General features: G+C 63.3%; 55 protein-coding genes. 32 read left to right on the forward strand and 23 right to left on the reverse strand.

The genetic code is table 11. The features are described from left to right. Positions 1–203 precede the first annotated feature (203 nt). Entirely contained in the window at positions 204–1,121 is a 918-nt protein-coding gene (locus tag NKH57_RS03345) for an AraC family transcriptional regulator (protein ID WP_352601670.1), read from the reverse strand. Between the two features lie 256 nt (positions 1,122–1,377). Between NKH57_RS03345 and NKH57_RS03350 the strand changes: the two genes are divergently transcribed. The 8 genes from NKH57_RS03350 (at position 1,378) to NKH57_RS03385 (ending at position 10,418) form a co-directional block, all read left to right on the forward strand. Continuing rightward, a complete protein-coding gene (locus tag NKH57_RS03350; protein ID WP_352941708.1) occupies positions 1,378–2,781 on the forward strand; it encodes an MATE family efflux transporter in 1,404 nt (467 codons plus the stop codon). Between the two features lie 383 nt (positions 2,782–3,164). Continuing rightward, on the forward strand, positions 3,165–4,337 hold the full coding sequence (gene dgoD / locus NKH57_RS03355; RefSeq protein WP_352941710.1) for a galactonate dehydratase: 1,173 nt from the start codon (positions 3,165–3,167) through the stop codon (positions 4,335–4,337). Positions 4,338–4,342: 5 nt separating this feature from the next. Further along, on the forward strand, positions 4,343–5,119 hold the full coding sequence (locus NKH57_RS03360; protein ID WP_023760273.1) for an SDR family oxidoreductase: 777 nt from the start codon (positions 4,343–4,345) through the stop codon (positions 5,117–5,119). Positions 5,120–5,144: 25 nt separating this feature from the next. Then, entirely contained in the window at positions 5,145–6,128 is a 984-nt protein-coding gene (locus NKH57_RS03365) for a substrate-binding domain-containing protein (protein ID WP_352941713.1), read from the forward strand. 71 nt (positions 6,129–6,199) lie between these two features. Beyond that, entirely contained in the window at positions 6,200–7,723 is a 1,524-nt protein-coding gene (locus NKH57_RS03370) for a sugar ABC transporter ATP-binding protein (protein WP_352941716.1), read from the forward strand. Then, entirely contained in the window at positions 7,720–8,721 is a 1,002-nt protein-coding gene (locus NKH57_RS03375) for an ABC transporter permease (protein WP_352941718.1), read from the forward strand. Before NKH57_RS03370 ends, NKH57_RS03375 begins: the two co-directional genes overlap by 4 nt. A gap of 2 nt (positions 8,722–8,723) precedes the next feature. After that, entirely contained in the window at positions 8,724–9,524 is an 801-nt protein-coding gene (locus NKH57_RS03380; RefSeq protein ID WP_352941721.1) for a FadR/GntR family transcriptional regulator, read from the forward strand. Continuing rightward, positions 9,525–10,418 (forward strand): aldose 1-epimerase, encoded by an 894-nt coding sequence (locus NKH57_RS03385; RefSeq protein ID WP_352728359.1) that lies wholly within the window; start codon positions 9,525–9,527, stop codon positions 10,416–10,418. A 206-nt stretch (positions 10,419–10,624) separates the two neighbouring features. Here the strand turns inward: NKH57_RS03385 and NKH57_RS03390 are convergent, their stop codons facing one another. From NKH57_RS03390 to speB, 5 genes are all read right to left on the reverse strand, one after another. Then, the gene (locus NKH57_RS03390) at positions 10,625–11,059 is read right to left on the reverse strand and encodes an FKBP-type peptidyl-prolyl cis-trans isomerase (RefSeq protein ID WP_352601684.1); all 435 of its coding nucleotides are present in this window, start codon (positions 11,057–11,059) and stop codon (positions 10,625–10,627) included. A 281-nt stretch (positions 11,060–11,340) separates the two neighbouring features. Next, positions 11,341–11,988, reverse strand: coding sequence for an amino acid ABC transporter permease (locus tag NKH57_RS03395; RefSeq protein ID WP_352941724.1), 648 nt, complete (start codon positions 11,986–11,988; stop codon positions 11,341–11,343). Next, on the reverse strand, positions 11,988–12,641 hold the full coding sequence (locus NKH57_RS03400) for an amino acid ABC transporter permease (protein ID WP_352941726.1): 654 nt from the start codon (positions 12,639–12,641) through the stop codon (positions 11,988–11,990). Before NKH57_RS03400 ends, NKH57_RS03395 begins: the two co-directional genes overlap by 1 nt. A 6-nt stretch (positions 12,642–12,647) precedes the next feature. Further along, complete coding sequence (locus NKH57_RS03405; RefSeq protein ID WP_352941728.1) at positions 12,648–13,454, reverse strand: transporter substrate-binding domain-containing protein; 807 nt, start codon at positions 13,452–13,454, stop codon at positions 12,648–12,650. 79 nt (positions 13,455–13,533) lie between these two features. Beyond that, positions 13,534–14,595, reverse strand: a complete 1,062-nt coding sequence (gene speB / locus NKH57_RS03410) for an agmatinase (protein ID WP_352941731.1) — start codon at positions 14,593–14,595, stop codon at positions 13,534–13,536. 268 nt (positions 14,596–14,863) lie between these two features. Between speB and gcvA the strand changes: the two genes are divergently transcribed. The 8 genes from gcvA (at position 14,864) to NKH57_RS03450 (ending at position 23,898) form a co-directional block, all read left to right on the forward strand. Beyond that, positions 14,864–15,838, forward strand: a complete 975-nt coding sequence (gene gcvA, locus NKH57_RS03415; protein WP_352601694.1) for a transcriptional regulator GcvA — start codon at positions 14,864–14,866, stop codon at positions 15,836–15,838. A 151-nt stretch (positions 15,839–15,989) separates the two neighbouring features. After that, complete coding sequence (gene pncB / locus NKH57_RS03420) at positions 15,990–17,294, forward strand: nicotinate phosphoribosyltransferase (protein ID WP_352941734.1); 1,305 nt, start codon at positions 15,990–15,992, stop codon at positions 17,292–17,294. Between the two features lie 197 nt (positions 17,295–17,491). Continuing rightward, the gene (locus NKH57_RS03425; RefSeq protein ID WP_352941737.1) at positions 17,492–18,940 is read left to right on the forward strand and encodes a hypothetical protein; all 1,449 of its coding nucleotides are present in this window, start codon (positions 17,492–17,494) and stop codon (positions 18,938–18,940) included. Positions 18,941–19,094: 154 nt separating this feature from the next. Next, positions 19,095–20,399, forward strand: a complete 1,305-nt coding sequence (locus NKH57_RS03430; protein ID WP_352486685.1) for an ABC transporter substrate-binding protein — start codon at positions 19,095–19,097, stop codon at positions 20,397–20,399. A gap of 220 nt (positions 20,400–20,619) precedes the next feature. After that, a complete protein-coding gene (locus tag NKH57_RS03435) occupies positions 20,620–21,501 on the forward strand; it encodes a branched-chain amino acid ABC transporter permease (protein ID WP_352941740.1) in 882 nt (293 codons plus the stop codon). Beyond that, on the forward strand, positions 21,498–22,460 hold the full coding sequence (locus NKH57_RS03440) for a branched-chain amino acid ABC transporter permease (RefSeq protein ID WP_352941742.1): 963 nt from the start codon (positions 21,498–21,500) through the stop codon (positions 22,458–22,460). Before NKH57_RS03435 ends, NKH57_RS03440 begins: the two co-directional genes overlap by 4 nt. Further along, positions 22,457–23,182 (forward strand): ABC transporter ATP-binding protein, encoded by a 726-nt coding sequence (locus tag NKH57_RS03445; protein ID WP_352941744.1) that lies wholly within the window; start codon positions 22,457–22,459, stop codon positions 23,180–23,182. Before NKH57_RS03440 ends, NKH57_RS03445 begins: the two co-directional genes overlap by 4 nt. After that, a complete protein-coding gene (locus NKH57_RS03450; RefSeq protein WP_352941746.1) occupies positions 23,179–23,898 on the forward strand; it encodes an ABC transporter ATP-binding protein in 720 nt (239 codons plus the stop codon). The genes NKH57_RS03445 and NKH57_RS03450 overlap by 4 nt, the downstream gene beginning before the upstream one ends. Here the strand turns inward: NKH57_RS03450 and NKH57_RS03455 are convergent, their stop codons facing one another. After that, a complete protein-coding gene (locus tag NKH57_RS03455) occupies positions 23,899–25,266 on the reverse strand; it encodes a sodium:proton antiporter (RefSeq protein WP_352941749.1) in 1,368 nt (455 codons plus the stop codon). 251 nt (positions 25,267–25,517) lie between these two features. Beyond that, positions 25,518–26,132, reverse strand: coding sequence for a bifunctional nicotinamidase/pyrazinamidase (pncA, locus tag NKH57_RS03460; RefSeq protein ID WP_352658759.1), 615 nt, complete (start codon positions 26,130–26,132; stop codon positions 25,518–25,520). 260 nt (positions 26,133–26,392) lie between these two features. Here pncA and NKH57_RS03465 point away from each other — a divergent pair, with 260 nt between their 5' ends. The 6 genes from NKH57_RS03465 to NKH57_RS03490 are packed head-to-tail and all read left to right on the forward strand — an operon-like array spanning position 26,393 to position 33,520. After that, positions 26,393–27,253, forward strand: coding sequence for an FAD binding domain-containing protein (locus tag NKH57_RS03465; RefSeq protein ID WP_352941752.1), 861 nt, complete (start codon positions 26,393–26,395; stop codon positions 27,251–27,253). A 17-nt stretch (positions 27,254–27,270) separates the two neighbouring features. Beyond that, complete coding sequence (locus tag NKH57_RS03470) at positions 27,271–30,066, forward strand: molybdopterin-dependent oxidoreductase (protein WP_352942002.1); 2,796 nt, start codon at positions 27,271–27,273, stop codon at positions 30,064–30,066. After that, positions 30,063–31,604 (forward strand): 6-hydroxynicotinate reductase, encoded by a 1,542-nt coding sequence (locus NKH57_RS03475; protein WP_352941755.1) that lies wholly within the window; start codon positions 30,063–30,065, stop codon positions 31,602–31,604. The genes NKH57_RS03470 and NKH57_RS03475 overlap by 4 nt, the downstream gene beginning before the upstream one ends. Further along, positions 31,604–32,485, forward strand: coding sequence for a UPF0280 family protein (locus NKH57_RS03480; protein WP_352942005.1), 882 nt, complete (start codon positions 31,604–31,606; stop codon positions 32,483–32,485). The genes NKH57_RS03475 and NKH57_RS03480 overlap by 1 nt, the downstream gene beginning before the upstream one ends. Continuing rightward, entirely contained in the window at positions 32,478–33,062 is a 585-nt protein-coding gene (locus NKH57_RS03485; protein ID WP_091575692.1) for an amino acid synthesis family protein, read from the forward strand. Before NKH57_RS03480 ends, NKH57_RS03485 begins: the two co-directional genes overlap by 8 nt. Then, entirely contained in the window at positions 33,059–33,520 is a 462-nt protein-coding gene (locus NKH57_RS03490; protein ID WP_023761400.1) for a MarR family winged helix-turn-helix transcriptional regulator, read from the forward strand. The genes NKH57_RS03485 and NKH57_RS03490 overlap by 4 nt, the downstream gene beginning before the upstream one ends. Before the next feature lie 42 nt (positions 33,521–33,562). Here NKH57_RS03490 and NKH57_RS03495 read toward each other — a convergent pair whose 3' ends face one another. From NKH57_RS03495 to NKH57_RS03505, 3 genes are read right to left on the reverse strand one after another with little or no spacing between them, the layout of a single operon-like run. After that, entirely contained in the window at positions 33,563–34,531 is a 969-nt protein-coding gene (locus NKH57_RS03495; RefSeq protein ID WP_352941757.1) for a substrate-binding domain-containing protein, read from the reverse strand. Further along, entirely contained in the window at positions 34,528–35,844 is a 1,317-nt protein-coding gene (locus NKH57_RS03500) for an ABC transporter permease (RefSeq protein ID WP_352941759.1), read from the reverse strand. The genes NKH57_RS03495 and NKH57_RS03500 overlap by 4 nt, the downstream gene beginning before the upstream one ends. Continuing rightward, positions 35,841–37,424, reverse strand: coding sequence for a sugar ABC transporter ATP-binding protein (locus NKH57_RS03505; RefSeq protein WP_352941762.1), 1,584 nt, complete (start codon positions 37,422–37,424; stop codon positions 35,841–35,843). Before NKH57_RS03505 ends, NKH57_RS03500 begins: the two co-directional genes overlap by 4 nt. 220 nt (positions 37,425–37,644) lie before the next feature. Here NKH57_RS03505 and NKH57_RS03510 point away from each other — a divergent pair, with 220 nt between their 5' ends. Then, entirely contained in the window at positions 37,645–38,664 is a 1,020-nt protein-coding gene (locus NKH57_RS03510; RefSeq protein WP_352601727.1) for a LacI family DNA-binding transcriptional regulator, read from the forward strand. Positions 38,665–38,729: 65 nt separating this feature from the next. Here NKH57_RS03510 and NKH57_RS03515 read toward each other — a convergent pair whose 3' ends face one another. The 3 genes from NKH57_RS03515 to NKH57_RS03525 form a co-directional block, all read right to left on the reverse strand. Further along, positions 38,730–39,731: an LLM class flavin-dependent oxidoreductase gene (locus tag NKH57_RS03515; protein ID WP_352941764.1), complete on the reverse strand. Its 1,002-nt coding sequence runs from the start codon at positions 39,729–39,731 to the stop codon at positions 38,730–38,732. A gap of 67 nt (positions 39,732–39,798) precedes the next feature. Continuing rightward, positions 39,799–40,968: an AI-2E family transporter gene (locus NKH57_RS03520; RefSeq protein WP_023761394.1), complete on the reverse strand. Its 1,170-nt coding sequence runs from the start codon at positions 40,966–40,968 to the stop codon at positions 39,799–39,801. 253 nt (positions 40,969–41,221) lie between these two features. Next, positions 41,222–42,286 (reverse strand): LLM class flavin-dependent oxidoreductase, encoded by a 1,065-nt coding sequence (locus tag NKH57_RS03525; protein WP_352941766.1) that lies wholly within the window; start codon positions 42,284–42,286, stop codon positions 41,222–41,224. A gap of 313 nt (positions 42,287–42,599) precedes the next feature. On the opposite strand from NKH57_RS03525, the gene NKH57_RS03530 reads away from it, so the two are divergent. Continuing rightward, entirely contained in the window at positions 42,600–43,028 is a 429-nt protein-coding gene (locus tag NKH57_RS03530; RefSeq protein ID WP_023761392.1) for a DUF6481 family protein, read from the forward strand. Positions 43,029–43,109: 81 nt separating this feature from the next. On the opposite strand, the gene sugE is transcribed toward NKH57_RS03530, so the two are convergent. Continuing rightward, positions 43,110–43,424: a quaternary ammonium compound efflux SMR transporter SugE gene (gene sugE, locus NKH57_RS03535; RefSeq protein WP_352728321.1), complete on the reverse strand. Its 315-nt coding sequence runs from the start codon at positions 43,422–43,424 to the stop codon at positions 43,110–43,112. A gap of 211 nt (positions 43,425–43,635) precedes the next feature. Continuing rightward, positions 43,636–43,761: a hypothetical protein gene (locus tag NKH57_RS03540; protein ID WP_013528464.1), complete on the reverse strand. Its 126-nt coding sequence runs from the start codon at positions 43,759–43,761 to the stop codon at positions 43,636–43,638. A gap of 210 nt (positions 43,762–43,971) precedes the next feature. Here NKH57_RS03540 and NKH57_RS03545 point away from each other — a divergent pair, with 210 nt between their 5' ends. The 3 genes from NKH57_RS03545 to NKH57_RS03555 all read left to right on the forward strand — a co-directional run bounded on the left by NKH57_RS03545 (position 43,972) and on the right by NKH57_RS03555 (position 46,357). After that, positions 43,972–44,781 (forward strand): transglutaminase-like domain-containing protein, encoded by an 810-nt coding sequence (locus tag NKH57_RS03545; RefSeq protein WP_023761390.1) that lies wholly within the window; start codon positions 43,972–43,974, stop codon positions 44,779–44,781. A 143-nt stretch (positions 44,782–44,924) separates the two neighbouring features. Beyond that, positions 44,925–45,890 (forward strand): cation diffusion facilitator family transporter, encoded by a 966-nt coding sequence (locus tag NKH57_RS03550; protein WP_352486125.1) that lies wholly within the window; start codon positions 44,925–44,927, stop codon positions 45,888–45,890. Positions 45,891–45,952: 62 nt separating this feature from the next. Further along, positions 45,953–46,357: a GFA family protein gene (locus NKH57_RS03555; protein ID WP_023761389.1), complete on the forward strand. Its 405-nt coding sequence runs from the start codon at positions 45,953–45,955 to the stop codon at positions 46,355–46,357. 6 nt (positions 46,358–46,363) lie between these two features. Here NKH57_RS03555 and NKH57_RS03560 read toward each other — a convergent pair whose 3' ends face one another. Then, positions 46,364–47,635, reverse strand: a complete 1,272-nt coding sequence (locus NKH57_RS03560; RefSeq protein ID WP_023761388.1) for a DNA recombination protein RmuC — start codon at positions 47,633–47,635, stop codon at positions 46,364–46,366. Positions 47,636–47,738: 103 nt separating this feature from the next. Here NKH57_RS03560 and def point away from each other — a divergent pair, with 103 nt between their 5' ends. The 4 genes from def to truA all read left to right on the forward strand — a co-directional run bounded on the left by def (position 47,739) and on the right by truA (position 50,629). After that, entirely contained in the window at positions 47,739–48,269 is a 531-nt protein-coding gene (gene def, locus NKH57_RS03565; protein ID WP_023761387.1) for a peptide deformylase, read from the forward strand. Positions 48,270–48,274: 5 nt separating this feature from the next. Further along, positions 48,275–49,228, forward strand: a complete 954-nt coding sequence (fmt, locus tag NKH57_RS03570; protein WP_023761386.1) for a methionyl-tRNA formyltransferase — start codon at positions 48,275–48,277, stop codon at positions 49,226–49,228. Continuing rightward, positions 49,225–49,734 carry a GNAT family N-acetyltransferase gene (locus NKH57_RS03575; protein ID WP_023761385.1) on the forward strand — a complete coding sequence of 170 codons (510 nt, stop codon included), beginning with the start codon at positions 49,225–49,227 and terminating at the stop codon, positions 49,732–49,734. Before fmt ends, NKH57_RS03575 begins: the two co-directional genes overlap by 4 nt. A gap of 130 nt (positions 49,735–49,864) precedes the next feature. Continuing rightward, complete coding sequence (gene truA / locus NKH57_RS03580) at positions 49,865–50,629, forward strand: tRNA pseudouridine(38-40) synthase TruA (RefSeq protein ID WP_352941773.1); 765 nt, start codon at positions 49,865–49,867, stop codon at positions 50,627–50,629. A 56-nt stretch (positions 50,630–50,685) separates the two neighbouring features. Here the strand turns inward: truA and NKH57_RS03585 are convergent, their stop codons facing one another. Next, a complete protein-coding gene (locus NKH57_RS03585; protein WP_352486124.1) occupies positions 50,686–51,318 on the reverse strand; it encodes a transporter in 633 nt (210 codons plus the stop codon). A gap of 3 nt (positions 51,319–51,321) precedes the next feature. Beyond that, positions 51,322–52,515, reverse strand: a complete 1,194-nt coding sequence (gene dapE / locus NKH57_RS03590) for a succinyl-diaminopimelate desuccinylase (protein WP_023761383.1) — start codon at positions 52,513–52,515, stop codon at positions 51,322–51,324. A gap of 59 nt (positions 52,516–52,574) precedes the next feature. Here dapE and NKH57_RS03595 point away from each other — a divergent pair, with 59 nt between their 5' ends. Next, positions 52,575–53,663, forward strand: a complete 1,089-nt coding sequence (locus NKH57_RS03595) for a 2-dehydropantoate 2-reductase (protein WP_348626175.1) — start codon at positions 52,575–52,577, stop codon at positions 53,661–53,663. On the opposite strand, the gene NKH57_RS03600 is transcribed toward NKH57_RS03595, so the two are convergent. The 4 genes from NKH57_RS03600 to dapD all read right to left on the reverse strand — a co-directional run bounded on the left by NKH57_RS03600 (position 53,563) and on the right by dapD (position 56,012). Then, on the reverse strand, positions 53,563–54,339 hold the full coding sequence (locus NKH57_RS03600) for a hypothetical protein (protein ID WP_023761381.1): 777 nt from the start codon (positions 54,337–54,339) through the stop codon (positions 53,563–53,565). The genes NKH57_RS03595 and NKH57_RS03600 overlap by 101 nt on opposite strands. 13 nt (positions 54,340–54,352) lie before the next feature. Further along, entirely contained in the window at positions 54,353–54,730 is a 378-nt protein-coding gene (locus NKH57_RS03605) for a DUF805 domain-containing protein (RefSeq protein ID WP_352941777.1), read from the reverse strand. After that, a complete protein-coding gene (locus tag NKH57_RS03610; protein WP_023761379.1) occupies positions 54,723–55,085 on the reverse strand; it encodes a DUF805 domain-containing protein in 363 nt (120 codons plus the stop codon). The genes NKH57_RS03605 and NKH57_RS03610 overlap by 8 nt, the downstream gene beginning before the upstream one ends. A gap of 72 nt (positions 55,086–55,157) precedes the next feature. Next, positions 55,158–56,012 (reverse strand): 2,3,4,5-tetrahydropyridine-2,6-dicarboxylate N-succinyltransferase, encoded by an 855-nt coding sequence (gene dapD, locus NKH57_RS03615; protein WP_352941779.1) that lies wholly within the window; start codon positions 56,010–56,012, stop codon positions 55,158–55,160. Positions 56,013–56,236 lie beyond the last annotated feature (224 nt).

Here is a 56,236-nt window from a genome sequence, read left to right on the forward strand (position 1 = left end):
CTCCTTGCCCAGCATGAAGGTTGAATCAGATTTGCACGCCTAAGGGAATCCCACGCCGATTCAGCCTCAATTCATTCCGCTCTAGAAGCCTCGTTGCAGCAGACCTGTACTTTTATGCATTGTGCGGTGCAAAAACCGGCGCCGGGATACGACGCCTGTCACATGAGTATCGATTTGGTCTGAAACGGTATTTCAGGATGCGCTTATGCACGCATTGTCAGCCGCTGCCGTGACAGCCGGCGATAAGATGACGGCGTCATCTTGTGCTTGCGCATGAAGGCGCGGTTGAAGTTCGAGATGTTCATGTAGCCGACCTGAAAACAGATATCGGTGATCGCGATATCGGTGTCCGCCAAAAGCTTGCAAGCCTGCCAGAGCCTGAGCTTGGCTAGGTGGTCGCTGAAGCTGTTGCCGGTGTTCTTCTGGAAGAACCGCGAGAACGTGCTCTCCGTCATTCCGGCCAGTTCCGCCACCTCCGGCAGCTTCAGATCCTCGGCAAAATGCTGGAACAGATAGGTCAGCGTGCGCTGGATGATGTCGAGCGAGGCGGCATCGAGAACCGGCGAAAAATCAGGCGACGACAGCAATTCGTACTCGTCGGTGCGTGCGAGAAGGTCGACGAGATCCAGGAAAAGACAGAACCTGCTTAGCCCGCTAACCTCGCCCATCCGCTCCATGATGTCGGCACCATCCAGCGCGGTGCGGCCGTAAAAGACCATGCCGCGCAGCGACCGTTCGAGGAACGGTTCCAGTTCGCGCAATTCCGGCAACAGGCCTGCCGATCCGCGCAACCTCTGCGCATCGAACTGCAGGACGATGTCGCGGCCTTCGATCAGTTCTCCCGGTTGCACCGAGGTCACCCAGTCATGCGGCAGCCCGCCACCGACGATGGTCAGGTAGCCCGGCCCGAATTCGCCGATATGATCGCCGACCAGAACCACGCCGGAGGATTTTCGCAACAGGTGGATCTCGTATTCCGGATGGAAGTTCCAGACGTTGCGCTCCCAGGGATAGTCGTCGAGCCGCCACAGGAAGCTTTCGCTCGCCTCGGTGACGATGTGCTCGAAGGACGGTGCCGTCCGCGGGATCGAGACCGGGTTCTTCCTGCGCCTGAACTGCATCCTGCCTCCTCCGGAATCTGTCGCCCCTCCATGCAATCCGTAGCAGCCGATTGCCCACGTGTGAAATGCACCTCGGGGGCAACCAGTGGTGGTGCTGGTGTTCCGGCTGGCTCAATCTGTTCCCGCTCCTCCTCTCTTGCCTTCATGTCGCGTTTCGTCCAAAAGCTGGCGCAAACGCCGCGAAACCGAAGGTTTTGCCGTTTGAAATGCGGCTTCCGGCTCGTGCCGACGTGCCGCAACTGGAAAGAGCAGGACAATGTCTGCGATCGAAGCCGGCGCTCGCGCGCCGGAAAATCTTTGGCGCCAGGAAATCATGGCGACGCTTGCGCTCGCCTGGCCGATGGTGCTGACCAATCTCGGCCAGACCGCGATGACGGCCACCGACGTCATGATGATGGGCCGTCTGGGGCCGGATACTCTGGCCAGCGGCGCGCTTGGCGCCAACCTTTATTTCATGCCGCTGATCTTCGGGCTCGGCCTGATGCTGGCGACCTCGCCGATGATCGCGACCGAGCTCGGCCGCCGCAGCCATTCGGTGCGCGACCTGCGCCGCACCGTGCGCCAGGGCCTGTGGCTGGCGATCCTGATCTCGATCCCGATCTGGCTCGTGCTGTGGCACGGCGAGGCCATTCTGCTGGCCATGGGCCAGGATCCGGCGCTCGCCCATCAGGCCGGCATCTATCTGCGCTGGCTCGAATGGGCGGTGCTGCCCTTCTACGGCTATATCGTGCTGCGCTCGTTCATCTCGGCGCTGGAGCGGCCGGGCTGGGCGCTGGTCATCGTCTTCGTCGCCGTCGCCTGCAATGCCTTCTTCAATTGGCTGTTCATGTTCGGCAATCTTGGCATCCCTTCGATGGGCATCGCGGGCTCGGGCCTTGCCACCTCGCTGTCCAGCACGCTGATGTTCGTCGGCATGGCCGTCGTGGTGATGCTGGAGAAGAAGTTCCGGCGCTACCGTCTGTTCGGGCGCTTCTGGCGCGCCGACTGGCCGCGCTTCAGGGGCCTTCTGCGGCTCGGCCTGCCGATTGCGGGCCTCCTCGCCTTCGAGGTGACGATCTTCAACGCGGCGGCGCTGTTGATGGGCCTGATCGACGCGGATTCGCTCGCCGCGCACGCCATCGCCATCCAGATTGCCTCGATCAGCTTCATGGTGCCGCTCGGCCTCAACCAGGCGGTAACGGTGCGCGTCGGGCTTGCCCACGGCGCCGGCAATCCGGAAGGCGTTTCGCGCGCCGGCTGGACCGCCTTCGTCATCGGCGTCTCGTTCATGGCACTGATGGGGCTGGTGATGATCCTGTGGCCGCATCCGCTGATCAGCGCCTTCATCGACCTGAGCAATCCGGCCAATGCCAGGGTGATCGCGCTTGCCGTGTCGTTCCTCGCCTTCGCAGCACTGTTCCAGGTCTTCGATGGCGCGCAGGCGGTGGCCGCCGGCATGCTGCGCGGCCTGCACGACACCAAGGTGCCGATGATCTATGCCGCGATCGGATATTGGGGCGTCGGCCTGCCGCTCGGCGTGCTGCTCGCCTTCCATTTCGGCTTCCGTGGCGTCGGCATCTGGATCGGCCTGTCGTCGGGGCTGGCCGTGGTGGCGGCGCTGCTTCTGGCGCGCTGGCTGCGGCGGGATCGCCTGGCGCCGCCGCTGGTGTTCGGACACTGAGAGTAACCGGACGCCCGTTGCCAGATGGCCGATATGTCCCAACTTTGAGGCCCATCCAGCGGCGCCTTCAGAACTGACGCGAAACGTCGGCTAATCGCTGTGAGCCGGCGCTTAGCCGAGCCAATGAACGTGTCTCGGTACGGGCCGAGGGGCGGACTGGCGGCTTCGAGGCTCGCAAGGCCAGGAGCGAGCTTTCTGACGCCCTGCGTGCATCGACGTGAATTGCCGACGTTGAAGGGCTCAGCCCTGATGACGCTTTGCCTGCTGCCGGCACTGCCAGCAAGATACCACATGAACCCGGCCGTGCCGCACTTGACTTGCACATATTTCACCGTAATAAATCATACATAATGTCGTAAAAAAAGACGACACGGGGAGGACCAATGAAAATTACGGCCATCAAGGCGCTGGTCTGCAATGCGGAAATGCGCAACTGGGTTTTCGTTCGGGTCGAAACCGACGAGCCCGGTCTGTTTGGCTGGGGTGAGGCGACGCTGGAATGGAAGACGCGTGCCGTTGTCGGCGCGTTGCAGGATCTTGAGGCGCTGCTCATCGGGCAGGACCCGCGCAATGTCGAACAGTGCTACCAGATCCTGACGCGGCATGGCTTCTGGCGTCTCGGCGTCGAGGGAATGTCAGCCGTCAGCGGCATCGAGATCGCACTTTGGGATATCCTGGGCAAATCGCTGGGCGTCCCGGTCTGGCGGCTTCTCGGCGGCCAGGTTCGCAACTATCTGCGCACCTACACGCATCTCGGCCTGGGCGACATGAAGGCGGTCTATGAGAGCGGGTCGGCGGACATGATCGTCGAACGCGGACGCATCGTCACGCAGGCCGGCTATGACGCGGTCAAGGTCGTCTGCATTCCCTACACCCACTATGTCTCGCCGGCGAAGGCGGTGGACGCCGTCGCCAACATGATTGGCGCGCTGCGCGAAGCCGTCGGTCCCGATATCGACATCATGGTCGACTTTCACGGACGCCCGGCCTCCGTCAACGCGGCGATGGACTACCTCAAGGCGATCGAGCCGGCCCGCATCATGTTCGCCGAAGAACCGGTGCCACCTGAAGATGTGGCCGGCCTGGCGCATATCACCGCGCGATCGGCGGTACCGATCGCGTCCGGCGAACGGCTGATCGGGCGCCGCGAGTTCACCCACTCGATCGCGGCGCGCGCCTTCAACATTGCCCAGCCGGATATCTGCCACACCGGCGGCCTGCTCGAGACCAAGAAGATCGCGGCCCTGGCGGAAACGGCCGGCGTCGGCCTTGCGCCGCACAACCCGCTCGGCCCGATCGCCGGCGTTGCAGCACTTCACTTCGGCATATCGACGCCGAACGTCATCATCCAGGAGGAGATGTCCGGCGCGGTCGCCTGGTACGACGACGTCGTTTCCTGGCCGATCCAACGCAAACCAGGCCGCTGGGACGTGCCTGAACTGCCGGGACTAGGCGTCACCGTCAATGAGGATGTCATAGCGCGCCACCCCTTCAAGCAGGAAGTGTTGCATGCCCGCAACGCGATCATGCCCGACGGCACCGTGGTCGATTGGTGAGCGCCATGACAGGCAGGCTTCAGGGAAAGATCGCAATCGTCACCGGCGCCGGACAGGGCATTGGTGCCGCCACGGCCCGGGCCTTCGCCATGCAGGGGGCAAAGACCGTTATCGCCGAGCTGAATGCGGCAAGCGGCAAGGCAATCGCCGACGCATTGCGTGCCCAGGGTGCCGATGCGCTTTTCGTCGAAATCGACGTCACGGACCAATCGGCGGTAGCCGACATGGTAGCCCACACGATAGCGGCTTATGGCGGCATCGACGTTCTCGTCAACAATGCCGGCGCCAACGTCTTCCACGAACCCCTGCTGATGCCGGACGAGGAATGGGACCGTTGCCTGAAGCTCGACCTCCAGGCCGCATGGTTCTGCGCCAAGGCGGTTCTACCGACGATGTTGGCGAACGGTTCGGGATCGATCGTCAACATAGCCAGTTGCCACGCTTTCAAGATCATTCCTCACACTTTTCCCTATCCGGTTGCCAAGCATGCGCTTGTCGGCCTGACCCGCTCGCTCGCCATCGAATATGCGGCGCGCGGCATCCGCGTGAACGCGATCGCCCCCGGTTATATCGAGACGCCGATCGCGGAAGCCTACTGGAACACATTTCCAAACCCCGCCGAGGAGAAGCGGCGGGCCTATGACCTCCATCCGCCCAAGCGCATTGGCCGACCGGACGAGGTTGCAATGACGGCCGTTTTCCTCGCTTCCGACGAAGCGCCGTTCATCAATGCCGAAACGATCACCATCGATGGTGGCCGCTCGGTTCTCTACCACGACTGACAACCATCAAGCAGGGAGGATCCACATGAAATCGACGACCAAGACAGTGGCAGCACTGGCGATACTGGCTGGCGGATTGATGGCCGGCGCGGCAAGCGCCGACGACATCAAGATCGGCTACATCAACAAGATGGGTGACCATCCATGGTTCGTCGCCGAAGTCGGCGGCGCCAAGAAAGCGGCAGAGGCGGGCGGAGCCACCTTCGTATCGCAGGACGTCCAGTTCGACGCCAATTTGACGATCACCACTTTCGATACAATGGTCGGTGACGGCGTCAAGGGCATCGCCATCGTCGTTCCCGACAAGGCGCTGGGACCGGTCATCGCCGAGAAAGCCAAGGCAGCGAAAATTCCTTTGGTGGCGGTCGACGACGACATCTACTACCAGGACGGCTCCCAGGTCCCCTATGTCGGGATGAATGCGTACAATATCGGCGCGCGGGTGGGCGAAGAGCTGGCCAAGCTCTACAAGACCGGCGGCTGGGCCGGAAAAGAGGTGCGCATCGCCTCGATCGAGGACCGCAAGGCGGATACCTGCATGCAGCGCAACAAGGGCGCCGAAGAGGCGTTTCTGAAGGCGGTGCCCGACTTCAAGCCTGCCAACATCGTTCGCGTCCCCTACGACAACACGATGGTCAATGCCATCGACGTGATGACCACCACCTTGACCGCCAACCCCAGTGTCACCAACTGGATATTCTATTCCTGCAATGACGACGGCGTGCTGGGTGGGGCGCGTGCCCTGGAAAACGCCGGCTATACCCCGGACCAGGGCATGGGCATCGGCATTGACGGCAGTCGCGCCTGTGAGGCCTTCGGATCCGGAAAGCCTTCGGCATTCCGTGGTACGATGTGGCTGAACTCTGCAAACCACGGCGCCCTGGCGGTAAAGATCCTGTTGGCCTCGATCAAGGATGGAACGCAGCTGCCGGTTCAATCCTTCACCGACCCGGAATACATCACCGCCGACAATTTTGCCTCGAACTACAAGGCCAAGCTCTGCAAGTGAACCCGGCTACACGTCATGCGCCGCAAGGCGCATGACGCTGTTCGGTTGCATGTATTCCAAGGGAGTGAGCCTTGACCCAACCGGAATTCTTCTCGCTCGACAAGGTATCGAAGCGCTTTGGCGTCGTGCAGGCGCTCGACAGCGTCTCGATCGCATTCCGGTCGGGCGAGGTGCTCGCTTTGGTCGGCGAGAATGGCGCCGGCAAATCGACGATGATGCGTATCCTCGAAGGTGTGTTCGGCCCCGACGGCGGCACCGTGCGGCACGGTTCCACGCCGATTGTGTTCGGCGAGCCGCGCGACAGCCATCGGGCCGGAATTCGCGTCATCCATCAGGAGCCGGAGATCGTGCCGAACCTGACGGTTGCCGAAAACATCTTCGTCGGTGAATTGCCGCGACTGGCGGGCGTGCTGCTGAACTGGCGCAAGCTGGAGGAACAGACGGACCGGATGCTTGCGACCTTCGGCATGCAGCAGGACATGCGGCCGCGGCAACTGTGCAGCACACTCGGCCCGGCGCAACGCCAGATGATCGAGATCATGCGCGCCATCCGCGCCGGCGGCCGCCTGATCGCCTTTGACGAGCCGACCTCGTCGCTGACAGATGACGAGGCGCGCCGCCTGTTTTCAGTCATCCGCCGACTGCGCGAAGAGGGAACATCGATCGTCTACATCTCGCATCGGTTGAACGAGATCATCGACCTTGCCGACCGCATCGTCGTTTTGCGCGATGGTCGCCTGGTCGACGATTCGGCGGCGGCCGGTGCCAGCGAACAAACCATTGCCAAGCTCATGGTCGGCCGCGACATTGCCGACCTGTTCACGCGCGAGACATGGCGGTCGGGAGAACTGTTGCTGGACGTGGCGGGCCTGAGCACCGACCGCGTCAGCAATGTCAGCCTCAGGGTTCGCCGAGGCGAGGTGCTCGGCATCGCCGGCCTCATGGGTGCGGGCCGATCCGAACTGGCAAAGGCGATTGTCGGCTATGACCGCCGCCTCGCTGGAACCATAGTCATGAATGGCGTGTCGGTTCTCGCCAACAGTCCGCATGCGGCAATCGTCGCCGGCATTGGCTTTGCCCCGGAAGACCGCAAGCACGAGGCGCTGCTGCTCTTTAGAAGCATTCTCGACAACGCGGCACTTTGCGTGCCCGACAAGACGTCAAGCTTCGGCTTCTTCAATCGGCGCAAGGCGCTGGAGATTGTCTCGCCGCTGGCAGCCAAGATGTCGATCAAGGCTCCGAATCTCGACGAACAGGTTTCAAAACTGTCGGGCGGCAACCAGCAGAAAGTCGTTCTGGCGCGCTGGCTTGCCCGGCAGCCGATGCTGCTCATCCTGGACGAACCGACCCGCGGTATCGACATCGGCGCCAAGGCGGAAATCTATCGACTGATCGATGAACTCGCGGCAAGCGGGATCGGCATCATCCTGATCTCTTCGGAAATGCCGGAACTCATCGGCCTCGCCGACAGGGTTCTGGTCATGGCGGGAGGCCGCATCACCGCCGAATTGTCCCGGCCCGACATCGACGAGGCGACGATCCTCAAACACGCCATGCCGCAATCGGCACCAGCGCTCGGAGACCACATCCAATGAACAGCCTCGAGCTTCGCGCCTCGAAAGTGCAGACCGACGCCAGGGGGGCTTCCTCGCGCCTAGTGGAGCGCCTTGGCGTTCACAACATCAGCCTGCTGGTCGCGCTCGCCATTCTTGTCGTCATCTTCGGTTCGCTGCGCGCCGATGTGTTTTTCTCCAGCCGAAACCTGCTCAACATCGGTCTCGGCATCACCATCCTCGGCGTGCTGGCGATGAGCCAGACGGTTGTCATTGTCGCCGGCGGCCTCGATATCGCCGTCGGCGCCACTGTCGGCCTGACCACCGTATCGACTGCAATGGCCATCCAGGCGACCGGGTCGCCCTCGGCGGGCATCGTTGCCGGCCTGGTGCTTGGCGGTCTTGCCGGTCTCGTCAACGGCATCATCATCACCTACGGACGGGTCAATGCGGTCATTGCCACGCTCGGCACCATGGCTATTTTTCGGGGCATCGCCTTCATCATGTCCGATGGCCAGTCGATCGCCATCTTCAGTGACACGTTCCGGTTCATAGGCATCGGGCGGATCCTCGGCCTGCCGCTGCTGATCTGGATTCTTGTTCTGACCGCGATCGTGTTTCATCTCTTCCTGTCGCGCTCGATCGTCGGCCGCAACATCTATGCGCTCGGCGGCAATCCCGTTGTCGCCCGCTTCTCCGGCATCAACATCAACCGCTACCGCGTCGGCATCTACATCATGAGTGGCGTTGCCGCCGGTCTGGCCGGGATCCTGCTGGCCGCCCGCACCGGCTCGGGGCAGCCTGTGTCCGGATCGCAGGGCCTGGAACTCGAGGCCATTACAGCGGCGGTGCTGGGTGGCTGCGCCTTGCAGGGCGGCAAGGGAACGATTGTCGGCGCGTTGCTCGGCGTCGCCATCATTGGCGTGCTCAACAACGGAATGATACTGACGTCGGTACCAACCTTTTATCAATTGCTTGCAAAAGGCTCGCTGCTGATCCTTGCTGTGGTGATTGCCGAGTACCACTTGAACAGGACATGATGATGGACGCGGCGACCGCTTCGACTGGTCAAGGCAAGCAGGATCCGTCCGCCGGGGGTGGCGCCACGTCATCCCTCAAGGATCGTATCGCCCGCGATCTCGGACAGCGCATTCTCGCCGGCACCTATGCACAGCACGCGCTGCTGCCGACGGAAGCTGAACTGTGTGTCATCTACGGCGCCAGCCGCACAGCGCTTCGCGATGCGCTGCTGACGCTTTCGGCCAAGGGATTGATCGAGGCGCGCAAGCGGGCAGGCACCCGCGTGCGTGTGTCGAGCGAATGGAACAGGCTGGATGCGCAGGTTCTCGAATGGATGCGCGATATCGAGCCCGATCTCGATTTTGTTCGCGGCTTGATCGAGGCGCGGCTGGTCATCGAGCCAGCTGCCGCTCAGCTTGCGGCGAAGATGGCGACCTCGGGCGATCTCGCTGTGATCGAAGCCGCCTACGAGGCCATGCGGATAGCGCCGGAGGATGACCTCGCCGCCTGTCTCGACGCCGACGTCCGCTTTCATACCGCCATCCTGCGCGCCAGCCGCAACCCGGTTTTCGCCAATCTCGGCAACATGCTTGCCGCGGCCCTGAGCTTCTCCTTCCGATTGACCACATCGGCCACCGCCAACTACCAGCAGACACTGAGCGCGCATGGCGACGTGCTGGAAGCCATCCGCATGCGCAGGGTCGACGACGCGCATGATCAGATGAAAGCGCTGATCGGCATCGCGTCGAATGACCTTCTCGCTGTCGCCCGCAAGGGTCGCCATCAACAGCCGGCCGCCGCTGCCAAGGCCGATACCGTCTGAATGATCGAGACCATTGAAATTCGAAGCGGCGACCTGTCCGCCGAAATTGTTCCGTCGCTTGGGGCAGGTCTGGCGCGGTTCGACCATGGCCGCGTGCCGCTGTTCAGGCCATGGCCGGAGCACGGGAGTTCGAACCCCTTCGATCTCGCCTGCAATTTGCTCCTGCCCTGGTCAAATCGCATCTCGAGCGGCGGCTTCACCTTCGACGCCAAGTTCCACGAACTGCTTCCCAACCTTGCCGGCGAGCCGTTCCCCATTCACGGCAATGGATTTTCAAGCGCATGGGATGTCGACAGCCTGACGCCGGACCAAGCCAGGATGTCGCTGATCAGTGAGGGACCCGGCCCGTACCGGTACCGCGCGGAGGTGAGCTACGCGCTGACTGGCCAGACGCTCGAACTGCTGCTTCAAATCGTCAACCGCGCGACGGTCAGGCTTCCGTTCGGGCTTGGCATCCATCCATGGTTGCCCAGAACCTCACGGACAACGCTTCACGCCCCGGCGTCACAGGTCTGCCTCGAACGGCCCGACCATCTTCCCGACGGGTTCGTGGATGTCAAAACCCGTCCCGATTGGGATTTCGGCACGCCGACTGCCTTGCCGGTCGGATGGATAAACAATGCCTTCGCCGGCTGGGACGGCGTCGCTTCCATATGTTGGCCGGAGCAAAATTGCGGCCTCAGGATCGAAGCGTCGCCGCCTTTGAACTTCTACCAGGTCTATTCGCCATCGCAGGCGAGCGACTTCTTCTGTTTCGAGCCGATAAGTCATGTCGTCGATGCTCACAACCGCGGCTCGATCGACAAATGGAATGGATTGACGGTGCTTGGCCCTGGCGAGAGCCTGGTGGCAGGTTGCAGCTTCCGTGTCTCATCTTTGCCTATACCGAAGTAAAGGCAACAGCGGCCGCCCGGCTGGCCGTGGCGGCGCGCTGCTTCTGGCGCTGTTGCGGCGGGATCGCCTGGCGCCGCCGCTGGTGTTCGGACATTGATATGGGACGGCCGCCCGTTGCTCGGCGACCGTCATATTCTTCGCGCTGCGGGTTGAGTCGAACCGGTGACTCAAACTTTCAGCCATGATTCATCCCGTTGACGCCGAAACTACGCCGCCTGAACGATCTCGACCAGTTCAACATCGAACACCAGGTCCTTACCGGCCAACGGATGATTGCCGTCGAGCTTGACGCTGGAGTCGTCCGCGCCGACGACCGTTACAGGCATGGGGCGCCCGTCGCCGGTTCTAACCTGCAATCGAGTGCCGACATCGACGTTGATGTTGTCTGGCACCTTGGCGCGATCGATGGTCATGACCGCTTCAGGGCGGTGTGGCCCATAGCCGGCCTCGGCGGGAACTTTGACGGTGCTTTTCGCACCCACCTCCATGCCCTCGACCTGGGTTTCAAGGCCAGGGATCAGTTGCCCTTCACCCAGCGTGAATTGCAGCGGTTCGCTGCCGGAAGCATCGAATTGAGTGCCGTCGGCCAGACGTCCAGTATAGTTGATGCGCACGGTGTCGCCATTCTTGGCCTGTGTCATAGCAGTCATCCTTTCGGAAGTTTTTGATGGGGCCGGCCAGAGCTCACGGTCCCGTTCTCGATCATCCACGCACGAAGGTGCACGGTGCGAAGCTTTAAAACTAGGTACTCGGCTGCAGATGTAAAGCGCTAGAGCTGCCGACTGGCTTCCCCATGCGTCGCCTTCATTCGCGTGCTGCCTGTGCGATGATACTGCCGGCGATCTTCAGCGCCGGCCAAGCCAGCACCGCACTCAGTGTAGTCGCCGTCGATGCTCGTCAACATCAACGTGCATTTTCGGCCTCAATGCGCCATCGCTCGCTTTTCGAGCTTCCGCGCGTACTGCGTCAGCGGAAAGCACATGACGAAGAAGATCAGAGCCACCAGCCCGTAGACCTTGAAGGGTTCGAAGGTGGCGTTGTTGATGGCGTTGGAGGTGCGCACCAGTTCCTCGAAGCCGATGATCGAGGTCAGCGCCGTCGATTTGATGAGCTGCACCAGGAAACCAACGATGGGCGCGCGGGTGATCGAAAACGCCTGCGGCAGGATGATCAGCCTGAGCTCCTGCAGATAGTGCAGGCCGAGGCTGGCGCCGGCGTCCCATTGGCCTGGCGGCAGGGCGGCGACGCCGGAGCGCCAGATTTCGGCCAGATAGGCGCTGGCGAAGAAGGTGAGGCCGAGCACCGCCGCCGTCCATGGCTCGATGCGCAGGCCCAGCATCGGCAGACCGAAGAACATCAGGAACAGCTGCATCAAAAGCGGCGTCCCCTGGAACAGGGCGATGTAGCCGGAGGCGACGCGCCGGCTCCACTTATTCTTGGCGATCCTGAAGAACAACACGACTAGGCCGACGATGCCGCCGCCGATGAAGGCCGCCAGCGATAGCAGCACCGTCCAGCGGGCGGCGAGCAGCAGGTTGCGCACGATGTCCCTCACGGTGAATTCTAGCATCACACGCCACCCCCCCGCACGCGCCGGCGGCCGGTGACCAGCAGCCGGCGCAAGGCCATCGACATCAGGAGATAGACCATCGTCACGACCAAATAGGTCTCGAAGGAACGGAAGGTGCGCGCCTGCAGCATGTCGGCCTCGTAGGTCAGCTCACGCACCGCGATCTGCGACACCACGGCAGACTCCAGCATCATGATGACGATCTGGCTGGTCAGCGCCGGAAAGATCACCTTGAGCGCCTGCGGCAGCACGATCTTGACGAACACCTGGCGTGGTCTCAAGCCCAGCGAGAGCGCTGCTTCCGTCTGCCCGCCGGGCACGGCGTCAAGCCCGGCGCCGACGATCTCGATGGTGTAGGCCGCCATGTTGAGCGTCATCGCCATGATGGCGGCAAGCACCGGGTCGAGCCGGATGCCGAGGCTGGGCAAGCCGAAGAAGATGAAGAACAGCTGCACCAGGAACGGCGTGTTGCGGATGATCTCGACATACCAGGCGATGGCCCGCTTGAGCAGCACCGGGCCGTTGCGGCGCCCCGCGGCACCCAGGATGCTGAGGAACGTTCCCGCCAGCGTGGTCACGGCGATCAACAGGATCGTCGTGGCCGCGCCGCGCGCTATGTCGCCGACGGCACCTGGAAGCCAGGCAAAAGCCACGAAAACTCAATCCTTGAGATTGTCGGGATTGAGCGGCGTCTTCAGCCAGGCTTTCGAACTTTCGTCGAGCTTGCCGTCCGCCAGCATCTTGGCGACGGCGTCGTTGACCGCCTTTTTCAGGCTGTCCTCATTCTTGTTGAGACCGATATGGGAGGGCGAGGTCAGGAGCTGGAACTTCTGCTCGGGCTTCAGCGCGTCCTGCTTGGCCAGCACCTGCGCGCCGACATCGTTGCCGACGACCATCAATTGCGTCTGGCCCGAGATGAAGGCCTGGATCACCGAATTGTAGTTGTCGAAGCGCTTGATGTCGGCAGACGCCGGTGCCGCCTCGGTGAGCGAGGTGTCTTCCAGCGTGCCGCGGTTGACTGCGATCGACTTGTCGGCGAGGTCTTCCTTGCCCTTGACCGAAAGAGCCGCCGGTCCGATGACGGCGATGTAGTAGGGCGCGTAAGCGACAGCGAAGTCGATTACCTGCTCGCGCTCCTTCGAATAGCCGACGCTCATCAAGAGATCGACGCGGTGGTCGTTCAAGTATGGGATGCGGTTCTGGCCGGTGACGGAGACTGGGTTGAGCTTCACCTTGAGCGTGTCGGCAATGTATTGCGCGACATCCATGTCATAGCCCTTGAGGCTCATATCGGCGCTGGCCGAGGAGAAGGGCGGGAAATCGGCGAAAACGCCGACATTGATGGCGCCGGCCTTGGTGATATCTGCCAGCGCATCGGCGCTGGCGGCCTGCGTGGCGAATGAGAGACCAGCGGTGCTGAGCACGAGCATGGCGGCGATGGATGCAAATGTCTTTCGGATCGTCATTTTTATTCCCCTCTGGAAGCTTTGTTTGTTTGGGTCGGCCACCGGCTCCAGTACGGCGGCCGCCTTTGCTTTCTGAACGTCAGGTTCCCTTGCCGGTAACAGCCGGGCTGAACACCATCAGGCTCAGGATCTCGAACAGCACCTGTGCGCCGGCATGCGCCGTGTTGGTGGTGGCGTCGTATTGCGGCGCCACCTCGACGACATCGCCGCCGACGATGTTGAGGCCCTTGAGGCCGCGCAGCAATTCAAGCACTTCGCGCGTCGTCAGCCCGCCGACTTCCGGCGTGCCGGTGCCGGGCGCGAAGGCCGGATCGACGCTATCGATGTCGAAGGAAATGTAGGTCGGCCCGTCGCCGACGATCTTGCGCGCCTTCTCGATGATGGCGGGAATGCCGAGACCGGTCACCTCCTCGGCATGGACCACCGTCATGCCGGACTCATAGGTGAACTCCCACAGATATTCGGCCGAGCCGCGAATGCCGATCTGGATCGTGCGCGTCGGATCGAGCACGCCATCGAGCACGGCGTTGCGGAACGGCCCGCCATGGTGGAATTTGGTCATGTCGAACAGACCACTGGTGTCGCAATGGGCATCGATGTGGATCAGCCCGACCGGAGCCTTCTTGCCGACGGCCTTCAGGATCGGATGGCTGATCGAATGGTCGCCGCCCACAGACAATGGAATGACGCCGGCATCGACGATCTGGTTGGTGCGGTGCTCGATGTCTTCATGGCTGACCTCCAGCCGGTAGCGGCTGCGGAACGGCGTATCGCCGATATCGGCGACCCTGAGCTCATGCGTCGGCGCGCATTCCAGCACGTGATTGTAGGGACCGATGCGCTCGATGGCGCGCAGCGCCCTTGGCCCGAAGCGCGCGCCCGGCCGGTTGGTGACGCCGAGATCCATCGGCACGCCGATCATCGCCACCTGCAAATCGCCGAAATCCGGATTGTCGGCTGCTATTTCGCGGTAAGGTGCGGCGAGGAAGGTCGGGATGCCGGAATAGGGCGCCAGCCGCGTGCCGCTCTTGGAAAAGATCTTGTCGGCGACCTTGCGGAACTTCGGGTCGAACATTTCGCCGCCATGGCTTTCACCATACTTGCGACGCAACGCATCGAGCTTGCCGCGATCGTATCCCATATCCGCTCCTCCTGCCCGGGCTGATGCAGTGCGACCGTTGGCGATGCCTGGCGAGCCGACCGTCATCCGGGCGGGTCGCTGTCGCGCTGGCTGCCTGCAGATTTCACGTCTTGAAGCTGTTTCGGGCTCAAGTGTCTGGCAGCCCCATTGAAAAATCAAATGATAATGTTAGCGTGTTCTCTGTGAGAAAATCTCACAATGAACTCTAAGCACGATCACATCCGAAAACCGGCCTCCACTTTTCGGGATCGTGCTTCAATGGATGCTCATGGGCAATCGGCTGCCGCCTCTCAATCCGCTGCGTGCCTTCGAGGCAACGGCCCGCCATGGCTCGCTGACCAAGGCGGCGAGTGAACTGAATGTCACGCATGGCGCCATCAGCCACCAGATCAAGGCACTCGAGCAGTCGCTCGGCGTCAAGCTGTTCGAGCGGGTCGGTCAGCGGGTCAAGCTGACGCCGCATGGCGCCGAACTTTTGCCGGCGGTCTCGACGGCCTTCGACAGCATCGCGACCGCCACCCAGCGCATGACAAGGCCAGCGAGCAGCGGCACACTTTCGGTCTCCTGCGTGCCGGCGCTGTTGTTGTTGTGGATGACACCGCGGCTCGGCAGTTTCATGGCGCAATATCCCGACATAAGTCTGACGCTTATTCCCTCCAATGACCCCAGGGATTTGCGGGCGCCGAATATCGACGTCTGCGTGCATTATGGCGACGGCAGTTGGGCCGATTGCTGGATGCGCAAATGGTCGGGCCTCGAACTGTTTCCCGTGGTCAGCCCGACCTTGATCAACAACCGTCCGATCCGCAGCGTCAGGGATCTCGCCGACCATGTCTTCCTGCATGGCGACGATGGCCGCGAATGGCACACATGGCTGGCGGCCGCCGATGCGCTGGACCTGGAGCGAGGCCGCCGCCATCATCTTGGCGATGCACGCATGGCGACCGAGGCGGCGGTGCATGGCCATGGCGTGGCGCTGGGCGATTCCGTGACGGCGAGCGCGCTGCTGGCCAGGGGTATGCTGGTCGCGCCGTTCAGCCTGTCGGTGCCGGCGGTCGACGATTTCTATGTCGTCTGTCGCAACGAAATGAGGGCGACACCGATCGTGCAGGTGTTCATCGATTGGCTGTTTGCCGAGAAGGCCGGGGATGACGGCCGCGCCGACGCGCCGGTGGCCGGCCGCATCGTCAGCCGCCGCAAGCGTCCGGCGCTCAGGGTCATCGGTGCCAAAACCGGGACCTGACAGCGGCTTGCGGTGGCCATCAGTGGTCTTCCGCCTCCGCAGGTCTCTCTTTTTGTCGGGCCAGCCTGAAACCGGGCAGCGTTCTGGCGAATTCGATGCTATGAGGCCTGTCGCGGTTGTGGATTGCAGGCAGCAAAGGCGGTGTTGAAACATGGCTAAGACCGATATTGCGCGGCGGGTCTACAACCACACCTGGAAGCTCGATCCGATCGTGCGCAGCCTGCTCGACACGGATTTTTACAAGCTTTTGATGCTGCAGATGATCTGGGGCATGTACCCCGAGGTCGAGACCACCTTTTCGCTGATCAACCGCACCACTTCGGTTCGCCTCGCGGACGTGATCGATGAGGGCGAATTGCGCGAACAGCTCGATCATGCCCGCACCTTGCGCTTCTCCAAGAAGGAGATGATCTGGCTCGCCGGTAACAATTTCTACGGCCGCAAGCAGATCTTCGAGCCGGAGTTTCTCGCTTGGCTCGAAGGCTTCCGGCTGCCCGAATACGAGCTGTCGAGGCGGGACAGGCAATATGAACTGACCTTCAGCGGGCCGTGGATGTACACCACCCTGTGGGAGATCCCGGCGCTGGCGATCATCAATGAACTTCGATCTCGCGCCGCCATGCGCGCGTTCGGGCCATTCGCGCTCGATGTGCTCTATGCCCGCGCCAAGGCCAAGATGTGGGCCAAGACCGAACGGCTGAAAGCGCTGCCCGGGATTCGCATCTCAGACTTCGGCACGCGCCGGCGGCATTCCTTCCTGTGGCAGCGCTGGTGCGTCGAAGCGCTGAAGGAAGGTATCGGCGAGGCGTTCACCGGCACCTCCAACGTGCTTCTGGCGATGGACAACGACCTCGAAGCGCTCGGCACCAACGCGCATGAACTGCCGATGGTATTCGCGGCGCTGGCCAATTCCGAAAAAGAGCTGAAACAGTCGCCCTACAAGGTGCTGCAGGACTGGCAGCGCTACTATGGCGGCAATCTGCTGATCGTGCTGCCCGACGCCTTCGGCACCGCGTCGTTCCTGCGCGACGCACCGGACTGGGTGGCCGACTGGACCGGTTTCCGTCCCGACAGCGCCCCGCCTATCGAGGGCGGCGAGAAGATCCTGTCGTGGTGGCGCGACAAGGGCAAGGATCCCCGCCAGAAGCTGCTGATCTTCTCCGATGGGCTCGAGGTCGAGACAATCGAGGAGACCTACCGCCACTTCAAAGGCAAGGTGCGCATGTCCTTCGGCTGGGGCACCAATTTGACCAATGATTTCGAAGGCTGCGCGCCGACCGAAACCAACAGCCTCGACGCCATATCGCTGGTCTGCAAGGTCACCGAGGCCAATGGCAGGCCGGCGGTCAAGCTCTCCGACAATCCGGCCAAGGCGACCGGAGATGAGAAAGAGATCGAGCGGTATCTGCGGATTTTCGGGGAGAAGGACCGCGTGGAACAACTGGTCAAGGTGTGAGAAACCGCGAAGGATCTAGCATCGCCGGCAAAGATGAAATCTCGGATAGGTTGAGTTCCCGCCCACCCCCCTCTGTCCTGCCGGACATCTCCCCCGCAAGGGGGGAGATTGGCCGCTTCGACCAGTCCGCCTTTTTCTCCGATGCTGGAAATTGGCGAAAGGCTGGGCGACATCCGATCTCCCCCCTTGCGGGGGAGATGGCCGGCAGGCCAGAGGGGGGTGTGAAGGATCGCTGCGGCGAAGGTTGTCGCCTCTTAAAGACAAGCTTCATCTGCTTATCTGCATCTCTCCCCACCCCCGCCTTCGCGCACGCCTCCGACCGTGGCCATGTCCTGCTCCTGCCGACGGGCTACTACCTGGTCGGCGGCGCCCTCGCCGTTGCCGTCAGTTTCCTCGTGCTGGCGCTGCTGCCGGCGGATTGGCTCGATCGTTTCTGGCGCCGGCGCCTGCCGCTATTCACCTTCGGTGACAGCGTCCGCGCTGCCGTCAGCCTGATATCCTTTGCCGGCTTTGTACTCCTCATCGCCGCCGGCTTTTTCGGCAGCCGCGACCCGCTCTCCAACCCGTTGCCGCTGGTGATCTGGACATTGCTGTGGGCCGGCTTCGCGCTGTTGCAAGGCGTCTTCGGCGATCTCTGGTCATGGCTCAGCCCGTGGTACGGGCCATGGCGCCTCGTCTCGCGCCTGTTGGGCGGGGACGACGAGGGAAGGTGGCAATACCCTCGATGGCTTGGCTACTGGTCGGCAGTGATACTGTTCTTCGCCTTTGCCTGGTTCGAACTCATCGATCCGGCGCCTGACGATCCGGTGCGGCTGGCCTCAGCCGCGGGCCTTTACTGGCTGCTCACCTTCCTTGCGATGCTGGTATTCGGCTATCGTGCCTGGAGCCGCAGCGGCGAATTCCTGACGGTCTTCTTCTCGATGGTGGCGCGCTTCGCGATTGTAGAGCGCGATGAGAACGGCCGGCTTGGCCTGTGCTGGCCGGGCGCCAAATTGCTCGCCGCCGAGCCATTGCCGACGAGCGGCATCGCCTTCCTGCTGCTGGCCCTGTCGTCGGTATCGTTCGACGGCTTGTCGAAGACGTTCTTCTGGCTTGGCCTGTTCGGCATCAATCCGCTCGAATTTCCCGGCCGCACCGCGGTGATCGGCAGCGGCACGTTCGGGTTGGTGCTGACATTCGTGCTGCTGGCGGCGGTGTTCCTGCTTGCCGTCTGGCTCGGCCAGCGTCTCGCCGGCGGTGATCGCAGCCTCGGCGAGGCGGCTGGCCTGCTGGTCTGGTCGATCGTGCCGATTGCGCTCGCCTATCATGTCGCTCATTATCTGACCGCGCTGCTCGTCGACGGCCAATATGCGCTTGCGGCACTTTCCGACCCGTTCGCGCTGGGCTGGAACCTGTTCGGCACCGCCGACATGCAGATCGAGGCCGGCATCGTTGCCGGGGCGGACTCGGCGTGGTGGCTGTGGAATGTCCAGGCCGGCACCATCATATCAGGCCATGTGCTCGCCGTCCTGGTCGCCCACGGCTTCGCCTGGCGCCTGCACCCGCAGCCTTCCCGCGCCGCGCTCAGCCAGTTCCCGCTTACCTTGCTGATGATCGCCTACACCGTCTTCGGCCTCTGGTTGCTTGCCACGCCGACCGCCGGATGAGAAAACGGCGGCCTCGATATCGTCGGGGAAGCTCGCTTGCCACATCAAGGCTTTGGTGATTTAGTTTGTACACATGCAATTTTTCGCGTCCTCTGAGCGAGGATGCCGAAGCCGCCTTATCGTTGGTCAAAACTGAAAAACAGGGGAACGAAACATGGCTGACAAGAACGGATTTTTCGACCTCTCCAAGACTGCCCTCACCCGCCGTACGGCGCTGAAGGGTCTGGCTGCCACCGCCGGCCTGGTCACCGCCCCCGGCTTCGTACGCTATTCCCAGGCGCAGAGTTCGGCGCCGATCAAGATCGGCTTCCAGTCGCACCGCACCGGCATCGGCGCTGCCTATGGCCGCTGGTACGAGAAGACCACGGCTGCCGCGGTCAAGGCGATCAACGCTGCCGGCGGCATCAATGGCCGCCAGGTCGAGGTGATCATCGAGGATGACGGCACCGATCCCGGCCGTGGCGCCGAGGTGGTCGGCAAGTTCGCCACCCAGCACAAGACCGACATCGTCTTCGGCACGCTGTTCTCGCACGTCGTCATCGGTTCGGCGCCGGCTGCCGGCGAAGCCAAGATCCCCTATTTCGTCGTCAGCGAAGGCCACCATGTCGCCTCGACCAAGCTGAACCGGTATGTCTTCCAGCCCGGGATTACCGATGTGAAGAGCCAGATCCAGGCGATGGCGCCGTGGATCGCAGGCAATGTCGGCAAGAAGGTCACCATGATCTTCCCGGATTTCGCCTTCGGCTACGACCATCGCGACTACCTGCCGCCGGCGCTGAAGGCGCAAGGCGCCGACGTCATCGCCCAGATCGCCATCCCGCCGACGGAATCCTCCTTCACCAAGTACTTCCCGCAGATCCCGGCCGAGACCGAGGTGCTCTATCACGTCATGGTCGGCCCGGCGGTGCTTACCTTCGTCAAGGAACTCGGCGAGTTCTACGGCTCCAACCGGCCGCAGCTGTTCGGTTTCATCGATTCGCTCGAAGCCACCGACATCAATAGCCCCGGCCTCGAATTCCTCGACGGCAGCCATTTCTGGGAAGGCTCGCCGCGCTATGCGCAGCCAGACGATTCCGAGGCGCAAAAGGCCTACCGCGCGGCCGTCGGCATCGACGACAATGGTGCCGCCGTCGGCGACCCAAAGGACGTCTCGACCGCGGCCCATATGTTCGGCTGCTGGGAGACGCTCTACGTCGTCAAGAAAGCGATGGAAGACGCCGGCTACAAGGGACCGGAAGACCGCGCCAAGCTTGTCGAGGCGACCGAGGCGCTGACCGAATTCGCCGAAGGCCCCGAGCATCCGCAAGGGCCGAAAACCTTCAATGGCAAGATCCACCAGTGCTTTGGCATCCAGAACATCTCCAAGGTCGAGGGCGGCAAGCTGAAGGTCGTGCACAAGACCAAGATCGAGGACGGGCTTTACGAGGCCGAGGGGGATTACACGACGCAGGCGCTTTAGGCTTGGTCCTTTAAGCGCAGTGCCCTTCGGCGCACCCCCCTCTGCCCTGCCGGGCATCTCCCCCTCAAGGGGGGAGATCGGCTGTTCTTGCGAAGGCGGCCATTTATCACCATCGGCTATTGGCGAAGGCAGCGGGGACAGCCAATCTCCCCCCTTGAGGGGGAGATGCCCGGCAGGGCAGAGGGGGGTGCGCCTCGCGCCTGCCTTGGGCGTATAGCCGATGCACTTCGGTCCGCACCTCCTCCTCGCCGCCCTCGAAGGCCTCGTCACCTCCGCGGTGCTGGCACTGACGGCGCTTGGGCTGTCGCTGGTGTTCGGCGTCATGCGGGTGGTCAATGTCGCGCATGGCGAGTTCTTCATGCTCGGCGCCGTGCTTGCATGGGCGATCACCACGGCGATCGGAGGGCATCCGGCGATCGGCTTCCTGGCGGCGCTGGTGATTGCGCCATTGATCGTCGGCGCCACTGCGCTGATCGCCGAACGGCTGGTGCTACGCCGGCTCAACTACAATCCGGAAGCCACCATCGTTGCCACCATCGGCATGCTCTACATCATCCAGCAGTTGGCGCTGACCTTCTACGGTCCGGAGGCGCGGCCGGTAGAGCCGCCGTTCAGCTACCGCATCCTTTTGCCATGGTTCGGCTATTCCGGCTACAAGCTGTCCATTATCGCCGCTTCCGCGCTACTTCTGGTCGCGACATGGCTGGTGCTGACGCGGACCAAGATCGGCCTCATCATGCGCGCCACGCAGTATGACAGCGAGACGGCGCAGGCCTTCGGCATTCCCGTCGGTCGCGTCTATGGCGGCGTCTTCGCGCTCGGCGCCATGCTGGCGGCCGTTGCCGCGGTGCTGATCGTGCCGATCAGCCAGGCGCATTATCTGATGGGACAGGACCCGCTGCTGCTGTCCTTCATCGTCGTCATCATCGGTGGCCTCGGCTCGCTGCGCGGAACCGTCGTCGCCGCCGTGCTGATCGGCCTGTCCGACGGCATCATCTCGATGTTCTTCTCGCCGACGCTGGCCAAGATCATCGCCACGCTGCTGGTGGCCATGGTGCTGGTGTTCCGCCCGCAAGGCCTGTTCGGGACGGCGTCGCGATGAGCGAAGCTTCGCCGGCAAAAGCCTATGCCCTGCATCTCGGCGTCATCGCCCTGCTCTTCGTGCTGAGCTTCCTGCTGCCGGACTATTATCACGGCCTGCTCGCTCGCATCATGGTGCTGGCGGTCTTTGCCATGGGCTACAACATGCTGTTCGGCTATGTCGGCCTGCTCAGCCTCGGCCACGCCATGTTCTTTGCCGCCGGGCTCTATGGCGCCGGCCTTGCCGTCATCCAACTCGGCTGGAGCGTGCCATTGGCCTTCCTTGGCGGGATTGCCTGCGGGGCAGTGCTGGCGCTGACGATCGGCCTGCTGGCGCTGCGCACCACGGGTGTCGCCTTTATGATCGTCACCATGATGTTCGCCCAGGTCTTCTACCTCCTCATTCTCTACTTCGCGACATGGACCGGTGGCGACCAGGGCATGGTCGTACCCCAACCGGCACGGGTGCTTGCTTTCGGCTCGAGGTCGCTCGATATCACCAATCCGACCGTGCGCTATATGACGGCGCTGGCGCTGTTCTCGCTCGTGCTGCTTGTCACATTGGCGATCGTCCGCTCCCGATATGGCCGCGTGCTGGTGGCCATCCGCGAGAACGAGGAGCGGACGAAGATGCTGGGCTACGACACGTTTTCCAACAAGCTCGCCGCCGTCGTCATCTCCGGCACTATCTGCGCTGCTTCAGGCGCCGCCTATGCGCTGCTGTTCGGCTATGTCGGATCGAGCTTCGCTTCGGTGCAGTATTCGATCCTGCCGCTGCTGTGGGTGCTGCTCGGGGGTGCGGCCACGACACTCGGGCCGCTGATCGGCACTCTGTTCATGTATTATGTCATCGACATCACCAGCGGCTACACCTCGGCCTATCTGCTGATCGTCGGCATCGCGCTGATCCTTTTGGTGCTGTTTTTCCCCAAGGGCATTCTGGGCAGCATCCGGCAGCGCTGGCTTGGGTGGCTGCCATGATGCCGCTTCTGACCACCAAGGGCCTGTCGCGAAACTTCGGCGGCCTGCGCGCCGTCGACGGCGTCGATTTCGAGCTGATGCCGGGCGAAATCCGCGCCGTCATCGGCCCGAACGGGGCGGGGAAGACCACTTTCGTCAGCCTGGTCAGCGGCCGCATCCAGCCATCTTCCGGCATGATAATCTTCGACGGTGCCGACATCACCAGCCAGCCGGCCTATATCAGGGTTCGCCAGGGCATCGCCTACACGTTCCAGATCACCAGCGTCTTTGCCAATCTTTCCGCCTACGACAATGTCGCGCTGCCGGTGCAGCGCACGCTGAGCGATGACCGCTCGAAGGGTGCGGTGCGGGCAGGCGTCATGGCGGCGCTCGAACGCACGGGGCTGGCCGGCCGTGCCCACATGCCGGCCGGGCAGTTGTCCTACGGCCACCAGCGCCTGCTGGAAGTGGCGATGGGCCTGGCGCTGAAGCCGCGCCTGCTGATCCTCGACGAACCGACGCAAGGCCTTGCCGACAGTGAGATCGACAATTTCATTGAGCTGGTGCGCGAGATCGCCAAAGACGCCACCGTGCTTCTGATCGAGCACAACATGCCTGTCGTCATGCAACTGGCCGACCGCATCACCGTCTTCAACGCCGGCAGGATTCTCGCCGAAGGCACGCCGGAAGCGATCCGCGAGAATGCGGCGGTGCAGGAAGCCTATCTGGGGACCGCCCCATGACGGAGACGAAGTCCGAAGCATTGGCAATCGCGGGGCTCGACTGCTTCTATGGCGAGGTCCAGGTGCTCTATGGCCTAGACCTGGTGCTGAACAAGGGCGAGGTGCTGTGCCTGTTCGGCCGCAACGGCGCCGGCAAGACGACGACGCTCAAGGCCATTATGGGGCTGGTCCCGCCAAGCGCCGGCTCGATCAGGCTCGATGGCAACGAATTGACAGGACTGCCGACGCACGAGGTGCCCAAAGCCGGGGTCGCCTATGTGCCGCAGGGAAGGCGGCTGTTCGCCGAGATGACGGTAGCCGAAAACCTCGAGATCGGTCTGATGGCGCGCGGGAAGGGCAAGGCCGTGCGGGAAAACGTCCTCGACCTTTTTCCATTGCTGCGCCAGAGGCTGCGGCAGCGCTCCGGTACGCTGTCCGGTGGCGAACAGCAGATGCTGGCGATGGCGCGCGCGCTCTGCCTCGAACCGCAGGTGCTGCTGCTCGACGAGCCGACCGAAGGGCTGATGCCGTCGATGATCGCCAAGATCCGCGAGACGGTGTCGCAACTGCGCGAGATGGGCGTCTCGACCGTTCTGGTCGAACAGCGTGTCGATGCGGTGCTTTCGGTCGCCGACCGTGTTGCCTTCATCGAAAACGGCCGCAATCGCGAGACGGTCGATGTCGAGGATCTGCGCGCCGACCCGTCGGCGGTGCGCCGCTATGTCGGGGTCGGTTGATCAGCCGAAAAACAGAAAACCGGCGATCAGGAATATCGGGATCAGTACCAGGCTGGACCATGCCATATAGCCGAAAAAGCCCGGCATCTTCACGCCTCGATGTCGGGCTATGGCGTAGACCATGAAGTTCGGCGCATTGCCGATATAGGTGTTGGCGCCCATGAACACCGCGCCGGCCGAGATCGCCGCCAGAGTCGAGGCGAATTCCGTCATCAGGTGCCGTGCGTCGCCGCCGGCAAGCTCGAAGAACACCAGATAGGTCGGCGCATTGTCGAGGAAGGACGACAGCGCGCCGGTCAGCCAGAAATAGGCGAGGTCGTCGGGCGTGCCCGAGGGCGAAGTGACGAGGGCGACCAGGGGCGCCAGCGCGCCGTCATGTCCGGCTCTCAAGATGGCGACGACCGGCACGATGCAAATGAAGATGCCGGCAAACAGCTTTGCGACCTCCGCGATCGGCCCCCAATTGAAGCCGTTCGCCTCGCGGTGGCTCTTGCGCGAGACGGCGAGCGAAAGGAAGGAGAGCGCCAGGATGATGGCGTCGCGCACTAGGTTCTGCAGCTCAAGACTCACCCCGAGGATGGAAAAGCTCACGCCCGGCTTCCAGGCTGCCGACAGCAGGATGGCACCGATCACGCCGGCCAGCAGTGGAAGATTGGCCAGGCCGCGCAGGCGCACCTCCGTATCCGGCGTCGGATCCTTGATCTTTGGAGCGCCAGCCTCGCGCCGGTGCAGGACGATGTCGATGCCTAGGAAGACGGCCAGCACGAGACCGCCGACGAACAGCGTTTCGCGATAGAGGTTGGCGGTCGTCCAGAAGAAGTCGACCCCGCGCAGGAAGCCGACGAACAGCGGCGGGTCGCCCAAAGGCGTCAGCGAACCGCCGATGTTGGAGACCAGAAAGATGAAGAAGATCACCACATGGGCGTTGAACGGGCGGTTGTCATTGGCGCGCAGGATCGGCCGGATCAGGATCATCGAGGCGCCGGTCGTGCCGATGACCGAGGCGAGTAGTGCACCGACCAGCAACAGCCCGGCATTGACCAGCGGCGTGCCGTGAATGTTGCCGGCGACCAGAATGCCGCCTGAAATGGTGAACAGTGCAAACAGCAGGATGATGAACGACATGTATTCGGTAAGCAGCGCATGCAACACCGCCTCGGTCGCCGAGGGGACGCCGAAGGCAAGGGCCAGCGGCACGATCACCAGCGCCGCCCACAGGCCCGCGATCTTGCCGTAGTGATGCTCCCAGGCATGAGGGAACAGCAGCGGGCCGGTGGCGATCGACAAAAGCAGTCCGGTGAAGGGCAGCGCCCACCACAGCGACATCGCGGCACCGGGCAGGCCGTGGTCTTCGGCAGCAAAAGCCATTCCAGGAAATAGTATTGCGAAAACCGCTATAATGCATGCCGCCCAGGCATTCACGGGATAGAGGCGGATAGCGCATGAGAAAGGCCCCCTCATCCGACCGCTGCGCGGCCACCTTCTCCCCGCCGGGGAGAAGAGGCAGGCGTCGGCGCCAGCGAACTCCTCTCCCCTCGGGGAGAGGTCGGATTGCCCCGAATTACCCTTCGTAATTCGGTTGGCAATCCGGGTGAGGGGGCTCTTTCCCAAGGGTCCGTTCAGTCCGACAAGGGATCTTCGAGCGTCACCCCGGCGTCGCGCATGCGGTGCAGCATTGTGTCGAGCGAACCGTTGAGATCGATGCCACGGCAGGCATCGAGCCTGACGGTGGTCTTGAAGCCCTGGCTAACGGCATCCAGCGCCGAGAAGGCAACGCAGAAATCGGTCGCCAGCCCGACCAGGGTCAGCGTGTCGATGCCGCGTTCCCGGAGATAGCCGGCAAGGCCGGTCTGCGTCGTGCGGTCGTTCTCGAAGAAGGCCGAGTAGCTGTCGATATCAGGCCGAAATCCCTTGCGGATGACAAGCTCGGCCTTGGTCCAGGCGAGGCCGGAATGGAAATCAGAGCCCAGGCTGCCCTGGATGCAATGGTCCGGCCACAGCGTCTGCTGGCCGTACGGCATTTCGATCATCGTGAAAGGCTGCGCGCCTGGATGACTGGAGGCAAAGCTCGAATGGCCGGCGGGGTGCCAGTCCTGCGTCAGCACGACATGGTCGGTGTGCCGGATCAGGTCGTTGACCAGCGGCACGATCTCGTCGCCGCCGGCAACCGCCAGCGCGCCGCCCGGACAAAAGTCGTTCTGCAGGTCGATGACGACAAGCGCTTCGTCGGCCATGGGCTTTCCTCTTCCGTATGCAGGCTCCAGTGGAAAATGCCGCTGACGCGACCGGACGCAGAAACTTGACCAGAAGGGCCGCGGCGTCAACCTCTCAAGGCATAAGAAATGCGTGCCGACCGAGTGGTCGCAAACTCCGGCTTTGACAATTCCTGCCGGCTTGATATCATTTGCATACGAATGAATTCTCCCGGCCGCCGATGCCGGCCGGATCTTTCGAAATACCGGTTCTGGAAGACCTCTTTTCTGGAAGGCAAGGCGTGATCCGTTACGCGAAACCCACCTCGGTCGACGAAGCGCTCGCTTTGCTTGGCGAGGGTGCCTGGCGCATTCTTGCCGGCGGCACCGATTTTTATCCGGCGCAGGGAAGCAAACCGTTCCGGGACAATGTCCTCGACATCAACGGCCTGGCGGCGCTGCGCGGCATTGCAGACACGGGCAGCCATTTCGTCATCGGCGCGCGTACGACCTGGACCGATATCATTCGCCATCCCTTGCCGCCGGCCTTCGACGCGCTGAAGCAGGCGGCGCGAGAGGTCGGCTCGGCGCAGATCCAGAATGTCGCCTCGGTCGCCGGCAACCTATGCAACGCGTCGCCTGCCGCCGACGGCGTGCCGGCCCTGCTCGTCCTCGACGCCGAGGTCGAGCTGCGTTCAGCGACGGTGACGCGGCATCTGCCTTTGCAGGACTTCATTCTGGGCAACCGCCGCACGGCTCTGCTTCCAGGCGAGATGGTGACGGCCATTCGCGTGCCGAAAGGCGCTACTACTGGCACGTCGGCTTTCGTCAAGCTTGGGGCGCGGCGCTACCTCGTCATTTCCATCGCCATGGTGGCAGCGCGTCTGGTCGTCGACAACGGCATCGTCAGCCAAGCGGCTGTCGCCGCCGGCTCCTGCTCGGTGGTGGCCAAGCGGCTGGCCGGCGTCGAAGCCGCGCTGAGCGGGCTGCCGGTGGACGGCAGACTTGCCGACGCGGTCCAGTCCGCGCCGATGGGCGAGCTGTCGCCGATCGCCGATGTGCGCGGCAGTGCAGAGTACCGGATCGATGCGGTCCGCGAGATCGTTGCCCGTGTCGTGCTTGCGGCTGTGGGACGGATGACTGGCGACGAGGTGGCGGCGTGAGCCAAGTTCAGCCTGAAATGAATGAAGCCCTGCCCGATCTGGGCAACGCCCTGCCTGGCTTCGGCGCTGCACGGGCCGATATCACTTTCGAGGTCAATGGCGACGCCATCTCAGTCAACGTACCGCCGCTGCGCCGGCTATCGTCGGTATTGCGCGACGAACTGCTGCTGACCGGCACCAAGGTCGGCTGCGATGCCGGCGATTGCGGTGCCTGCACGGTGCTGGTCGACGGCGATCCCGTCTGCGCCTGCCTGATGTCGGTTGCGTCCGCTGCCGGAACGTCGGTTACAACCGTTGAAGGCCTCGCCAACGGCCGGCTGTCGGCGCTGCAAGCCTCGTTCCTTGCCCATGGCGCGGCGCAGTGCGGCATCTGCACGCCAGCGCTGCTGGTCGCGGCAACGGCATTGCTGGACAAGCGGCCTAACCCGACCGAGACCGAGGTGCAGGACGCGCTGGGCGGGATTCTGTGCCGCTGTACCGGCTACCGGAAGATCATCGCGGCGGTGATGGATGCGTCACTGCAAGCAGCAAGCCTCGATTTCCGCTTGCCTCAATCCGGCCAAGCGATCGGCTCCTCCCCCGTCAGGCTCGATGGCCTGCCTAAAGTCACCGGCGGTGAAAAATTTGGCGGCGATTCTTTCCCTGCCGACGCGCTGGCCGTGCTGGTGGTCCGCTCGCCGCATTATCACGCCGGCTTCGCCTTCGGTGACCTCGACGGCTGGGCGAAGGCACATCCCGGCATCGCCGGTGTCTTCACTGCCGCCGACATTCCCGGCAAGAACTGTTTCGGCGTCATCGGGCCGTTCGCCGACCAGCCGGCGCTGGCCGAAGGGTTTGCTCGCCTGCGCGGCGAGGCGGTGGCGCTCGTTGCCGGCGAGCGCGAGGCGATCCTCGATCTAGACATGTCGGATTTTCCGGTTCGCTGGACCGAATTGCCGCATTTTCTGCAGCCGCGCGAAGCGAGAGCCGGCGGTGCCAAGCTCATTCACGACAACCGGCCGGCAAACCTGCTTACTGCCGGCTTCGTCGAACGCGGTGACCCCGAGGCGGCTCTCGCCGGCGCGGCCTTCATCGTGTCCGGCGCCATCGACACCTCCTATGTCGAGCACGCCTATATCGAACCGGAAGCCGGCTATGCGTATCTGGACGGCGATACGCTGGTGGTCGTCGCCTGCACCCAGGCGCCTTATATGGATCGCGACGAGACGGCGAAGGTGCTCGGCCTTGCCGTCGACAAGGTGCGCATCGTGCCGACGGCGACAGGTGGCGGTTTCGGCTCGAAACTCGATGTCTCGCTGCAGCCGCTGATCGGCCTTGTGGCGCTGAAGACCGGACGGCCGGCGGCACTCACCTACACCCGCAACGAATCTATGGTGTCGACCACCAAGCGTCACCCGGCCGAGATGAAGGCGACGATCGGCGCCGATGCCGATGGCCTTGTCACCGGCATGATCTTCGAAGGCGATTTCAACACCGGCGCCTATGCGAGCTGGGGGCCGACGGTCGCCAACCGCGTCCCGGTGCATGCGTCCGGACCCTACGCGACGCCGAACTACCGGGCCGAGGGCCGGGCCATACACACGCATGGGCCGATTTCCGGCGCCTTTCGTGGCTTCGGGGTGCCACAGGCGACGATCATGCAGGAGACGCTCTATGACGAGCTGGCCGGCAAGCTCGGCATGGACCGGCTCGACTTTCGCTTGAAGAACTGCCTTCGGAACGGCTCCGAAACGGTTACCGGACAGCGACTGGCCTCCGGTGTCGGCATTGCCGAATGCCTCGACTCGCTGCGGCCGCATTGGGCGCGCGCCACGGCCGATGCAGATGCGTTCAACAGTACCAATAGGGATAGAAAGCGCGGTGTTGGCATCGCGTCCTGCTGGTACGGCTGCGGCAACACTTCGCTGCCCAATCCGTCGACCATTCGCGTCGGCATCGCTGCAGACGGCGCGGTCATCCTGCACCAGGGCGCCATCGATATCGGCCAAGGCTCGAACACGGTCATCACCCAGATCTGCGCCGACGCGCTCGGCCTGCCGTTGGAAAAATTCCAGCTGAAGAGCGGCGATACGGCTATCACTCCCGATGCCGGCAAGACATCGGCCTCGCGCCAGACTTTCGTGACCGGCAAGGCAGCCGAAAAGGCCGGCCGCGCCTTGCGCGAAAAGATCCTGCGTTTCGCCAATGTGTCCGAAAAGGCATCGCTGCAACTCGACGGCCCGGCGATCGCTATCCGCGAAGGTGAAGCCACTCGCCGTATCGACCTCGCCTCGCTCGACGTGGATGCCGAAGGCTTCGTCTTCCGTGCCGAGGAGACCTACGACCCGCCGACGCTGCCGCTCGACGCCAAGGGCCAGGGCAAGCCCTATGCGGTCTATGGCTATGGCGCTCAGATCGCGGAACTCGAGGTCGACCTCAAGCTCGGCACGGTGAAGCTGATCAAGATCACCGCCGCGCACGATGTCGGCAAGGCGATCAACCCGCTGCTGGTCGAGGGCCAGATCGAAGGCGGCATCGCGCAAGGCATCGGCATGGCGCTGATGGAGGAGTATATCCCCGGCCGCACCGAGAATCTGCACGACTATCTCATTCCGACCATCGGCGACGTTCCGCCGATCGAGACCATCCTGATAGAAGTTCCAGATCCGGAAGGACCCTTTGGCGCCAAGGGGTTGGGCGAGCATGTGCTGATCCCGACGGCGCCGGCGATCCTCAACGCCATCCGCCACGCCACCGGTGTCCTGGTCACCAAGGTTCCGGCGACGCCGACGCGTATCCGCGCCGCCATTCGCGAAAAGGAGGCACGCCGATGAGCGAGCTTGCCGAACGCTTCGAAACCCACGATCCCGGCGAGAAGCTGGTGGCGGAGAAGATCCGCTGCGATGCCTGTCCGGTGATGTGCTACATCGCCGATGGCCGCACCGGCGCCTGCGATCGCTACGGCAATGTCGGCGGCAAGATCGTGCGGATGGACCCGCTGACCATCCTAGACCATGCGGCGGAAACCGGCGAGGCAATCGTGCCGTTCGTCGCCGAGGGCGAGGCGTGGGACGGCGAACTGATCAACACCGGCCGCCGCTTCGTCACTGCCATTGGTGCCGGCACCACCTATCCCGACTACAAGCCGGCGCCGTTCATCGTCAGCCAGGAGGTCGAGGGGGTCGATCTCGTCACGGTCGTTACCGAGGGCATCTTCTCCTATTGCGGCGTCAAGGTGAAGATCGACACCGACCGTCATATCGGACCCGAAACGGCTGTGGTGCGGTCGCAAGGCGAAGCGATCGGCCATGTCACGACAGGCGAATATGGCTCTCAGATGTTGTCGCTTGGCGGCGTGCACCATCTGACCGGCGGCTCCAAGGCTGAAGGCCGCGCCACTTGTGACGCGCTGCTCAATCTGTGCAACCGCAAGCCTGTCGAACTCGCCATCGACGGCGGCGCCATCATCACAGTCGAAGCCGGCAAACCACCTGTGATCGACGGCAAGCAGGAACACCGCATGCGTGTCGGGTGCGGCTCGGCCACCATCGGCATGTTCGCTACGCAATGGCGCGGCCTCGTCGACGAGGTGGTGGTGGTCGACGACCACATCACCGGCGTCGTCTCTGAGCATCAGGCCGGCAAGGTGCTGGGCTGGCAGGACACCGGCATAAAAATCATCGGCCGCCGCTCAACGCCGGGCCGCTATTTCAAGGTTTCCGAACCCGGCCTCGGCTGGGGCGGCACCAGCATATCCGACCCGCTGTCGATCCTCGGCGAATGGAATGCCAAGAAGGGCGCGCGGCCGGGCCTGTCGCTGCTGATGGTTTCGACCACCGGCGAGCAGTTCGCCTATTACGAGCTCGACGACGAGCTGAAGCCGGTGCAGAAGCCATTTCCCGAACGGCTGCAGAAATCGGTCGAACTGATCGAGGACAATTGCGAGCCGGCGCTGTGTACCGTGCTGTTCGTCGGCGGCGCCGGTGGTTCGCTGCGCGCCGGCGTCACCGAAAACCCGGTCAACCTGACCCGTTCCGTGCAGAGCTTGACTACCTATGTGACGGTCGGGGGAGCGCCGGTCTATGTCTGGCCGGGCGGCGGCATCACGCTGATGGTCGATGTCACGCGGGTGCCGGAGGGCGCCTTCGGCTATGTGCCGACGCCGGCCCTGGTGGCGCCTATCGAATTTACCCTGCGCCGTGACGATTATGTGAGGCTCGGCGGTTACGAGGCCGAAATCCGTAGCGTCGAGGACATCGTTGCTAGAGGTGGCGAATACCTCAATCCGCGCCGCGGCACCGGTGCGCCGGCCAACAATCCATGGCCGCCGCTGGCGCAATTGCGCCGCGCTGTGTCGAACGGGGCTGGGTGATGGAAGGCCCACAAGTACATTGGCTGCGGGACGGCAAGCGGCTGCATCTCAACCACGGGCCGATCGACCTGATCGTCGAAGCCTTTGGCGAAGCGGGCGAATGTCGTCTGGCCTATGAGCAAGCCGTAGCGCGGTTCCAGACCATCCTGCCCGAGCTGGTGGAGGAATTGCCCGAACTGCGCCGCCCAGCCGCGTTGCGGGCCCGCGCTTTCGTCGGTCCGACAGCGCGGCGCATGGAAGCGGCTGTGGTGCCGTTGGCCGAAAGCTTCATCACGCCGATGGCCGCCGTCGCCGGCTCGGTAGCTGACGAAATGCTTGATGCGCTGCTTGTCGGACGCAGGCTCGACCGTGCCTATGTCAACAATGGCGGCGACAGCGCGATCCATCTTGGTGGCGGCCAGTCGATGACACTTGCCATTGCCGGCACCGGGCACGGCCTCGCCGATCGCATCGTCATCCATGTCGAGGATGGCGTGCGCGGCGTTGCCACCAGCGGCTGGCGCGGACGTTCCTTTTCGTTGGGCATTGCCGATGCGGTGACTGTGCTGGCGCGCACGGGAGCAGAAGCCGATGCCGCCGCGACGCTGATCGCCAACGCCGTCGACTTGGCCAATCATCCGGCTATCCGGCGTGTGCCGGCGCGCGATCTGGCGCCGGACAGCGACCTTGGCGACAGGCTTGTCACGCAAGAGGTCGGCCGGCTTTCTCCAGCGGAGATCGCCATGGCGCTGGACAGCGGGCTTGCCGTCGCCGAAGATTTCCGCCGCAGGGGATTGATCGCCGCATCGGCGCTCTTCCTTGCCGGCCAGACCCGCATCGGTGGTTCCATGGCGCTTGCCGCGCCCAACAAAAGTCCAGGGAAGGAAGTTGCCCATGCCTGAGTTTCCGATCCGCAAGATCGCGGTTCTGACCGAAGAGATCTTTCACGAAGGCGGGCCGGTCGCAAAAGTGCCGCGTCGCCGCGCCGCCGCCATGGCGCTGGTGAAAAACCCGTTTGCCGGGCGCTATGTCGAGGATTTGCAGAGCGCCATGGATGATCTGAAGCCGCTCGGCCTGCTGCTCGCCGACCGGCTGATCGCCGCACTCGGCGGCGACGTCAAACAGATCGACGGTTATGGCAAGGGCGCCATTGTCGGCACATCGGGCGAACTCGAGCATGGCGCGCTCTGGCATGTGCCGGGCGGCTACGCGATGCGCGAACGGCTCGGCGACGCCAAGGCGATCGTGCCGTCGGCGAAGAAGGTCGGCGCTTTCGGTTCAAAGCTCGACGTGCCGCTCGGCCATATCAACGCCGCCTATGTGCGCAGCCATTTCGACGCCATGGAAGTCGGCATCAGTGACGGGCCGCGCCCCGACGAGATCCTGTTTTGCCTCGCCATGACCTGTGGCCCGCGCGTGCACGACCGCATGGGCGGCCTGGCCGCCAAGGATATCAAGGCCTGGGACGGGCTGCGGTGAGTGCTGAGGAAAATCTGCTGAAGCTGGTCGAGTCCGAAGAGCCTGACGACCAGGATTACCATCTGCAGGAGCAGGTCGGCTTCATCCTGCGCAAGGCGCATCAGCGCCATGTCTCGATCTTCGCAGCGCATATCGGCGACCTGACGCCACCGCAATTCGCGGCTCTCGCCAAGCTGCGCGACGTCGGCGAGACCTCGCAGAACCAGCTCGGCACGCTGATCGCCATGGATGCGGCGACGGTGAAGGGTGTCATCGACCGCCTGAAGGCGCGCGGTCTGGTCGAGCTTTCCAAGCATGAGGTCGACAAAAGGCGGCTGCTGGTCAACCTGACCGCGGAAGGCCGCGACGCCATCGAGCGCCTGATCCCGCTGGCCCGTGAGATCACAAGGGAAACACTGGCGCCGCTCTCGGCCAAGGAGATCGCCACCTTCATGAAGCTGCTGGCGAAGCTGGCGTAGGCGGATCTGCCGGGCGCAAAAGCACCCGGCAGGAAGTTTAGATCAAAGGCCGTTGTCCTTCAGCACCTTGGCGGCGTTTTCCTTGGTGATCTTCTCGGTCGGCAAGGTGATGGTCTTTTCGACTTTTTCGCCGTTGAGGAACTTGATCGCCTGACGCAGGCCTTCGGCGCCGGGGGTGACATAGCTAAAGGTCGCCGTCAGTTCGCCCTTGTTCACCATCTGCACACCTTCGTTGGGCAGACCGTCGATGCCGATGAACTTGATGTCCTTCTCGCGGCCGACATCCTTGGCTGCGAGATAGGCGCCATAGGCCATCGGGTCATTGTGGCCATAGACGAGATCGATCTTCTCGTTGCTCTTCAGCGCGTTGGCCATCAAATTGTAGGCCTGGTCCTGCTTCCAGTCGCCCGACTGCTGGTCGAGCAGATATTTGATGCCCGGTTCCTTGTCGGTGAACTCATGGAAGCCGTCATGGCGATCATGCGCCGGCTGAGTGCCCATGCCGCCCCAGATCTCGACGACATTGCCTGATGCCTTGCCCTTGCCGCCGAGCAGTTCGACGGCATATTCGCCGGCCGCGCGGCCGATCAGCGCGTTGTCGCCGCCGACGAACTGGGTGTAGTCCTTGGTGTCGACATTGCGGTCAAGCACGAAGACCGGAATCTTGGCGTCGATCGCCTGCTGCACGACGCCGGTAAGGCCGGCGGATTCCTTCGGCGACACCAGCAGTGCGTCGACCTCCTGACGGATCAGGTTCTCGACATCGGCGACCTGCTTTTCGGTCTTGTCCTCGCCGTCGGTAATGATCAGCTCGACCTCCGGATGCTTGGCGGCTTCGGCCAGGATGTCCTTGTTGAACTGCGCGCGCCAGGGCTCGATGGTCGTCACCTGGGAGAAGCCGATCTTCCACTTCTTGTCCTGGGCGAAGGCATTGCCGCTGGTCATGAGCGCGGTGGTGGTCAGCAGCGCCGCGGTCATGGCGGCAAGTTTCAGCATGTCACGTCGTTTCATTTTTTGTTTCCTCCGAGATTGAGAGACGATGTCTCTTGTGACGGCCGCTTTGCCGCGGCCGTTTCCTTGCGCGCCGTTTGCCCGCCTGGCAGGCGCAGATAGGCCAGGAGATCACCGGCATTGCGCTCCTGGACAAGCACGGTGCCGATGATGATCATCCCCTTCAGTACCAGCTGAAGGTTCGAATTGATGTTGTGGAGCTGCAGGATATTGGAGAGCAGCCCGAAGATCAGCACACCGCAGAACGTGCCGGTGAGGCTGCCGCGCCCGCCCATCAGGCTGGTGCCGCCGATGACGACGGCGGCGATGGCGTCTAGCTCCAGCCCGGCGCCGGCATCGGGCTTGCCTTGCCGGTATTGCGCGACGTAGAGCACGGCGGCGATGCCGGCGAGCAGGCCGGAAATGGCATAGGTGGCGATCTTGACGCGGCCGGCTGCGATGCCCGAGAGGCGCGCCGCCTCCTCATTGCCGCCGATGGCATAGACATAGCGGCCGAACGGCGTGAAGCGCAGCACCGCGCCATAGATCAGGATGGCGCCGAGGAAGAACAGGCCGGGCATCGGGATGATGCCGAACACCAGCGAGCGCAGCATCTCGAAATCGGCGGTGGCGTTCGAGCCGGTATAGACCGGCAGAACCGCATTGTTCTGGCCGGCGGTCAGGCGGGCGATGCCGAGCGCCGTCACCATCATCGCCAGCGTGACGATGAAGGGCTGCAGCCGTCCGGCAACGATGATGAAGCCGTTGAGCGCGCCGAACAGCAACCCGACGCATGGCGCCACCAGCAACACGCCGAGCACGCCGAATTTCGGTTCGATCTGCGGCAGCAGGTACCATAGCGACAGGCTGCACAGGACCACGCCGACGACTGCGGGCGTGACCAGACCGCGAATTCCGTCGAGCCTGATCTCACGGACGAGATCGGCACCGGCACGGGATTTTGCAAGGTTCTGGAAGATGAAGCGGGTGACGACGAAGCCAAGGCAAAGCGCCGCCAAGGCGACGGTCGGCACGCCCAGCACGACGCCCGGTGTAACGCCTGGAACGGTCAGCAGCATGGCGCAGACTACCGAGCAAATGGCCATCAGCGAGCCGACGGAGAGATCGATGCCGCCGGTGATGATGACCGCCGTCATGCCGGTGGCGATCAGCCCGGTGGTCGAGACCTGGCGCAGCACGTCGAGCAGATTGCCGTAGGAGAGGAAGATGTTGTTGCCCTTCGAACTCATCGGCGAGCCCAGCACGCCGATCAGGAAGATGGCGATCAGGCCCCAATAGAGCTTGGTTTGGGACAGGAGTTTCAGGACAGTCATGCGGCTGGTCTCGATATGGTCCGGCGCGGTGCGGCGAGGCGCATGATGGCCTCCTCGCTGGCCGCATCGCGGGAAAGGATGCCTGTCTGGCGGCCATCGGCCATCACCAGGATGCGGTCGGAGAGATGCAGCAGCTCGGGCAGTTCCGAACTGATGACCGCGATGGCGAGGCCGTCGCGCGCCAGTTTGAAGATCAGGTCGTAGATCTCGCGCTTGGCGCCGACGTCGATGCCGCGCGTCGGCTCGTCCAGCAACAGCACCCTTGGCCTGGTCGCCAGCCATTTGCCGATGACGACCTTCTGCTGGTTGCCTCCCGACAGCGTGCCGGCGGGCTGGTCGATGTCCCGGCAGCGGATGCCGAGCGACTTGACCGCCTGCCGCGCCAGCCCCTGTTCGCCGGCCAGCGAGCGGATGCCGAAGCGCGCCAGCGACCCGACCAGCGGCAACGCGACATTGTCTGATATCGAGGCCTGCAGATGCAGGCCTTGCGTCTTGCGGTCCTCGGTCACCAGCGCAATGCCCAGCCGCCGCGCGTCGCGGGGCGAACGGATATCCACCGGCCGGCCATCGACCTGGATTTCGCCACCGGTGCGGCCATCGCTCGAGCCGAAGATCGCTTCCAGTATCTCGGTGCGGCCAGAGCCGAGCAGCCCGCCAATGCCGAGGATTTCTCCAGCGGCAAGATCGAATCCGACGCCGTCGATCACCGTGCGCCAGCCATGGGCATCGGGCTTCGACAGCGACAGGTTCTCGACCGAGAGCACGATCCTGCCACTGGGGCCGCGCTCCCCCTCAGGGGACGCGAGCAGGTTGCGGCCGACCATCGCGGAAATGATCGCGTCTTCGTCGAGATTGCCCATTGGCTCGGTCAGTACGTGGCGCCCATCGCGAAACACGGTAATACGGCTGGCCAGATGCATGACCTCGTCAATGCGGTGCGAGATGTAGACAATGGCGACACCGCTGTCGGCGAGCTGGCGAATGATGCGGAACAGCCGCTGGCATTCGGCCAGCGACAGCGCCGAAGTCGGCTCGTCCATGATCAGGATACGTGCCGACATCGACAGCGCCTTGGCGATCTCGACCAGCTGTTGCTCGCCGACGCGCAAGGCACCGACGCGGGCTTGCGGATCGAGTTCGATGCCGAGCCGCCGCAACAAAGCATCTGCGGCGCGGCTGCTCGCCTTGCGGTCGACGATCAGCCCGGCGATCAGCTTCTCGCGCCCTAGGAAGATGTTGTCGGCGACGCTGAGTTCCGGCACCAGGTTGAGTTCCTGGTGGATGATGGCGATGCCGGCATCCTCGGCGTCGCGCACGCCGGCGAAGCTGACGGGACGGCCATCGACGCTGACCTTGCCTTCGTAGCCGGTGTAGACGCCGGAGAGGATCTTCATCAGCGTCGACTTGCCGGCACCGTTCTCGCCCATCAGGGCATGGACTTCGCCGCGTCGCAGTTCGAAGCGGACGTCGACCAAGGCGGCGATGCCGCCGAAGCTCTTGGAAATATGCTCGGCGCTCAGAACGACGTTCGAACGATCCGCCGCACTGTGCTCCGGGGATAGGGAATTCGCATGCTTCATGACAATGGCGGCCTCCCTTCCGTCCTCGTCAAATCTCACCAAACGCTAATCTAAACGTTTCGATCATGTCAAGCCGCTATCTGATGGTGCTGGCCCGACATATTTCAATTCTTGCGAAAAAATGCAAAAATCCGTAGATGTAGCACATAGAGGGGTGGCGAAACGTTTAGAAATGACAGCATTCAAGCGGACTAGGAAGCGAAAATCCACGGCGCCGACCATGCTCCACGTCGCCGAAGCGGCGCGTGTATCGGTCGCCACGGTATCGGCGCTGATCAACGGCACGGCAACGGTCAGCCCGGAGCTCAGCCAGCGCATCGAACAGGCGATCCGCGATATCGGCTACAAGCGCAACGCGATCGCCCGCAGCCTGAAGATGGGCACGACCCGCACCATCGGCTTGACCGTGCCGCACATCACCAACCCGTTCTTCACCGATGTCGTCTCGGTCATCCAGCAGGCCTTCGACCGGGCCGGCTATGCCGTCATGCTTTGCTGCACGGACGAGGACCTGAACACCCAGGACGACCAGATCAGGCTGCTGCTCGACCGCATGGTCGACGGGCTGATCGTGGCGCGCGTCGGCGACGGCGCGATCCTCAAGCGGATCGTCGACGACGCCAATGTGCCGGTCGTGCTGCTCGACCGTCTCTGCAAAGGCGTCGATACCGATGCCGTGGTGCTCGACAACCAGCGCGCGGTGTTCGACGCCATCACCTACCTGATCAATCTCGGCCATCGGCGCATTGGTTACATCACCGGCACGTCGGACATTTCGCCTATGCATGACCGCATGACGGGATATCGCGAGGCGCTTCACGCCGCTGGCCTGCCGATCGCCGAGGAGTTGATCCGTTTCGGCAATTTCCACGAGATCGACGGCTACAATGCCACCATGCAGATGCTTTCCTCGCATGATCGGCCAAGCGCGATCTTCTCGGCCAACAACCCGATGGTGATCGGCACCATGAAGGCGATCCGCGACATCGGCCTGTCCTGCCCTGAAGACATTTCGGTCGCCTGTTTCGACGATTTTCCATGGTCCGATGTGTTCCAGCCGCAGCTGACCACGGTGGCGCAGCCGGTGCAGGCGATCGGCGAACAGGCGGCCAACCTCTTGCTCGACCGTCTCGCCGGCAACAGGGACGCGCCGCCGCGCAAGCTGGTGCTCAAAGGCCGGCTGATGATCCGCAATTCATGCCGCCCGCTGGGAGCGATGGCGCAGAGCGTGAGCGCTTAGTTTTTCGCGCGTCGGCGGGCGCTCGACGTTGCGAAAGGTGTGCCGCCTTTAGCCGAGCCGGACTGTCAGACAGCTTGCGATAGCGATTTATGCGCCTCGGCCAGTATCTCGAACGACCGCACTCGCGACGCATGATCGAAGATCTGCGCGGTGACCATCAGCTCGTCGGCACCGGTGCGGCGCACGAAGGCGTCGATGCCTTGCCGGACCGTATCCGGGGAGCCGACGACGGCGCAGGACAATGCCTGGCCGAGCATGGTCCTGGCCATCGGCTCGAGATCGCGCTCATAGTTCTCGACAGGTGGCGGCAGTCGGCCGGCCCGACCGGTGCGCAGGTTGACAAAGGCCTGTTGCAATGACGTGAACAGCAACCATGCCTCGGCGTCGGTGGGCGCGGCAAAGACGTTGAGGCCAAGCATGACATGCGGCTTGTCGAGCTGCTCCGATGGCTGGAAGCGCGAGCGGTAGACGTCCAGCGCGTGATCGAGTTCCGCCGGCGCGAAATGCGAGGCGAAGGCATAGGGCAGGCCGAGCATGGCAGCGAGCTGCGCACCATAGAGGCTGGATCCGAGGATCCAGACTGGCACGTTCTGGCCCTCGCCAGGCACGGCGCGGATGCGCTGACCTTCCTCGGCCGGCTGGAAATAGCGCATCAGCTCGATGACATCCTGCGGGAAATTGTCGACCCCGGCCTCGAGATTGCGGCGCAAGGCGCGGGCCGTGGCCATGTCGGTGCCGGGCGCCCGGCCGAGGCCGAGGTCGATGCGGCCCGGATGCAAAGCGGCCAGCGTGCCAAACTGCTCGGCAATCACCAGCGGCGCGTGGTTGGGCAGCATGATGCCGCCGGCGCCGACACGAATGGCCTTGGTGCCGCCGGCAACATGGGCAATGACGACCGCGGTTGCCGCACTGGCGATGCCTGGCATGTTGTGATGCTCGGCCAGCCAGAAGCGCTTGTAGCCCAGCCGCTCGGCATGACGGGCAAGATCAAGCGAATTGGCCAGCGATTGCGAGGCATCGCTGCCTTCGACGATCGGCGACAGGTCGAGAACGGAAAGGTCGGTCATGAACGGTTTCCTGTGTCAGGACCGCATGTAGGAAGCGCCCTGCGACCTGCAAATTCAAAAATATTGATCAGCCTTTTGCAATTTCAGTGTCGGCGACGTCCTCGTCCTCGATGACAGCCGTGTGTTGTGCGGCGAGAAAATTGCCGACATGGCTAAGGCCGTCGAAATGATCGCAGAACACTTTGATGACGACCAGCAGCGGCACCGCCATCAAGGCACCGACGAAGCCCCACAGCCACGACCAGAAGGCGATGGCGATGAGGATCGCCACGGCATTGATCTCGAGGCGGCGGCCGACCACCGTCGGGGTCACGAACTGGCCTTCGATGATATCGCACAACAACACGAAGGCCGGAGCCAGTAGCGCGTAGGAGACGGTGTCGAAGCTGATCAGCGACATGATCGTGACAAGCATGATGGTCAACAGCGCGCCGACATAGGGCAGGAAGTTGAGCATGGCGGCAGTGATGCCCCAGACTTGCGGGTTGGGCACGCCGAGTGCCCACAGGCCAAGGCCGATGACGGCGCCGAGACCGGCATTGATGATGGTGACAGTGAGCAGATAGTGCGAGATTTCCCGCTCCACGTCATAGACGACGCGCAGCGCCCGCTTCTTTTCGCTGAGACGCGCGAAGGACTGGATGATCTTCTCGTAGAACATCGTGCCGGAGGCGAGCAGGAACAGCGACAGTACGAAGATTATGGTGAGGCTTGTTCCCGCCGACAGGATGTTGCTGGCCGCTGCAGACAGAATGCCGGATTGCGCCACCGCCACCTTCTGGACGCCCGGCTCCTGCGAGGTCTCGGTCAGCTGTTCGATCTGATGCGAAATCTGCATGATCTTCTCGAGCGGACGCCGCAGTTGCGCCAGCCGTTCGGTGAGCCGCTGGCCGATCGACGAGGTGTTGTTGATGAGTTCGATGACTGGACCGCTGAGCAGATAGCCGGCACTGGCGAAAACGAAAAGCGACAGCAGCACCAGCACGGTTGCCGAAACCACGTCGGGGATGCCGCGCTTGCGCAGCAGCCGGACGATCGGCGTCAGCGTCAGCGTCAGCAGAAAAGCCAGGATGACCGGCATGAAGAACGCGCGGGCGAAGTAGAGCGCATAGATAGCCATGAACAGGAAGATGCCGACGAGCAGCGAGCGCGTCAGATGCATGTCGGCACGAGCCGCGACGCGCGAATCCAGTTCATCGGCAACGCCTGCGCCCAAGGCAGTGGGTTCGGTCTTCATGCTCGCCCCTTGAGCCGGGCGCCCCTCGGCGATCGGCGATTGCCTGCATGAAACGCAGAGTGACGGGGTCAGGTTCCAGGGTTAGGTGAACCGGGCTCCACCGAGATGGCTGGTATGACCATTGCCTTTAAGCGCATGTCGCGACAGCACGAGCCGTTTCCGGCCATGGTCATGGATATTGGAACGTACCCCGTGGCGATCGGCTTCATGCCCGCCATTCCACCTGGTTTCGTCAGGGGAGATCGGGGCCGACCTACTTTTCGACGGGCACCGCCAGCGCCGGCGCGGATTTCGCCGTTTCCTTGCGCACGATCGGCGCCACCCTGGTGCCGTAGAGTTCGATCGCCTTCATGATCTTGGCATGCGGCATGGTGCCGATCGCCATCTGCAGCAGGAAACGGTCGTTGCCGAAGATCTTGTGCTGGGCGACGATCTTCTCGGCCACCTGCTCGGGGCTGCCGACGAACAGTGCGCCGTTGGGACCGCGCGACTGGTCGAAATGCGCCCGCGATGTCGGACCCCAGCCGCGCTCGCGGCCGATGCGGTTCATCACTTCCGCCTGGGGTCCATAGAAATCGTCGGCCGCCTGCTCGGTCGTTTCGCCGATAAAGCCATGCACGTTGATGCTGGTGGCGAGATCAGCCGGTTCGCTGCCGGCGCGCCTGGCGGCCTCGTGGTAGAGATCGAACAGCGGCGCGAACCGTGCCGGCTCGCCGCCAATGATGGCGAGCGCCAGCGGCAGGCCGAGTGCGCCAGCGCGGGCGGCAGACTGTGGCGTCCCACCAATGGCGATCCAGACCGGCAGCCTGTCCTGGAAGGGCCGGGGATAAACGCCGCGATCGTTGATCGACGCGCGCAGATTGCCGGACCAGGTGACCTTCACGCTATCGCGGATGGCGAGCAGCAGGTCGAGCTTTTCGGCGAACAGCTCGTCATAGTCCTCGAGGTTGTAGCCGAACAGCGGGAAGGATTCGATGAACGAGCCGCGTCCGGCCATGATCTCGGCGCGGCCGCCCGACAGAAGATCGAGCGTGGCGAACTGCTGGAAGACGCGCACCGGGTCATCGGAAGACAGGACGGTGACCGCGCTGGTCAGCTTGATACGCTTCGAGCGCTCGGCGGCTGCGGCCAGGGCTACGACCGGCGCTGAGGCCGCATAATCGGGCCGGTGGTGCTCGCCGAGGCCAAAGACGTCGAGACCGACCTGATCGGCCAGTTCGACCTCCTCGATCAGGTTGCGCAGCCGCTCATGCGGGCCGATGGCGCCCGGACCCGGCTGCGGGCTGACGTCGGCGAAGGTGTAGAGACCGAGTTCCATTAAGTGTCATCCTGCTGTTGGGTTGGTCGCGTAGCAATCCCAGGAAAAGTGTGAGGCGGATTTCCGCCCGGAATTGCGTCAACACAGAGATAAAGCGCGGTTCACCGTTTCTGGTGAATCGCTCTAGACGTAGCGACCGACCCGCCGCGCCGCCAGAGGGGCGGACGGTGAACAGTGCATGCCGGTTTCGGCCGAAAAGACGTCTCCCGGCTGCAACAGCCAATAATTTCATGGCTGCCATGCCGTTTTGGCGCTTGAACTCTCGGTTTTCGCGCGTATGTAAGCGTCGCGAATTGACTCCAGGGAAGTGGACTTGGCTATCTACAGGGAAAAAGACGTTTTCGAGCGGCGCAACGCCGCAAACGAGGCAAAGAAGGCGCTCCTCGAGCGCTTCAAGGCAAAGCCGGCTGCGGATGATCCCGCAGTGCTGGCGCGGCAGGCCGAACGCAAGGCGATCCTAGCGGCCCGCGAAATCCGCGAGGCTGAAAAGGCCCGGCTGAAGCAGGAAAAGCTGGCACGCGAAGCGGTTGAGAAGGCCGAGCGCGAGGCAGCAGCCGAGGCAGCACGTATCGCCGCCGAGGAAGCCGCACAGGCCGAGGCCAAGATTCGGGAATCCGAAGAGAACGAGCGCATCGCCCGTTTTCTGGCCGACGAAGCCGAACGCAAGGCAAAGCGCGACGCGCGTTATGCGGCGCGCAAGCAGCGTACCGGCAGGACGCCTCCGGGCTTCTCCGCCCGCTAGCCTCAAAACTGCCGAAGCAATCAGCTTCAAGAATCAGGGTCGCCTCGCAGCGGCCCTGAACGTGTTTGTCCGCCACTCCGGTCAGGCGGCGAACTTCAGCCCCATGATGCCGCAGACGATGAGCGCGATGCAGGTCAGCCTGATCGCCGTGGCCGGCTCGCCGAGCAGCCAGACGCCGAGCAGTGCCGTACCGACGGTGCCGATGCCGGTCCACACCGCATAGGCGGTACCGACCGGCAGCGTCTTCAGCGCCAGGCCGAGCAAGGTGAGGCTGACGATCATCGAGGCAACGGTCAGCATGGTCGGCACCAGCTTCGAAAACCCATCAGTGTATTTGAGGCCGATTGCCCAGCCGATCTCGAACAGGCCGGCAACAAAGAGAAGAATCCAAGACATCGACAACGCTCCATCAGAGCATCGGACCGAAAAGTGATCTTCGGGTGCCCGACGATCAATCAATCAAGCAATGACGGGTCGTCCCGTCCGGATTTGGGGAAGCGCGAGGTCGTCCCCGCCGTGCCAACATTGGAATTTCGGGCGCTCGATCACCAACGATCGGCAACGGCGTTGCCGATCGTAATCCTATTCCAATGCGGATGGCCCGGACCTACTTGTCCTTAAGCTTCATCGCCTTGACAGGCGGCGCCTTCAGGGCCGGAGCGGGAGCGGGTTTCTTGGCGTCCTTCTTCGGCTTGCGGGCTTCCTTGCCTGCCTTCATCGCACCTTTAGCCATGATTCGTTCCTCCGATTGCGGGAAGCGAAGTGAAACAAGAGAACCGCCCGACTGCAAGGGGTTAGCGACTGCTGCCGCCGTCAGCGGATCGCTTCAACCGGTTTCTAATTTGCTCGTAAACCCTGGCCGTCCGTGCCATGGTTATTTTCGCACTGCAGCATCAACCGTGCCGTCGCCGGGTGATCGTCAGGCAGGCCGGTCAGGACGAAAATGCGAATCCACATCGGCTGCGAAATGAGCTTCGACTTTCCGCAGGAAACGCCGCTCATCGCGATGCTGAATGTCCACTATTCCCGTGCCTCCGATCTCGAGCGGCCGGATTTCCTGGTCTCCAACCCGCCGGTGCCTATCCAGAGCTACCGCGACAGTTTCGGCAACTGGTGCAACCGGTTCGTCGCGCCGCCTGGGCGTTTCACCTTCGGCACAGACGCGGTGATCCGCGATCCCGGCACCTTCGAGAAGGGCGACCTGATGGCCTGGCAGCACGAGGTGCGCGACCTGCCGGCGGACACGCTGCTGTTCCTGCTGCCCAGCCGATTTTGCGAGAGCGACCTTCTGGCTGATGAAGCGTGGCGGCTGTTTGGGCAAACGCCGCTCGGCGTTCCACGCGTCCAGGCGGTCTGCGACTTCGTCCACAATCATCTCGTCTTCAACTACGGCAATGCTCGGCCGACACGTAGCGCTGCGGAGGCCTACCGCGAACAGAGCGGTGTCTGCCGAGACTATGCGCATCTCGCCGTCACATTCTGCCGGGCACTCAACATCCCGACGCGCTACTGCACCGGCTACATCAGCGACATCGGCATGCCAAAGCCATGGGCGAGCATGGATTTCTGCGCCTGGATGGAAGTCTATCTCGGCGGCCGTTGGCATGCCTTCGATCCGCGCAACAACGCACCGCGCATCGGCCGCATCCTGATCGCCTCCGGCCGTGACGCCGCCGATGTGCCGCTGACCCATATTTTCGGGCCGGGCACGCTCGCCGGGTTCAAGGTGTGGACCAGCGAGATCGTCGACTAGCCCGCTTCCTGCCGGCCAATCTGTCCAGCACTGTCTTTGACGCACGCCAGCTTTGAACGAGCCTGCGGTTCGTGCATTGTGATGTCTGTGGAGCTTCTGCCTCTGGCCTTAGGCTGGGTGCGCATCTAACGGGACCACACACCATGGCTGCGCATGGCGGCTCAAAACGGGTGATCTACACGGCGCTGGCCGGCAATCTCGCCATCGCGCTGACCAAGTTCGCCGCCGCCTTCTTCACCGGCAGTTCGGCGATGCTGTCGGAAGGCGTGCACTCGCTGGTCGATACCGGCAATGGCAGCCTGCTGCTCTACGGCATGCATCGCGCCGCCCGTCCGGCTGACCACACGCATCCGCTCGGTCACGGCCGCGAACTGTATTTCTGGAGTTTCATCGTCGCACTTCTCGTCTTTGCCGTGGGCGCCGGGGTATCGTTCTACGAGGGCGTGATCCACATCATGGCGCCGGAACCGGTCGCCAACGTCAAGGTGAACTATCTCGTCCTGGGCCTTTCCTTCCTGTTCGAAGGCAGCTCCTGGCTGGTGGCGCTGAAGGAGTTCCGCAATCAGAAGGGCAAGGAAGGCTGGCTGCGGGCCGTGCAGTCGAGCAAGGATCCGAGCGTCTACACCGTGCTGTTCGAGGACAGTGCGGCCCTTCTCGGCCTGATCGTCGCCTTCGCCGGCATCCTGGCGGCGGAACTGCTGGGGATGCCGGAACTCGACGGCGCCGCCTCGATCGGCATTGGGCTGATCCTTGGCGCGACGGCAATTTTCCTGGCCCGCGAAAGCAAGGGCCTACTGATCGGGGAGCCGGCCTCGCCCGAGGTGCAGAGACAGGTGCTGGCGATCGCCCAACAAGATCCGGCGGTGCAGCGGGCGAACGGCGTTCTGACCGTCCATATGGGGCCGGCAGAGATCGTTGCCGGGCTGAGCATCGAGTTCGAGGATCACCTGACGGCGCCGGAGATCGAAGCCTGTGTGGAGCGCCTGGAGGCGCGGCTACAGAAGGAGATGCCGGAGATCACACGGCTGTTCGTCAAGCCGCAGACCACCGGCACCTGGGAAAAGCGGCGCAAGCTGATCGAGACCGCATCCAATCCGGCGCCGGATTAGCGTTGCGCCATTGCCTCACGGTCTTGCCTCGCTAAGATTAACAACACTTTGGAGGAACGAAGATGAAAATCGACGGCGGCTGCCATTGTGGCGCCATCACCTACGAGGCGGAGGTCGATCCTGAAAAGACGAACATCTGCCACTGCACGGACTGCCAGCAACTGACCGGCACGGCTTTTCGCGTGACGGTTCCGGCGCTCGAAAGCAACTACCGCATCACCAAGGGTACGCCGAAAATCTACATCAAGACAGGATCGAGCGGCGCCAAGCGCGCGCAGGCCTTTTGCGGCGAGTGCGGCTCGCATCTATACGCCACATCGGTTGGCGACGGGCCGAAAGTCTATGGCATCCGGGTCGGCACGGCGAGGCAGCGCGATGAACTGGTTCCCCGGATGCAATACTGGCACCGCTCGGCATTGCACTGGCTGCCGGAATTTCAGGACATGACCACCGTCGAGGAGCAGTAGCGCTGTTCAATCGTCGCCTTCGACGACCCTCAGCCTGAGCTGCCCGGTCTTCGAATCGGCAACGCGAGCGCCCGTGTCAGCCTTTGCAGCGGGAGGCCGCGACGCGGCGTCCGCCGCGGCTTCGCCGTCGGCCTGCGCGCCGAACTCCAGCGCCTCGATCTTCTGGCCGCGCTTGGTGACCTTCGAAGTAGAAACCAGGATGTCGTCGATGTCCTTGGCGGACTGGCCGAAATGGACCTGCAGCTTGCGCACCCGCTCATCGACACGCGCAACATCCTCCATCAGCCGGATGACCTCGCCCTGGATCAGGTGCGCCTGTTCGCGCATGCGGGCGTCCTTGAGGATCGCCTGAATAACCTGGATCGACAGCATCAGCAGCGACGGCGAGACGATGACGACACGGGCGCGATGCGCCTTGTGGACGATCGCCTCGAAATTCTCATGGATCTCGGCGAACACCGATTCCGAAGGCACGAACATGAAGGCGGTGTCCTGGGTCTCGCCCTGGATCAGGTATTTTTCCGAGATATCGCGGACATGGATCTCGATGTCGCGGCGGAATGCCTGCGAGGCGACCTTCTGCAGGTCGGCGCCATCGGCGGCGCGGATGGCGTTCCAGGCTTCCAGCGGAAACTTGGCGTCGATGGCAAGCGACGGCGCGCCGTTCGGCATCTTCACCAGGCAGTCGGGCCGGCTGCCGTTCGACAGCGTCGCCTGGAATTCGTAGGCGCCGTGCGGCAGGCCGTCGGCGACGATCGCCTCCATGCGCGACTGACCGAAGGCGCCGCGCGTCTGCTTGTTGGAGAGTATCGCCTGCAACTGCACGACCTGGCCGGCGAGCGACTGGATGTTACCTTGCGCGACATCGATGATCGCCAGCCGCTCCTGCAATTTGGCCAGGCTTTCATGCGTCGATTTCGTCTGCTCGGTCATGGTCTGGCCGAGCCTGCCGGTCATGGCATCGAGACGCTGGCCGATCGACTGCGTCAATTCCGCTTGCCGCGCCCCGAACACTTCGGCGATGGCGCCCATGCGGCCCTGCATCTCGGCCTGGCTTTGCAGAATGCCGGCCATTCGCGCCTCGGCGTCGCGGGCATGATCGGCGGCTTCGGCGGCAGCGACTGCGCGCGCTTTGGCCGACCGCCACAGCGCGACAACGAGCGCCACGAACAGGCCGAGAACCAGCAAGGCGCCGAAGGCCAGCGCATGGCCGAGTGTGATCGTGGTGGCGCCAAGCCGGGCGACAGGTTCCGAAAGGATGGTGCTCAGATCATTCATGTGGACAGCATAAACGATTCGCCCTGATCGCACAGATCAAAACGTGAACGAGCTTCGCGCGCAACGGTTGACGCTTTTCGCTGGAGGTCTTAGGTGGAGCGCCATGCCGATCAAGCCGCTCATCATCCTTCCCGATCCCATCCTGCGCCAGGTTTCCAAGCCGGTGGAGCGTGTCGACGCGCCTTTGCGCAATTTAGCCGACGACATGCTGGCGACCATGTATGACGCGCCCGGCATCGGGCTGGCCGCAATCCAGATCGGCGAGCCGCTGCGCATGCTGGTGATCGATCTCGCCAAGGAAGACGAGGAGCCGGCGCCGCACGTCTTCATCAACCCGGAAATCCTGGAGAGCGCCGATGCGCGGTCCGTCTACGAGGAAGGCTGCCTGTCGATCCCGGACTATTATGCCGAGGTCGAGCGCCCGGCCGCCGTGCGGGTCAAGTATCTCGACCGTGACGGCAAATTGCAGGAGATGGAGGCCGAGGGCCTGATGGCGACCTGCCTGCAGCATGAGATCGACCACCTCAATGGTGTCTTGTTTATCGACCATATCTCGAAGCTGAAGCGCGACATGGTTGTGAAGAAATTCAAGAAGCTCGCCAGAGACAAGGCGCCGGGCAAGCTGGTGGGATAGGGGAAATGCCCCTTCGCGTCATCTTCATGGGCACGCCGGAGTTTTCGGTGCCGACGTTGCGCGCCATCGCCGAGGCCGGACATGAAGTCGCAGCCGTCTACACCCAGCCGCCGCGCGCCGCCGGACGGCGCGGGCTGGAACTGACGCCGTCGCCGGTGCAGCGCGAAGCGGAGCGGCTGGGCATCGAGGCGCGTACACCGACTTCGCTCAAAGGTGAGGCCGAGCAGGCCGCTTTCCGGGCCTTGCGGGCCGATGTAGCCGTGGTGGTCGCCTACGGCCTGCTGCTGCCGAAGGCGGTTCTGGAGGCGCCCCGGCTTGGCTGCATCAACGGCCATGCCTCGCTTTTGCCGCGCTGGCGGGGGGCTGCACCAATCCAGCGCGCCATCATGTCCGGCGACAGCGAAACCGGCATGATGGTGATGCGCATGGAAGAGGGTCTGGACACCGGTCCGGTCGGATTGGTTGAAAAATGCGCCATCGAGCCCGATATGACAGCCGGCGATCTGCACGATCGATTGATGAGCGTCGGCGCAACCCTGATGGTGGAAGCGCTGGCCCGACTGGAAAGGAACACGCTGACATTTGCCGACCAGGCGGTGGAAGGGGTGACCTACGCCAAGAAAGTCGATAAATCCGAGACGCGCGTGGACTGGACTCGCCCGGCGAGCGAGGTCCACAATCATATTCGTGGCTTGTCGCCCTTTCCCGGCGCCTGGTCGGAGATAGAAATTGGCGGCCGCCCGGAACGGCTGAAACTGCTTCGCTCGACGCTATCGCAAGGCCTGTCGCTTTCGGAAGATTTGGGCGAGTCGGGAGGAATTCTCGATGACCGGCTGACTGTCGCCTGCGGGGCAGGCGCGATCAGGCTGGTCGAAGTTCAACGGGCGGGCGGAAGGCCTGCTGCCGCGCAGGAGTTCCTGCGCGGGGCCAAGATCGAAAAAGGAATGAAATTCTCATGAGCATGATGTCGATACGCGCGGCGACGCCGCGGGATCGCGAGGCCATTCGCCTCGTCGAAGAGCACGCTTTTGGCCAGCAGGCGGAGGCCGGGCTGGTCGACGCGCTGGTGACCGGCGGCGACGTCGTCGCCGAACTGGTGGCGGAAGAAGACGGCCAGGTGGTCGGCCACATCCTGTTTTCCCGGCTGTTCGTCGAAAGCGGCGGCAAGAACTTCGCGGCCGTGGCGCTGGCGCCGTTGGCGGTGGAGCCTTCGTTCCATGGCAGCGGTATCGGCGGCGCGCTGATCCGCGAGGCGCATATCCGCCTCAAGGACACCGGCGAGACACTGGCCGTGGTGTTGGGCGATCCGGCCTATTACAGCCGTTTCGGCTACAGTCACGCCCGCGCCGAAAAGTTCGAGAGCGAGTATCAAAGCGAGGCTCTGCAGGCATTGGCCTGGGGCGATGCTCCGGAAGCCGGCAAACTGGTCTACGCGTCGGCCTTCGGCTCGGCACTCGCCGCGTAGGCGGCAACAGCCCTAGAGCCGGATGATTTCAGGTCGAATCCACCTGAAATCTGAATCCGTCTCTAATCCAAGAGATCGAGCATGATGTCGTCCGAAAACCGCTTCACACTTTTCGGCGTCTTGCCCTAGCATGCCGCGTTTTCGCCTCGACATCGAATATGACGGCAGCCTGTTTGCCGGCTGGCAGCACCAGGCGGACCAGCCTTCGGTGCAGCAGGCGATCGAGCAGGCGATCGAAAAATTCTGCGGCGAAGCGGTCCGGCTGCGCGCCGCCGGCCGCACCGATGCCGGCGTGCATGCCACCGCCCAGGTTGCGCATGTCGACCTCGTCAAGGCGTGGCCCAACGACAAGGTGCGCGATGCCGTCAACGCCCATCTGCAGGCGGCCGGCGCGCGCGTCGCCGTGCTCAAGGCAACGGTCGTCTCCGACAGCTTCGACGCGCGATTCTCGGCCACCGGCCGCCACTACCTCTACCGTATCCTCAACCGCCGCGCGCCGGCCGCACTCGACAAGGGCAAAGTGTGGTGGGTGCCGAAACGGCTTGACGCGGGCGCCATGCACGAAGCGGCAAAGGTCCTGGTCGGACGGCATGACTTCACCACCTTCCGCTCGACCCAGTGCCAGGCCAACAGCCCGATCAGGACGCTGGAGCGGCTCGACGTGAGCAGGCAAGATGACGTGATCGAGGTAAGGGCTTCGGCGCGCTCCTTCCTGCACAATCAGGTGCGTTCGATGGTCGGTTCCCTCAAGCGAGTCGGCGAAGGCAGCTGGACCGCGGCCGACCTGAAAACAGCGCTCGAGGCGCACGACCGCGCCGCCTGCGGCCAGGTGGCGCCGCCCGACGGGCTGTTTCTGGTGGGTGTCGATTATCCTGAGATCGACTATGCAGGATAGGGGCTCTCCGGGATAGAGGCCCGAAGGGCTCTGTCTGGGGTAGAGTCCGGAAGGCTCTACCCGGGGACGAACCCGGAAAGGCTCTGGGACCCGACATCATCCGGCACGGCGATGCCGAGTAGCGTCTGCAGGCCGAACAGCACCAACAGCGACGCGAGGAACATACCGACGAAAACGGCGGTGCCAATGGCGGGCCCCTTGCCAATTGTGGCGTTGGTCATTCGCCAGGTCAGCACCATCGACAGGGCAAACAACAACAGCGACACAAGGCTTGAAACCTGGCTCGCTGACGATAGAAAAAGCCGGATCAGCGCCGAGGGCAGCATCAGCCAGGCAGTAATGGCCGAGGCCCAGTTGCTGGCGACGACATAGTGGACGAAGCGGCCGCCAATGCCGGCGCGCGGCGCGACCAGGGCCAGAACGACCAGCGGCAGCACCCAGGAGCCGATGTCGACGGTCGCCAGACGCACCAGCATGCTGAAGCGCCCCGCGAAAGCGTCTGGATCGCCGATCTCGTTGGCGATGCCGACCCAGCCGACTATCAGGGCCGGTGCTGCAACGACAATGGCGAAAAAGGAATTCCAGAAGCCGTCGGCCGACAGGTCGAGCAGGCGCAAGCCGTCAGCCTTGCCGAGCATGAGCCGCCAGGCGCCCGTCAGCGAAGCTTGGGTTTCATCAGCCGAAAGCATGCCCTAGCCCTGCCCGAACCAGTCTTCGATGAAGCGTTGATAGATTTGCGTCAGCGTTTCGAGATCGGCAATGGCGACACGCTCGTCGACCATATGCATGGTCTTGCCGACAAGCCCGAACTCGACCACCGGGCAATAGTCCTTGATGAAACGCGCGTCGGACGTGCCGCCGGAAGTCGACAGCGTCGGCTCCTTGCCGACCGTCGACTTGATCGAGCCGCGAAGCGTCTCGACCAGTCTGTCATCGCGGGTCAGGAAGACATGGCTCGGCCGGTCGCGCCAGACGAGCTCATAGTCGACCGGCGTCTTCTTGGCCTGCCGGTACTTCTTGCGTCTTGCCGCCTGGTCGAGCCGGTTGTGGATCTCGGCCTGCAGGGTCTCGGCCGTCCAGCTGTCGTTGAAGCGGATGTTGAAGGTCGCGGTCGCCTTGGCCGCGATGACATTGGTGGCCGGATTGCCGACATCGATGGAGGTGATCTCCAGATTGGTCGGCTGGAAATCCCTGGTGCCCTTGTCGAAGTCCGGGTGCATCAAGGCGTCGACCAGGCTCATCAGCCCACGCACCGGATTATCGGCAAGCTGAGGATAGGCGACATGGCCCTGACGGCCATTGACCGTTATGGCTCCGGACATCGAGCCGCGCCGGCCGATCTTGATCATGTCGCCGAGCGTATCGGGGTTGGTCGGCTCGCCGACAAGGGAGGCATCCCATTTCTCACCCCTGGCAGCCGCCCATTCGAGCAGCTTGACCGTGCCGTTGATGGCCGGCCCTTCCTCGTCGCCTGTGATCAGCAGCGAGACCGACCCTTTCGGGCCGCCCTTGGTCTCGACATGGCGTGCCACGGCGGCGATGAAACAGGCGATGCCGCCCTTCATGTCGACCGCGCCGCGGCCATACATCTCGCCATTGGCAATCTCGGCAGCGAAGGGCGGATGCGTCCAGGCGGCTTCGTCACCGACCGGCACCACGTCGGTATGGCCCGCAAACATCAGGTGCGGGCCGTTGCCGGACCGTCGCGCATAGAGGTTCTCGATATCGGGCGTGCCGTTTTCGGAAAACACCGGCCGATCGACCAGGAAGTCGAGCGGCTTCAGCATCGTCTCCAGCGCGCCCAACGCGCCGCCCTCAGCGGGCGTCACGGATGCACAGCGGATAAGGGCAGCGAGGTTTTCGGCGGGATCGGTCGGCAGCGTCATGGCAAAAGCGATAGTCGAAAGCGGAAGGCCTGTCACGGCCAGACATGGGGGCCAGCCTCATGGCTGGCGATACCGCCGATATTATGGTTTTCATGTCGTATAGCTGCGACCCGCGCGGGCGACAGGATGGCAGACCGGGAAAGAAGAATCGTCATTGCTATGCCGGCGGCTGCCTGGCGCTCGCCGGGCGCCGGGTGATTCTGCTGGCCCGGCCGCGTATCGATGCGGCGTTGCGGCAGGGCGGATTGCGGGTTACCGATCTTGAAGGCTGCGATCGCTCGATCAAGCCGGAGGCGCTTGCAGTCACCACCGATCCGGCCGCCGCCCTGCCGGAGGCGGATGTGATCCTGGTCACGGTCAAGAGCGGCGCGACGCAGGATATGGCAGGCCTCATCAAGGTCCATGCCCGCCCGGATGCGGTTGTGGTGAGCCTGCAGAATGGCATCGAAAATGCAGAAAGGCTGCGCGCCGGGCTTACCGGGCAAACAGTGCTGGCCGGCATGGTGCCGTTCAATGTCGTGCAGTCCCCGGATGGCGAACTGCCGCTGCGCGTTCACCGCGCCAGCGACAGCAAGGTGATGGTCGAAGACGGCAATTCCGGCCTGATCCATCTGCTTGGTGTCGAAGGTTTTGCGGTCGAGGCCCGTGGCGACATGAAGGCCGTGCTGTGGGGCAAGCTGCTGATGAATTTGAACAACGCGCTGGTGGCGCTGTCGGACCTGCCCCTGGCAACCGAATTGGCCGATCGGCGCTGGCGGCTGATTCTGGCCGGTCAGATCGACGAGGCGCTCACGGCGATGAAAGCGTCCGGCATTGAGCCGGCGCGGATTGCCGGCCTGCGGCCATCCCTGCTGTCGAAGGTGCTCAGGATGCCCGACTGCCTGTTCAAACTGCTGGCCCGGCGCATGCTGGCGATCGACCCACAAGCGCGCTCGTCGATGTGGGACGATTTGCAGCGCGGCCGACCGACGGAAATCGACGACTTGCAGGGCGCCATCCTGCGGCTGGCGGATAAGGCCGGCACGCCGGCGCCGATGGTCCAGCGGATCACTGCGCTGGTGCGCGCGGCGGAAGCGGAGCGGGTTGGCTCGCCGGGCCTGTCGCCGGGGCAGATCGCTGCGGCGCCGGCCGGCCGTCGATCAACGTGATCTTCTGCCAGATTTTCCGCGACAGGTTGGACGCCAGGTTCTCGATGTCGTTGACGCCATCGATGACGACATCGTCATTGACCGACTGCGCGAACAGCGCTGCGATCTTGCCGGTGATCGACAGCATTTCGGAGCAATAGTCGAGATAGCGCGCCAGGTCGGCGGCATTGGTGATGCGGGCAGGCGAATGCGTGGTCGGCCTGAAATCGGCCGAAAGAGCTGCCGGATCCTTGGTCAGCTGATGCATGTCGATGACATGGATCAGCGAGCGCAGGCCGTGCAATTGACGGAACACCTGTTTGCGCTTGATACGCTCCTCGGTTCGGGTCAACGCCAGGAAGCCAAGCACGGCAAGGATCATCATGTTGATCGTGGCTTCGATACCTTGCACCGACTGAACCGCATCGTCGGCCTGTGAGATATGAATGAGCGGCAGGATGGTGCCGACGAACAGGAACACCAGCGCGCCGGCGACGACGGCGGCAATGATGAGCCCGCGCAGCCACCAGATCGGCGCCTCGAGCGCCTTGGCGGCCTTGGCCAAATCGCGCGACAGCGAGACCAGTTCGGCGGCGACGCCACGCAATCCCGCTTCGGGAAAACGGTCGGCGATCCGCTCTTCGAGCCGCTCGGCGGTGTCGACGATCAGTTTCGGATCAAGCGTGCGGTAGCGCATGTCCGATCGACCCTCAGGATTGTGCCGGCTCGTTGGTGCGCCGGCCATAGCGATTGGGCCCAGGCTGCCCTGGAAACAGGCACAACACAAGGAAGGCGACAATCGAGACCACCGGGACGAACAGGATCAGTGCGGCAATGCCCGGCTTGTCCAAGTCGTGCAGCCGCTTCACCGCCAGCACGATGTTCGACCACAGCGAGGCGATGAAAGCGATAAAGAAGATGAACGACCACATGTTGCTCTCGGGCGAGCCCTCGGGCACCAGCGTGAACCGGTAGAGCGGGAAGGCCTGGATGATGGCAACGAGCAATCCACCAAGGAAATAGGCCGCGCGACTGACGCGGCCCGATGTTTTGAAGAAAAGCCAGGTGAGATCTGATCTGTCAGGCAAGCGGGTCCGGTCCATATTGATTGGCACCCCTGGAGCCTTCGAGGATGCCGAGTTCGACCAGCAGCCAGATGCCGCCGATGATAGGTACGAGGCCGATCAGCGTCCACCAGCCCGACTTGTTGCGGTCGTGCCAGCGTTTGGCATAGAGGGCAATGGCGAAATAGATCGACGCCAGCGCGAACAGGATGCCGATGATGCCGACCTGGGCGCCGCTGGCCGTGGTGAATCGCGTGCCCAGAATCGCGTCGAGAATGAAGGCAACGATGCCGATAACGATGAATACGCCGATGCCAGCCCAGAACTTGCCACGGTTGATGCGGCCGTCGAAGCTTGTGAGAAGATACTTCCAGTCCATGTCACCCCTCCATGTTGAACCAGCGCGACCGATCGTCGCGCCGGCGGAAGGTGCGCCCGCTTTGCGCAAAGATCAATCGCGCAGCAATTCGTTGATCGAGGTCTTGGACCGGGTCTTGGCATCGACGCGCTTGACGATGACGGCGCAGTAGAGGCTGGGGCCCGGCTCGCCGTTAGGCAACGGCTTGCCAGGCAGCGAGCCGGCGACGACGACGGAATTCGAGGGCACCTCGCCATAGAAAATCTCGCCGGTGGCGCGGTCGACGATCTTCGTCGACTGGCCGATGAAGACGCCCATCCCGAGCACCGAGCCTTCGCGCACGATGCAGCCCTCGACCACTTCCGAGCGCGCTCCGATGAAGCAATTGTCCTCGATGATGGTCGGGCCGGCCTGCATCGGCTCCAGCACGCCGCCAATGCCGACGCCGCCGGACAGGTGCACGTTCTTGCCTATCTGGGCGCAGGAGCCGACCGAGGCCCAGGTGTCGACCATGGTGCCGGTATCGACATAGGCGCCGACATTGACGAAGGACGGCATCAGCACGGCGCCCGGCGCGACATACGCCGAACGGCGCACGATCGATGACGGCACGGCGCGGAATCCCGCCTTCTCGAAATCGACGGCGCTCCAGCCATCGAACTTCGACGGCACCTTGTCCCACCACACGGCCTGGCCTGGGCCGCCCTTGATGATCTCCATCGGATTGAGCCGAAACGACAACAGCACGGCTTTCTTCAGCCACTGGTTGACATGCCACTTGCCGTCGGCCCGCCGCTCGGCGACACGGGCGGTGCCGCGGTCGAGCAGGTCGAGCGCCGACTGGATGGCGTCGCGCGTCTCGCCGCGTGTCATCGTCGAAATCGTGTCGCGTTCCTCGAAGGCCTTCTCAATGGTCTTTTCGAGGCTCGCCAGATCTGGCTTCGACATGAATTCGCTCCATTACCAAGCTGTTAAGGGGCTGCGCCTTAACCTGTTTTGAAAGTCGCGCGGACCGCTGGCAGGCTTTGCCTGCCGGGGTCTTTGCATGTAGCAGGTTCTTGTCGCAAAACCGTCGGACACTTTTGCGGAACCTGCTTATGTTAAGGCTCAATGAGGGTCAATCGCGGCTGCGCCATGGGACGGCGCAACTGAAGAATTTGGACGGGTAGCGC

The sequence above is a fragment of the Mesorhizobium sp. M1050 genome, from assembly GCF_040318715.1.
Taxonomy (GTDB): Bacteria; Pseudomonadota; Alphaproteobacteria; order Rhizobiales; family Rhizobiaceae; genus Mesorhizobium.

Excerpts from the sequence above, each read along its gene's own strand:
- NKH57_RS03550 (WP_352486125.1), top strand. The coding sequence starts at position 44,925 with ATGGCTGCGCATGGCGGCTCAAAACGGGTGATCTACACGGCGCTGGCC.
- def (WP_023761387.1), top strand. The coding sequence starts at position 47,739 with ATGCCGATCAAGCCGCTCATCATCCTTCCCGATCCCATCCTGCGCCAG.
- NKH57_RS03435 (WP_352941740.1), top strand. The coding sequence starts at position 20,620 with ATGCACTTCGGTCCGCACCTCCTCCTCGCCGCCCTCGAAGGCCTCGTC.
- NKH57_RS03395 (WP_352941724.1), bottom strand. The coding sequence starts at position 11,988 with ATGCTAGAATTCACCGTGAGGGACATCGTGCGCAACCTGCTGCTCGCC.
- NKH57_RS03600 (WP_023761381.1), bottom strand. The coding sequence starts at position 54,339 with ATGCGCTACCGCACGCTTGATCCGAAACTGATCGTCGACACCGCCGAG.
- truA (WP_352941773.1), top strand. The coding sequence starts at position 49,865 with ATGCCGCGTTTTCGCCTCGACATCGAATATGACGGCAGCCTGTTTGCC.
- fmt (WP_023761386.1), top strand. The coding sequence starts at position 48,275 with ATGCCCCTTCGCGTCATCTTCATGGGCACGCCGGAGTTTTCGGTGCCG.
- NKH57_RS03405 (WP_352941728.1), bottom strand. The coding sequence starts at position 13,454 with ATGACGATCCGAAAGACATTTGCATCCATCGCCGCCATGCTCGTGCTC.
- NKH57_RS03495 (WP_352941757.1), bottom strand. The coding sequence starts at position 34,531 with ATGAAACGACGTGACATGCTGAAACTTGCCGCCATGACCGCGGCGCTG.
- NKH57_RS03390 (WP_352601684.1), bottom strand. The coding sequence starts at position 11,059 with ATGACACAGGCCAAGAATGGCGACACCGTGCGCATCAACTATACTGGA.
- gcvA (WP_352601694.1), top strand. The coding sequence starts at position 14,864 with ATGGGCAATCGGCTGCCGCCTCTCAATCCGCTGCGTGCCTTCGAGGCA.
- NKH57_RS03575 (WP_023761385.1), top strand. The coding sequence starts at position 49,225 with ATGAGCATGATGTCGATACGCGCGGCGACGCCGCGGGATCGCGAGGCC.
- pncB (WP_352941734.1), top strand. The coding sequence starts at position 15,990 with ATGGCTAAGACCGATATTGCGCGGCGGGTCTACAACCACACCTGGAAG.
- NKH57_RS03595 (WP_348626175.1), top strand. The coding sequence starts at position 52,575 with ATGGCTGGCGATACCGCCGATATTATGGTTTTCATGTCGTATAGCTGC.
- sugE (WP_352728321.1), bottom strand. The coding sequence starts at position 43,424 with ATGTCTTGGATTCTTCTCTTTGTTGCCGGCCTGTTCGAGATCGGCTGG.
- NKH57_RS03350 (WP_352941708.1), top strand. The coding sequence starts at position 1,378 with ATGTCTGCGATCGAAGCCGGCGCTCGCGCGCCGGAAAATCTTTGGCGC.
- NKH57_RS03520 (WP_023761394.1), bottom strand. The coding sequence starts at position 40,968 with ATGAAGACCGAACCCACTGCCTTGGGCGCAGGCGTTGCCGATGAACTG.
- NKH57_RS03365 (WP_352941713.1), top strand. The coding sequence starts at position 5,145 with ATGAAATCGACGACCAAGACAGTGGCAGCACTGGCGATACTGGCTGGC.
- NKH57_RS03515 (WP_352941764.1), bottom strand. The coding sequence starts at position 39,731 with ATGACCGACCTTTCCGTTCTCGACCTGTCGCCGATCGTCGAAGGCAGC.
- NKH57_RS03525 (WP_352941766.1), bottom strand. The coding sequence starts at position 42,286 with ATGGAACTCGGTCTCTACACCTTCGCCGACGTCAGCCCGCAGCCGGGT.
- NKH57_RS03560 (WP_023761388.1), bottom strand. The coding sequence starts at position 47,635 with ATGAATGATCTGAGCACCATCCTTTCGGAACCTGTCGCCCGGCTTGGC.
- NKH57_RS03445 (WP_352941744.1), top strand. The coding sequence starts at position 22,457 with ATGATGCCGCTTCTGACCACCAAGGGCCTGTCGCGAAACTTCGGCGGC.
- NKH57_RS03430 (WP_352486685.1), top strand. The coding sequence starts at position 19,095 with ATGGCTGACAAGAACGGATTTTTCGACCTCTCCAAGACTGCCCTCACC.
- NKH57_RS03360 (WP_023760273.1), top strand. The coding sequence starts at position 4,343 with ATGACAGGCAGGCTTCAGGGAAAGATCGCAATCGTCACCGGCGCCGGA.
- speB (WP_352941731.1), bottom strand. The coding sequence starts at position 14,595 with ATGGGATACGATCGCGGCAAGCTCGATGCGTTGCGTCGCAAGTATGGT.
- NKH57_RS03455 (WP_352941749.1), bottom strand. The coding sequence starts at position 25,266 with ATGGCTTTTGCTGCCGAAGACCACGGCCTGCCCGGTGCCGCGATGTCG.
- NKH57_RS03440 (WP_352941742.1), top strand. The coding sequence starts at position 21,498 with ATGAGCGAAGCTTCGCCGGCAAAAGCCTATGCCCTGCATCTCGGCGTC.
- NKH57_RS03545 (WP_023761390.1), top strand. The coding sequence starts at position 43,972 with ATGCGAATCCACATCGGCTGCGAAATGAGCTTCGACTTTCCGCAGGAA.
- NKH57_RS03450 (WP_352941746.1), top strand. The coding sequence starts at position 23,179 with ATGACGGAGACGAAGTCCGAAGCATTGGCAATCGCGGGGCTCGACTGC.
- NKH57_RS03475 (WP_352941755.1), top strand. The coding sequence starts at position 30,063 with ATGAGCGAGCTTGCCGAACGCTTCGAAACCCACGATCCCGGCGAGAAG.
- NKH57_RS03385 (WP_352728359.1), top strand. The coding sequence starts at position 9,525 with ATGATCGAGACCATTGAAATTCGAAGCGGCGACCTGTCCGCCGAAATT.
- NKH57_RS03425 (WP_352941737.1), top strand. The coding sequence starts at position 17,492 with ATGGCCGGCAGGCCAGAGGGGGGTGTGAAGGATCGCTGCGGCGAAGGT.
- NKH57_RS03480 (WP_352942005.1), top strand. The coding sequence starts at position 31,604 with ATGGAAGGCCCACAAGTACATTGGCTGCGGGACGGCAAGCGGCTGCAT.
- NKH57_RS03505 (WP_352941762.1), bottom strand. The coding sequence starts at position 37,424 with ATGAAGCATGCGAATTCCCTATCCCCGGAGCACAGTGCGGCGGATCGT.
- dgoD (WP_352941710.1), top strand. The coding sequence starts at position 3,165 with ATGAAAATTACGGCCATCAAGGCGCTGGTCTGCAATGCGGAAATGCGC.
- NKH57_RS03380 (WP_352941721.1), top strand. The coding sequence starts at position 8,724 with ATGGACGCGGCGACCGCTTCGACTGGTCAAGGCAAGCAGGATCCGTCC.
- NKH57_RS03375 (WP_352941718.1), top strand. The coding sequence starts at position 7,720 with ATGAACAGCCTCGAGCTTCGCGCCTCGAAAGTGCAGACCGACGCCAGG.
- dapD (WP_352941779.1), bottom strand. The coding sequence starts at position 56,012 with ATGTCGAAGCCAGATCTGGCGAGCCTCGAAAAGACCATTGAGAAGGCC.
- NKH57_RS03470 (WP_352942002.1), top strand. The coding sequence starts at position 27,271 with ATGAATGAAGCCCTGCCCGATCTGGGCAACGCCCTGCCTGGCTTCGGC.
- dapE (WP_023761383.1), bottom strand. The coding sequence starts at position 52,515 with ATGACGCTGCCGACCGATCCCGCCGAAAACCTCGCTGCCCTTATCCGC.
- NKH57_RS03585 (WP_352486124.1), bottom strand. The coding sequence starts at position 51,318 with ATGCTTTCGGCTGATGAAACCCAAGCTTCGCTGACGGGCGCCTGGCGG.
- NKH57_RS03555 (WP_023761389.1), top strand. The coding sequence starts at position 45,953 with ATGAAAATCGACGGCGGCTGCCATTGTGGCGCCATCACCTACGAGGCG.
- NKH57_RS03510 (WP_352601727.1), top strand. The coding sequence starts at position 37,645 with ATGCTCCACGTCGCCGAAGCGGCGCGTGTATCGGTCGCCACGGTATCG.
- NKH57_RS03485 (WP_091575692.1), top strand. The coding sequence starts at position 32,478 with ATGCCTGAGTTTCCGATCCGCAAGATCGCGGTTCTGACCGAAGAGATC.
- NKH57_RS03540 (WP_013528464.1), bottom strand. The coding sequence starts at position 43,761 with ATGGCTAAAGGTGCGATGAAGGCAGGCAAGGAAGCCCGCAAGCCGAAG.
- NKH57_RS03500 (WP_352941759.1), bottom strand. The coding sequence starts at position 35,844 with ATGACTGTCCTGAAACTCCTGTCCCAAACCAAGCTCTATTGGGGCCTG.
- NKH57_RS03610 (WP_023761379.1), bottom strand. The coding sequence starts at position 55,085 with ATGGACTGGAAGTATCTTCTCACAAGCTTCGACGGCCGCATCAACCGT.
- pncA (WP_352658759.1), bottom strand. The coding sequence starts at position 26,132 with ATGGCCGACGAAGCGCTTGTCGTCATCGACCTGCAGAACGACTTTTGT.
- NKH57_RS03345 (WP_352601670.1), bottom strand. The coding sequence starts at position 1,121 with ATGCAGTTCAGGCGCAGGAAGAACCCGGTCTCGATCCCGCGGACGGCA.